The following is a 52,018-nucleotide window of genomic DNA, read 5'->3' on the forward strand; positions in this document are numbered from 1 at the left end:
TGAAACAGGCAAGGTAAACAGAAACTCTCCGGAGTGTTTATCCTCTTCCTTGGATATAATATCAGCCGCCAGGATTGCGGAAAACATGCCACTTCCAAGCCCATGTACAGTGCCAACCTCTGTGGCAAAGTAGCCTGAAAGAGTTGCGATGCTGAGAGTGCTCATTCCAAAGGCATCTGAGAAGGCACCCATATTGGAAAACATGTCTGCCATGTCTTTCATGTCGCCTTCCATGCTCTGATAGAGGAGGATGCATATAAGGCCTATGGCTCCGACAGATAATGACCATATCAGGAATGTTTTTAGATTAAGCTTTAGTTCTCTATATAATATATGTTTCATGTTCTTATTCCTCCACTCCATCTTCATAGAATTTCAGGAAGGTTTCATCATCTATATCAACGGAATCCAGCATGGTGAGCCTTCCTTCTCTCATTATGGCTGCGTGTCTGCAGTATTTATTTACCTCTGTCAGAACATGAGTAGATAAAAGGCAGGTAGCGCCGTTATCCACGTATTCATTTACAAGGTCAAAAAAGGTCTTCTGCATAAGAGGATCAAGGCCGCCTGTAGGTTCATCAAAGATAAAGAGTTTTGGCCTGTGCTGCATTGCGCACACGATACTGACCTTTTTCCTATTGCCATAGGATAACTGCTTTATTTTTTTGTTCTTGTCTACTTTTAGCCTTTCGCAGAGCTTTTCGGCTTCTAGGGAGCAGTCGATACCTCTTACATCTGCGGCGTATTTTATTACATCTTTGACCTTCATAGAATCGTAGAACCAGGCTTCTGATGGCATGTAGCCTACATTTTTAAGGATTTCTTCGTGATCCTTTACGCTATCAAGGCCTAATATCTTTATACTTCCGCTATTTATCTTTAGTAGTCCCAGCATTGATCTGATAGTAGTAGATTTTCCAGCTCCGTTAGGTCCTAGAAATCCGAAAATATCACCTTCTTTAATTTCCAGAGAAACGTCTATTACGCCACGGTTCTTGCCGTAACTCTTTGTGAGATTTCCAATCTCGACTATATTTGTCATATAATTGTCTCCTTTATTTCGTTTGCCTATATCTTACATTTAGCACAAATAAAAAGCGGGAACAATAGATGTTCCCGCAAGATGCACATATTAACTGGTAAGATTCACTTTTTGTGTTCAGATTGAAAGATTCTGAGGTCTTCGTTTAATCTTTTGTCATCGATTTGTCTTTTGGACTTATAGATCAGAAAAACGCAGATATAAACAATCAGAATGTAAGCCGCAAAGAGGATAGTGGCAAGGAGGTTTCTATCAAACCATTTAAAGAGATAAGAAACGCCGCAGTATAGGGCAGTGCACAGGATAATGGCACCCCACTCTTTTTTGCCAAGGCGCTCTGCTTCGTCAAAGTTCCACAGGACGTATACCTGGAGATAGCCTATAAAATAACAGGTAAATATCAGCTCTGTCATATGCAGGATATCTGCTACGAAGACTCCGCCAATCATCCTAAAAACACAGTAGTAGAACAGGAATGCAAAAAAGTAAAGGCAGGCCTTGAACTCGATGCCAATTTCTTTTGTAAGGTAGAGTTCCCACAATGTTACGCGGGATCCGTTTTTTCTTTTACCATCCTTCATGTTATCGATCTCCTTTCAGTAGTCTTCTGAAATCCACAGCGTATCGCCGGGAGATCATGATATGTTCGCCGCCTTGCATAGTTGCGTCAATCCTATTAGAGGACAGGCTCTTTAGCGCCACGACTTTTCCGATATTGATGATCATTGACTTGCTGCACCTAAAAAAGCTTTCGTCGTCAATTTCATTCATAAATGAATAAAGGGATCCGTCGATGCGGACAACTTTTTTGGCAGTGTAGGCAAAAAGTTTATCATCAACAGATTCAAGATAGAGCACGTCTTCAAGGTTAATGCAGACGCTTTCTGAATCTACTTTGCCCCAGAGTTTGCCAGATCCGCCTTCAAGAATGCCGATTATTTTATTTATGGTGGGATTTGGCTCTTTATATCTGATTGTTATGCTCTCATCCCCGTCAGTTATCTTTTGAATGTCAATATTCATGGCATTTTTCCTTCCATACTACTAACATACCATATTCCAGGCACAAATGCTCAGTCTACAGGTGTAATTATTTTGTTGCACAAAGAAAAACATTGACACAGAAAATTTCAGAAGAAATAATATAGATAACTTTATCACTTTAACGTAAAGGAGATATTTATGTTTGATATAACGTTTGTTGATACCTACTGGTCATTGCTTCCTGCGCTGATAGCTATTGCGCTGGCACTGATAACCAAGGAGGTGTATTCCTCACTGTTTATCGGTATCCTGGTCGGTGGTATGCTTTATTCTAACTTCAGTTTTACAGGGACTATTGAGCATGTATTTACAGATGGCATGATTGCTCAGCTTTCAGATTCATGGAACGTTGGAATACTGATATTTCTGGTAGTTTTGGGAACCATGGTAATGCTCATGAACAGAGCTGGCGGATCTGCAGCCTTTGGAAAATGGGCGGTGGCCCATGTTAAGACCAAGGCTGGGGCTCAGGTTTCCACTATAATTCTTGGAATGCTTATCTTCATCGATGACTATTTTAACTGTCTTACAGTAGGCTCAGTAATGAGGCCTGTTACTGATAAACATAAGATTTCCAGAGAAAAGCTGGCGTATCTTATCGATGCAACAGCAGCTCCTATCTGTATAATTGCTCCAATTTCATCCTGGGCAGCAGCTGTTACAGGATTTGTGGATGGAGCTAATGGACTGACTCTTTTTGTAAGGGCGATTCCTTATAACTTCTACGCTTTACTAACTATAGTAATGATGTTTGGCCTTACTTTCATGAATTTTGATTATGGTGCTATGAAAAAGGCAGAAGAACATTCTCAGGTAAAAGACTTTAAGAATGCTCTTGGCGAAGGCGAAGGCCTTTTGGGAGCTGTGGATCAGCCACATCCACCAACATCTGTAAAGGGAAGAGTAATCCACCTTATTTTCCCTATTGCGTCACTTATCGTATGCTGCGTTATTGGAATGATCTATACTGGCGGATTCTTTTCAGGAGAAAGCTTTGTTGATGCCTTTTCAGGATCAGATGCATCTGTTGGACTAGTATATGGCTCAGTTGCAGCACTTATACTGACAGTTATATTCTTTATGGCAACAAGAGTTCTTGGATTTATCGAGTGCATGAATTCAATTCCAGAAGGCTTTAAGAGTATGGTTCCAGCTATTTTGGTACTGACTCTGGCTTGGACTCTTAAGTCAATGACAGATTCTCTTGGAGCAGCTAACTATGTTGCTGGGATTTTTGAAAACTTTGCAGATGGCAGCGCAGTAATGAGCTTTATCCCTGCTGTAGTATTCGTAATCGGAGCTTTCCTTGCCTTTGCAACAGGAACTTCCTGGGGAACCTTCGGAATACTGATTCCAATTGTTGTAAACGTATTTGGTTCAAATATGGGGAACGAATTGATGATCATTTCTATTTCAGCATGCATGGCTGGTGCTGTATGTGGCGATCACTGTTCACCTATATCAGATACAACTATCATGGCCAGTGCTGGAGCTCAGTGTGACCACATCAAGCACGTATCTACGCAGCTTCCATATGCGATGACCGCAGCCGCAGTATCTTTTGTAGCATATATCATATCCGGATTTATCAGAAACTGGCTGATCTGCCTGCCACTTGGCATAGTGATCATGCTGGGAACACTGTTTGTGATCAAACAAAAAGCAAAGTGATACTAGGTATGGACCTGGGAGACCACTCCCGGGTTTCTACGTAGCAAAAAAGGACATCCAATCGGATGTCCTTTTTTAGAGCGATAGACGGGGCTCGAACCCGCGGTCTCCACCTTGGCAAGGTGGCGCTTTACCAACTAAGCTACTATCGCGTTTCGTATGCTGTTGTCTGCGCGACAACAAAGTAATTATTACACTAGACCATGGGGTTTGTCAACGGTTTTTTATTGAATCTTTTAAATCTATGTTTTACCACTGACCAGCCCAAACCTTGTTGCACAGATTAGTGCAGTATTCCAGGGAAAAGCTAGGATCCTGGGATAGAATCTGATTCTTAAGAGCCATATCAGAAGTGTACTTGCTAAGAGGGTAAACATGAATTCCCTGATATCCTTTCTGAAGATGGCATACAAGAGGAGTTATGCCATGGCTTTTAACCACAATCTCACCAGAAGAGTTCCTGCCAATAGTTATCTGGGCCATTCCACCTACCATGCGGTTTGCTATGCCACTGCCAGAGCTTGAGGTCCAATTTACGAAATTACCAAGAGAGTAGTAAACAAGCATATCACCGCCGCCGTGGTTGTTGGTAATTCCTGAAATGCCATCATCTAAAAACTCAATAGGTTCGATAACATGAGGGTGAGTTCCTATTACAAGGTCAGCGCCATACTGTCTGAATACTTCGGCCCACTTTTTCTGACTTGCATCAATACCCAGATTGTATTCTGTTCCCCAGTGAGGGCAAACGATAGTAAAATCAGCATTTTCTTCTGCGTATTGTAAATCGGCAATAACCTTACTTTTATCCAGCATATCAACTGCATGAGGCATGTCTTTTGGCGGATTTATGCCATTTGTGCCATAGGTGTAGTTGAGGATTGCAATGCGAATTCCTTTTGATTCCACAATATCTACACGTGCATATTCACTTTCATCGCCATTAAGTCCCACAACAGTCATGCCTGGATGATTATTCTTCCAATAAGAGTAACAATTCTGAAGGCCTCTTTTTCCTTTATCCAGTGAGTGATTGGTGGCGTGACATACAACATCAAACCCTGCATTTACAAGAGAATCACCAATTTCATAAGGCGCATTAAAAGAGGGATAACCAGATATTCCAAGCTCTGCTCCACCAATTATAACTTCCTGATTGACGATAGAAATATCTGCGTCACTGATAATATCCTTTGTATCCTGGAAAATAAAGTCAAAATTATAATCGCCATTTTCGCTCACGGAGGCTTCTTCCACAGGTGTGTGCAGCAAAATATCGCCCACCATGAGGATTGAGACATCTTCAGATGGACCTTGCGCAGAAAAATTTGGATTAAAGAATAGCGAAGCGATAAGACCGATAAGAATAAGACTTTTTTCCATAGCTATTTCCTCTTTTACCATTATAATGTTATTATACAATCTTGTGCGAAATGGGCGCACAAAAATGACACAGTAGTTAACGAAATTTAGTTGGAGAAAAAACATGGGAAAAATAAAGACTGCAAACGCAGCAGCGATAATAAGAAAAAGAGAGGGCCGCGAGTTTAAGGCAGGCGGCGCCTGGATCTATGACAATGAAGTGGACAGAGTGGAAGGCAGTTACGAAAACGGCGATATTATTGAGGTCCACGATTTTGATGGATATTTTCTGGGATATGGATTTATCAATGAAAAGTCCAAGATCAGGATCCGTATGATGTCCAGGAAAAAAGAGAACCCAGTGGATGAAGCTCTTTTGGAAAAGAGAATAAAAAGAGCCTGGGAATACAGAAAAGCTGTCATGGCCAGCTATATTGATGAATATCTATTGGATGGAGATAAAGAGGCAGCTAAAGACAAAGAGAAATACGCAAAGGCGCTCAGCAAGCTTTCAACAAGGTTTATCTTTGGCGAAGCAGATTTCATTCCAGGAATAACAATCGACAAGTTTTCTGATGTGCTGGTAATAGAGTCACTGGCTCTTGGCACTGACCGCATGAAGGATATTATTCTCGACATTTGCAAAAAAGTTCTTGCAGAAGATGGCGTAAATATCAGGGGAATCTATGAGAGAAGCGATGCCAAGGTGCGTGAACTTGAAGGACTAGAGCGTACAAAGGGCTTTATCGGGCAGGAGTTTGATACTAAGGTTCTCATAGAAGAAAATGGCGTCAAATACTATGTTGATGTGGAAAATGGCCAGAAGACAGGTTTTTTCCTTGACCAGAAGTTCAACAGACAGTCTATAAGAGGTCTCTGTAAGGGTAAAAAAGTTCTCGACTGCTTTACCCACACTGGCTCTTTTGCCCTTAATGCGGCAGCAGGCGGAGCCGCATCTGTCCTTGGAGTTGATGCATCAGACCTTGGCTGCAAGCAGGCTGAGGAAAATGCAGCACTAAATGGACTTGAAAAAATCGCCTCATTCCAGTGCGCAGATGTTTTCGAACTTCTTCCTGACCTTGAGAAAAAGGGCGAGAAGTTTGATGTGGTAATTCTTGATCCTCCTGCATTTACCAAGTCCAGAGCTTCAATAAAGAAGGCTGCTACAGGCTACAAGGAGATCAACATGCGTGGAATGAAGCTTGTTAAGGACGGTGGATATCTTGCAACCTGCTCATGTTCACACTTTATGGATGAAGAACTTTTCCTCAAGACCATAGCTGATGCAGCAAGAGATGCTCACAAGCGTCTTACACAGGTGGAGTTCAGACAGCAGGCAGCTGATCACCCAATCCTCTGGGGCGGAGCAGCATCTTATTATTTGAAGTTTGTTATCTTTCAGGTAACTGACGAAATATAATAATGTTTTAATTATTATTCCACATTTCTTAATTTGAACATTATTATACCTGGAATTACAATTATGGTATGAAGAACGAGAGCAGACAACCTATTATGCGTGATAGGACATATAAACAGGTTGTTGGTGGCGATTACCTATCTGACAAGCAGTATTTCGTAGTTGCCACTGCTCTTTTAGTTGTGCATTTAATGCTGGAGGCGTTTTACATATGGCTTGGCGCTACTCCCATGGTCATAATTAATATCTTCAGTATTTTGACGTATGTAGTCAGTATTTTTGTGCTCATAAGAAATAAAGTACTGTTATCCATATGGATAATGGTGTTTGAAGTATATCTTCATGCCCTATGCTGCTGCGTCGTTATTGGTATAACGTGCGGATATCAGCTTTGGCTCTTTGGAACCTTGTCTTGTGTATTTCTGCCATTTTTTCTACCTGGTTTAAATGGATTTCAGAAAAAACAAATAGGCATTTTTAGTACTATCATTGTTGCATCTTTCATGATAATTACTGCTCTGGGAAGGAGAGGCCTTTTACCGACCAGGTATAATGCAACCTTTGAAGTAGCCAGTGTTTTGTACTATGCAAATGCATTTCTTAGCTTTAGTGCAATTATGTTTTATGCGGCTGCATATAACATCAGAATGTCAGAAAAGAACATGGAACTTCAGATGGCTGCGGAACATGACTTTTTGACAGGCATTTACAACAGGCAGAGAATGCAGAAAATATTAGATTCAGAGATCTTGCGGGCACAGGTGTTTTCAGATATGCACTTGATGGTTGCTATTGCAGATATAGATTATTTCAAAAAAATAAACGATACTTATGGCCATGTTGCAGGAGATGAAGCCCTAAAAGAACTTACAAACGTTTTTGCAAGGTATTTAGATGCAGGGCTTTTATATGGAAGATGGGGAGGCGAGGAATTCTTGCTGATAGCCCCAGAAGATATGTCATATGATGAGTTTGCCAAGTTGCTTGAGGATATAAGGCAGCAGGTAGAAGATAATGAGCTGTTAATAGAAAATGCTAAGATTAAATTTACAATTTCGATAGGTGCCGCTATTTACGAGAAAGGAGATACCTCCGAACAACTTGTAAATTTAGCTGATGACAGATTGTATAAGGCCAAGGAAACCGGAAGAAACAAAGTAGTTTACTGACAAAAATAGATTGTATACAAGATAAAAGAGTGCTAGAATCGTGGGTATGGAGTCATGGATGACTTCATACCTTTTTTGGTTTTTTATATATAGGAGGAAATAAAAATGCCAGGAATGACAGATTACGATTTACTTACACAGCAGCTGAAGTCACTTTCAGAGGATGAGAACTTTTTTATGCCAGTATTATCCAATGCATCTGCTCTTTTAGCTGAGAACTTAGAAGATATAAACTGGGCAGGTTTTTACCTGATAGATAAGGGATCACTTATGCTCGGACCATTTCAGGGAAAGGTTGCCTGCATCAGAATACCTTTAGGCAAGGGAGTTTGCGGAACTGCAGCCAAGGAGGACAGAACACTTCTTGTTGAGGATGTTCATAAATTTGCTGGACATATCGCATGTGACAGCGCATCCAATTCAGAGATAGTTGTTCCAATTCACTGTAATGGCAAGGTTATTGGTGTTCTTGACATCGATAGCCCTTCTTTTGACAGATTTAAGTTTGAGGATCAGATTGGGCTTGAGAAGTTTGTTAAGGTTCTTGAGGAAAACACAGATTTCTGCAGGTTCAACGGACTTAGAGAGGATCAGTTCAAAGAATAATTAAGGGGAAAGACAAAATGTCAGCTAAGATTTCTTTTTCAAGCGATTATACAAAGGGCGCTCATCCTAGAATCCTTGAGCGCTTAGTTGCAGACAATCTGACTCAGAATCCGGGATACGGTACTGATGATATCTGCAAGGCGGCAGCAGACAAGATAAAAAGAGCCTGCGGATGTCAGGAAGGTGACGTATTCTTCCTTGTTGGAGGCACTCAGACCAATCAGACTATCATAGACATGCTCCTGAAACCCTATGAAGGTGTGATTGCAGCTCAAACAGGCCATATAGCGGCTCACGAAGCTGGCGCTATAGAGTTTTCCGGACACAAGGTCCTGACTATATCAGGCCATATTGAGAGACAGGAAGATTCAGAGTTTGTTCTTCCTGAAAATGCAGGCAAGATTGACGCTGGGGAACTAAAGGCATTCATAGATACTTTCTATGGCGATGATAATCATGAGCACATGGTATTTCCAGGTGCCGTGTATATTTCTCATCCCACAGAATATGGAACGCTGTACACCAAGAAGGAACTTACCGAAATCTCTGCTGTTTGCAAGGAGTACAAGATTCCCTTATTCCTTGATGGAGCAAGGCTTGGCTACGGACTTATGAGCAAAAGAACTGACGTTACCCTTCAGGATATCGCAAGCCTTGTAGATGTGTTCTATATCGGCGGAACCAAGGTGGGGGCACTTTTTGGAGAAGCAGTAGTATTCCCTAAGGGAGTTACAACAGCCCATCCAATCCCGGTTATCAAGCAGCATGGCGCCCTTCTTGCCAAAGGGTGGCTTTTAGGAGTGCAGTTTGACACCTTGTTTACAGATAACCTGTACTTTGAAATCAGCAGAAACGCCATAGAAATGGCAGAGCTGTTAAAAGAAATCCTCAGGGAAAAGAACTACAGATTCTTCCTGGACTCTCCAACAAACCAGCAGTTTGTTATTGTGGATAACGATAAGTTAAAGGAACTAGATGGACAGGTCGGTTATGGCTTCTGGGAGAAGTTTGACGACACCCATACGGTTATAAGATTTGCTACAGACTGGGCAACCACAAAAGAGGACATAGAAGCTCTAAAGAATTTCCTGTAAGAAATGCTTGTGATAATATAGTCTTGTGTGATAAACAAGGACTATGTCCTGTGAAAAAATAATTTGCTACCTGTATATTCACGGGTAGCAAATTATTTTTTTATGCTGCAGAGTCGCTGATATGAATAATTCGATTTGTATTTCAAAGTGATCTAGGAATAAGCTCTACATTCTCAAATCTGATATTTTCGCAGTATTCAAGGCTTATATTATCAGGAGTAAGGTCGGAAACATCGCTGATCACACCATCAAAGGCCTGATTTCTTCCTGCTTTATCTTCCATAACAATATCCTTAAGCTCTATATTTTTTATCTCATAACCTGGAACATCAAAGCCGCACAACAGAACTGATGGGCAGTCGTGCCATTCATTTTTGCCGGCATTATTATCAAGGTATCTTCCAAGAAGATGTATTCTCTCAAATTGGCAATCACCAAGCTGAGGTGGAACCTTAGAGCCTTCGCCGTCGTCATTGTATCCTACAGAGTGCATTTGGATGTGTGAAGCTGTGATATCACGAACAAGGATATTTCGAACATAGCCTCCACGCTTTTTTGTGGCCTTGATTTCTATTCCAGACCAGGTTGGTCCCATCTGGCAATCCCAAAGTCGGACATCCTCAACACCACCTGACATCTCACTTCCAATGCAAAGACCGTGGCCAAAGTGAGTTATGCTGTCAAAAACTCTGATATGCTTGGTTGGTCTGTTTATCACATTGCCTTCAGGGTTCTTGCCGGATTTGATGGCAACGGAGTCATCTTCAGTATAGAAATCACAGGCATAAAGAGTTGAATTTGTGGATGAATCAGGATCCCAGCCATCTCCATTCCATATACCCTCGGATTTTATAGTGCAATGATCTGTAACAATCTGATCTGAGTAGATAAAGTGAATATTCCAGGAAGGAGCATAGCCAAGGGCAAGTCCATGGATCCAGATGTTGCGGCAATTGCTCATGTTGATGAGCCTTCCTCTGAAGCGGCTTGCGATAGTTTCTGGCTTCTCATAATCCTTTATCTTATCCCCAAGAGATGCGATATAGTCCTTGAGTCTTTCGCCTTCTATTCTTGCAATTGCCTTGGCAAGCGCAGCTCCGCCTCCATAGATAGTACCTTTTCCCTTGATAACTACATTTTCACAGGTAAAACCTGCGTTGTGGTCAAGTTCACCAAGATTTAAAAGACTTCTATAACATTCCATTTCATAGCCTTCAAAGCGGCTGTGGATCTTGGGAAGATAGTCAAAGGGCTCGTCTGTTCCCTGCAAAAGAGCTCCCTCATCCAGATAGATTTCTGTATCTGAGTGAACGTTAAGAGCACCTGTAAGGTAAGTTCCAGCGGGAAAGTAAACGTAAGAATCCTTATCACAGGCATCAAGAGCTTCCTGAATGGCATTTGTATTCATATGCTCCCCATCGCCTATGGCATAAAAAGGAGCCTTGGTCACATCTAGCATCTTTTTGACTGAGCCTGTGTGAACGGTAATGATTCCAAGGCTTTTTCCAGAATCTTTTATCCTGATCTCAACAACATAGTCAGTGTCTGGTACCAGATTATCAAAAGAACTATGTGTCTTACTAGTTTCTGAAGTTACAAAACCATCAACTAAAACTTCATAGATGGTATCCAGTGTTGCATCCAGGGGCATATCCCAGAAAACTTCAGCTTCTGTAGCTGTAGCTCTGTAGTCCAGCAGAAAATCAAAATCCTTCATTGTGTGTTCTCCTTCATCCTTTATAAAAGAGATAATAAAAGCATGTATCAAATTATATGATAAACAAATGATACCCTGTGTGCTGCGCCAGTTCTAGTAAATTTTGCTTAGAAATATAGCAATTTTATTCATGATACAAAAGCTTTTTAGAATTGTCGCATAATTATCGAAAAAGAGTAACAATTCTATTGAGAAGTGATTATAATATAGTGTATAAAATATGGGCGGAGGCCTAAATTCTAGGAGGCGTGGTATGAAGAAATATGTAGCAGAATGTATTGGAACAGCAACACTTGTAGTACTGGGCTGCGGAACAGCGATGCTGGTTGGATGTGATGCGGCAAGCGGATCAGGATATCTTTTAACTGCACTTGCATTTGGTCTGACAATCGTAGCTATGGCTTACTCAATCGGAAACATTTCAGGATGCCATATTAACCCTGCGGTTTCTCTTGGAGTTTTACTAAGTGGCGGAATGGAAGTCAGTGAATTTGTTGGCTATGTTGTATCACAGTGTATTGGCGCTTTTGCTGGTGCTGGAATCCTTGCACTTATTTTTGGACTTGGCGGCGTAGAAGACAAGACCGGCGGATTTGGATCAAATGGTCTTGCTGGTGTTAATGGAAATCCTATAGCCGGACTTATTGTTGAGATCGTACTTACATTTATCTTTGTCATTGCTATTTTGGGTGTTACATCCAAGAAGGCTGGACATGGCTCTTTTGGCGGACTTGTAATAGGCCTTACTCTTGTAGTAGTTCATATCCTTGGCATTGGCCTTACAGGAACATCTGTAAACCCGGCAAGAAGCTTTGGACCAGCACTTGTAGCTGCATTTACTGGAAATACAGCTCCAATAGCAGCTCTTTGGGTATTTATCGTAGGACCACTTGTAGGAGCAGCCTGCGCAGCTTGCGTATACAAGGCTCTTGAGAAAAACTGATATTATTAGCTTGCACTTTTTTAATATACGTAGTATGATGTGTGCATTATAGATAAAAAGCTGTGACGAAGACAGTAGATAGCTTGTGAAAGCGTGCAGAGAGCTGGCGGTTGGTGCGAGTCAGTGCGAGTAGGAGCTTTTCGAAAATCACTTCTGAGCTGCAGAATCGAACAGATATTATTCGTAATACAGTAGATTTTTGCCGTATATCCTGGCGTTAACGGGAAGCGTATTCAACCGAAGGTCATCCGACGGCGCGTATGTGTAAACAGGTGGTATAACGAGACTAGATTAATCAGCCCTCGTCCTTTTTACAAAGGATGGGGGCTTTATTATGTGCAGGATTGCATAATGAAATTTGCTGCTTCGCAGCATTCAATCCGCACGGCGATAAAAATGCAAAGCATTTTCATCGATTGTAATCAAGAAAGGAGCTCAAAGATGTACAACAAAGTCGATACCGACATGAACTTTGTCGGCAGAGAAAAGAAGATTGAAGAATTCTGGAAAAATGAGAATATCTTCCAGAAGAGTGTGGACACTCGTAGTAAGGGCGATATGTATATGTTCTACGATGGCCCTCCAACAGCAAACGGTAAGCCTCATATTGGTCACGTTCTTACACGTGCCATCAAGGATATGATTCCTAGATACCGCACAATGAAGGGATATACTGTTCCTCGTAAGGCTGGTTGGGATACTCACGGTCTTCCAGTTGAGCTTGAAGTAGAGAAGATGCTGGGCCTTGATGGTAAGGAACAGATTGAAGAATACGGAATGGAGCCTTTCATCAAGAAGTGTAAGGAATCTGTTTGGAAATATAAGGGAATGTGGGAAGACTTCTCTGGCACAGTTGGTTTCTGGGCTGATATGGAGCACCCATACATCACTTATGATGACAATTTCATCGAGTCAGAGTGGTGGGCTCTTAATGAAATCTGGAAGAAAGGTCTTCTGTACAAGGGCTTTAAGGTAGTTCCTTACTGTCCTCGTTGTGGCACACCTCTTTCATCACACGAGGTTGCTCAGGGATATAAGACATTAAAAGAACGTTCTGCTCTTGTTCGCTTCAAGGTTAAGGGCGAAGATGCATATTTCCTTGCATGGACAACAACACCTTGGACACTTCCTTCAAACATCGGCCTTTGCGTAAATCCAGATGAGAAGTACGTTAAGGTTAAGGCTGCTGATGGAAACGTATACTACCTTGCTGCAGCTCTTGCAGACAACGTACTTGGTTCTCTTGCAAAAGAGGAAGGCCAGAAGGCATACGAGGTTCTTGAAACATACGTTGGTACAGACCTTGAATATAAAGAGTATGAGCCACTTTACCAGTGCGCAGCTGATGAGGCTGAGAAGCAGCACAAGAAGTGCTTCTTTATCTACTGCGATAACTATGTAACTATGACAGATGGTACAGGTATCGTACATATCGCTCCTGCATTCGGTGAAGACGACGCAAGAGTTGGACGTAAATATGACGCTCCACTTGTACAGATGGTAGATTCAGAAGGTAAGCTCAAGGCAGAGACTCCTTTTGCAGGCATGAGATGTAAGCCTACTCAGAAGGAAATGGATGAGGGTGCAATTAGTGCAGATCCAGAGGTATTAAAAGACCTTGATAAGAGAGGACTTCTCTTTGGCGCACCTAAGATGGAACATGATTATCCACACTGCTGGAGATGTGGTACACCACTTATCTACTATGCTCGTTCATCATGGTTCATCAAGGTTACAGAGGTTAAGGAAGACCTTATCCGTAACAACAAAGAGATTAACTGGGTTCCAGAGTCAATCGGTAAGGGACGTTTCGGCGACTGGCTTGAGAACATTCAGGACTGGGGTATTTCCCGTGACAGATATTGGGGAACACCACTTAATATCTGGGAGTGTGACGACTGTGGACATCAGCTTTCTGTAGGTTCCAGAAAAGAGCTTGCTGAGCTTTCAGGAGATCCTAGCGCAGAGACTTGTGAGCTTCACAGACCTTACATCGATAAGTTTGAGATCACATGTCCTAAGTGCGGCAAGAAGATGCACAGAGTAAAAGAGGTTATTGACTGCTGGTTCGATTCAGGCGCAATGCCATTTGCTCAGCTCCACTACCCATTTGAGAATAAGGAACTCTTCGAGAAGCAGTTCCCTGCTGAGTTTATCTCAGAGGCTGTAGACCAGACACGTGGATGGTTTTACTCACTTCACGCAGAGGCAACACTTCTTTTCAATAAGCCTGCATTTAAAAATGTTATAGTACTCGGCCTTGTGCAGGATGAAAATGGACAGAAGATGAGTAAGTCTAAGGGTAACGCTGTTGATCCTTTCGATGCTCTTGAAAAATATGGTGCAGATGCTATCAGATGGTACTTCTACACTAACTCAGCGCCTTGGCTTCCTAGCCGTTTCTCAGGTGATGCAGTTATGGAAGGACAGCGTAAGTTCCTCGGAACACTTTGGAACACTTATGCATTCTTCACACTTTATGCAAATATCGATGGTTTCGATGCTGCAAACTACAAGCTTGAACTTGATAAGCTTACTGTAATGGATAAGTGGCTTCTTTCTAAGCTAAACAGCTGTGTTAAGGCAGTAGATGACAACCTTAATAACTATAGGATTCCTGAGGCTGGTAAGGCACTTGATAACTTTGTTGATGAGATGTCTAACTGGTATGTACGTCGTAGCCGTGAGAGATTCTGGGCTAAGGGAATGGAGCAGGATAAGATTTCTGCTTACATGACTCTTTATACAGCACTTGTTACTGTATGTAAGGCTGCAGCACCTATGGTTCCATTCATGACAGAGGAAATCTATCAGAACCTTGTTCGTAACAGCTTTAAAGATGCTCCAGAGTCAATCCATCTCTGTGACTTCCCTGCTGTTGATGAGTCTCTTATCGACACTAAGCTTGAGAAGGATATGGAAGAAGTTCTTGATATCGTAGTACTCGGCCGTGCTGCAAGAAACGCAGCTAACATCAAGAACCGTCAGCCTATCGGACAGATGTATGTTAAGGCAGAGCAGACTGTAGGCGAGTTCTACACAGAGATCATCAGAGAAGAGCTTAATGTCAAGAATGTAAGCTTTACAGATGATGTTCGTGACTTCACAAGCTACAGCTTTAAGCCACAGCTTAAGACATTAGGACCTAAGTATGGCAAGAACATCGGTGCTATCAAGGCTTATCTTGAAGGCCTCGATGGAAACGCTACTATGGACGAGCTCAACACAAATGGTTCTATCAAGTTCAACGTTAATGATGTTGATGTAGAACTTGTTAAGGAAGACCTCCTTATCGAGATGGCTCAGAAGGAAGGCTTTGTATCTCAGGAGAACTGGGGTATTACAGTTGTTCTTGATACTAACCTTTCAGAGGAACTTATCAATGAAGGTTTTGTTCTGGAGGTTATCAGTAAGATCCAGACAATGCGTAAGGATTCAGGCTTTGAAGTTATGGATCACATCAAGGTTTCTCTTAACGGCAATGACAAGCTTGCTCAGATTGTCAAGGACAACGAGAGCAGCATCTCTACAAAGGTTCTTGCCAACGAAGTTGTTTACGGCTCAGACGTTGCTAATGCCAAGGAATGGGATATCAACGGCGAGAAGGTAACAATCGGAGTTGAGAAGATCTGATCAAAACAGAATAGATGATAAAACGCGAGGGTTCTCCTTAATTGGAGGCCCTCGTTTTTTCTGCAAAAAAGTTGTGTAAAATTATCTTGAAGCATAATATACCGAATAAAATTATCCGATATAAAATAAGACAAAGTAAATAGTATTTGCAAATAGTATTTTGGGGTTAGGAGAAAATATGGGACAGATTGTTAATCTAAAGTGCGAAAGATGTGGTTATGAGGCAAACCTATGGGTTGGGGCGGGGATGACCTTTTTTGACATCGAAAAGACAATAACTCTTTTTAATAAAGATACCCAGCAGAGAATAAGAAACGACCTTGAGAAAAATCCAAAGGGAACCTGGACCATAACAAAGGAAATAGGCGTCTGCGAAAGGTGCCGCAAGATTTCAGCAATACCTGTATTTATCCTCAATAAAGAGGATGGCACCGTTGTGGAATACAGAGGAAAGTGCATCTGCGGCGGAGATGTGGACATTGTAGATACAGAAAAGATATTAAGTGGCGAGATCAAACTTGAGTGCCCGGCTTGTGGAGATCTTCTTGTAGCAAGGAATGAGGGGTATTGGGACTGATAGCGGAGTAGCCAAATGGTAGTACAGCATAATATTTCTGGCATGAATGCCAACAGACAACTGAATATTACAACTGGAATCCAGGCTAAATCCTCAGAAAAGCTCTCCTCTGGCTATAGAATCAACAGAGCAGCTGACGATGCTGCGGGCCTTGCAATTTCAGAGAAGATGAGACGTCAGGTCAGAGGCCTTACTCAGGCATCAAGCAATGCTCAGGATGGAGTTTCCTGGTGTCAGATTGCAGATGGAGCCTTGAATGAAGTAAGTGACATGCTGGTAAGGGCAAGTGACTTGTCTATTAAGGCAGCCAATGACACTCTTCAGGACACAGACAGAGAATATATAAATGCTGAGGTTCAGCGACTTAGCGAAGAAATAGATAGAATCCATGGAGTTACAGAGTTTAATAATATACATATTTTCTCAGATGAAGGCTTTTCTCCAAGTAATGCAATGGTTGCTTCGGGAAAAGAAAACTCTATATCGATGGTCCTTCCCAATGGAACCAATGTAGAAATAACCTGTGAATTTGTAGATAGCGATGGAAATCAGGTTAATACACAAGCTAGCCAGGCTGTTGGACAGGATACAAGCTATGCTGATTCTGATTATGCCAAGTTTGTTCAAAGCGCAGCTGCTGATGCTATAGCAAATCTGTATAATAATTTTCCAACTCTTTTCTCTAATGCTGCATCTAATGACGTTCAGGTTGGACTTAAACTATCTGGCATTGATGGCTCTGGCGGCACACTGGCAAGAGCATCTCTTTCAATGTCTTATACTAGCTCCTACACGGTCATGAGCTATACAATGCAGATTGATACTGCAGATTATCCATTGTCATCATTTGATAGCATGACAGATGCTCAAAAGGCAGATCTTGCTGCAACTATAGGCCACGAGATGACACACCTTGCTATGTATGATACCCTGACAGATGGTATGCTATCTGGTTTTCCACAGTGGTTTGTAGAAGGCGTGGCTCAGACTTCAAGTGGAGATGGTGGGTGGCTGGGAAATAGATTAAACCCTGGATCTAGTGAAGCCAACATGAAATCATACATGTCACAATTGGATTCTATGCCCTATGGAGCTGGATATCTGGCAGCTATGTATCTTGGCTACGCGGTATCAGCTGCAGATGGCAATACCGCTGTGAACTCATCTAATATTGCAAGTGGACTTAATAAGCTGATGGGAGAAATGTCAGGTTCTCCTAAAAAGACGTTAGATCAGGCCATAGCTGATCTAACTGCTAAAGCTGGTCTAACTGGTTATTCTGGCCTTAGCGATTTTGAATCACACTTTAAATCTGCAACAGCCAAATCTGGCGTGGCAGGGCTTGACCCCCTTGCCTTTACAGATGCATTTCTTGATGCAAGAGGCACAAATGGAGCAGGATCTTTATTTGGTAATTTAAGTACTCCTGAAGAGACTCTTTTTGCTCCTGATACGCTCACATCGAGCGGATCAAATTATGCGATAAATACAGGAAACACCCAGTATGCAAATGCTTACGGAACAGGTTATGTCTTCCCTGAGAAACAAAGCGGTATAGCTACAGGAACAGGCACAGATGATGGCCTTGGAAATACACTGTTTTTGCAGGTTGGGTCAGAAACATCCAGCGAAAATGAGATAGCTCTAAAGAGATTTAATGTGACAATGGCAGCTCTTTCTGAGGGTAAGACCTTTAATACTACCACGAGGCAAAAAGCCCTTGAGACCATTGATACTGTTAAAACCGCAGCTCAGAATGTATCAAGAGTTCGAAGCTACTATGGTGCTATGCAGAACCGTCTCGAGCACACTATCAAGAATCTTGATAATGTCGTAGAAAATACTCAGGCGGCTGAGTCCAGAATAAGAGATACTGATATGGCAGCGGAGATGGTTAAATACTCCAACAATAACATCTTAGCTCAGGCAGGCCAGGCGATGCTCGCCCAGGCCAACCAGACTAATCAGGGAGTATTGTCACTCCTTCAGTAATTCACAAGCAGAGATGATAACAAAAATACAGGACGGTACATGAGAAAGGTTCATGTATCGTCCTTTTTATGTTGCTTTTTATTGAAAAGAGAGATCTGTATGCCTAAATGTTACTGTAATAGTGAAAGAACACCCTGGTTGGTCTGATTAGCCTGGGCCAGCATGGATTGTCCTGCCTGAGCCAGAATATTGTTATTGGAATACTTGACCATCTCTGCAGCCATGTCAGTACCGCGGATAAGAGATTCAGCTGACTGAGTGTTTTCTACTACGTTGTCCAGGTTTTTGATAGTGTGCTCAAGGCGATTCTGATAGGCACCCATGCGACTTCGTTCTTCACTTACATACATAAGGCCATCCTTGAAGCTTTCTATTGCCTGCTTGGCCAGCTCGTGGGACATTACGCTGACACCACTGATATGGCAGGAAGATGAAGAAATATATGGGAGTTCAATAACTATCTGGTTCTGGCTATCTGTTTCAGAACCTACCTGAAGGATGATGTCGCCGCCTTTGGCTTTTTCTTCAGCAGCTGATACGGCATAGCCCTTACCGAAGAGACCTACACTGGTGCTTGCCTGGGCGTGGCTTGGGTTTTTCCAAAGATCAACATGCACCGTGCCGTCAAAAGAGTCATACTCTATAAATTGCATTTTTGCAATATCATTACCATCAAGATCTGAAGCTCGGATATCCGCAATACGCTGCTTAACATCATCCATAGAATCCATGGATCTGTCATCATACATGATGAGTTGATTTCCACTTCCTGTGAACATAGTATAGTGGTTTTGAGGATTTTTGCCTGTTGCTGAAAGAATAGCTTGTACAACATCAGCACCTGTGGAAGCATTACTTATATCTACGTTGTAAATATAATGGTTTCCACTATTTGTTACACCAGTTTCTCCGTCGGTAAACTTTATGCTGTAGTGGTTGCTGCAGGTACAGCATGTTACGTAAAATCCATTTCCAACAAGTTCTTCCTTCTGTGCATCTGTCAAAGTTGAAGGGAATGTGAGATTTGTGGAAGAGTGATTTATATAAACAGAACCGCCAAGATAGTAATTATCAGGGTCAGCTGTTGAACTAACGCGGTAATAGGCTCTGGTGGTATATGTACTCGCCATATATCCAGCGCCATCTGATGCCGAATCTACAGTTACAAAGCTAGGAAGGCCACCCTTAATGGATACACTGTTATCCGTCATATCCACACCTTTTCCCCTGAGTATATACTTTTCATTAAAGGTAGTCTTACCATTTATGGCGTCTATTTCTTCTTTTATCTTGTCTATCTCAGCCTGAATATAACCTCTGTCAGTTTCTGTAAGGGTGTCATTTGCAGCCTGCACAGCAAGTTCATTGCCTCTTTGAAGCATCTCATGAACTTCAGCCATGGCACCATCTGCAATCTGCACCAAAGAAATACCGTCCTGAGCATTTTCTGAGGCTTGAGTAAGACCTCTGACCTGACGGCGCATTTTTTCACTAATAGCAAGGCCTGCAGCGTCATCAGCTGCTCTGTTTATCTTGTAACCAGAGGAGAGTTTTTCTGACGACTTGGCCTGAAGATTAGTGGTTATATTCAGTTGTCTGTTGGCATTCATACCAGCTATATTGTGTTGTATTACCATGTTCAGACATCCTTGTGCAGATATTTTCAATATATATATCGGTAAGATAAATGTGAATATTAGTTTCAAATTAGATTGCCAAAAAGAAATTTTGAATCACCGGTTTTGTGTTTAGGGATATTTAATAAAAAGATAAATGAAATTGCGGTAAAATATATACGTATAGTTTTGTCCATATGGCAAAAGCCCACACGGGCACAGAAATGTTTGCTATAATGTAAATAATATCTTGCATTTGAGGAGGCTTTATGAAGAAAAAACAGTTATCTTTTGATAAGGATTTGTTTAAACGTAGTGTCCTGTACAATGTAAAGACCCTGTACAGAAAAACAATGGAAGAGGCTACACCTCAGGAAATCTACCAGGCAGCAGCTTATGCTATAAAGGATGCCATTGTTGATCATTGGATGTCTACTCAGAGAGCAGTAGCTGAGCAGGATCCCAAGATTGTTTACTATATGTCCATGGAATTTCTCATGGGAAGAGCATTTGGTAACAATCTGATCAATCTTCAGGCTTATAAGCCGGTAAAAGAGGCACTTGATGAACTGGGAATCGATGTTAACCTTGTGGAAGATCAGGAACCGGATCCAGCCCTTGGAAATGGTGGTCTTGGACGACTTGCAGCATGTTTCCTTGATTCTCTGTCTACACTTGGATATGTAGCTTATGGCTGCGGTATCCGTTACAAATATGGTATGTTCCGCCAGAAAATCCAGGATGGTTATCAGGTAGAAGTTCCTGATACCTGGCTCGAAAACGGAAATCCATTCGAACTTAGAAGAAACGAGCTTGCCAAAGAGGTTAAATTTGGCGGCTATGTAAATATGTATACTGACGATTATGGCAGGACCATCTTCAAACAGGAAGGCTACCAGGTAGTTAGGGCCGTTCCATACGATCTGCCAGTTCTGGGCTATGGAAACGGCGTGGTTAATACTCTTAGAATCTGGGATGCTGAGCCAATACAGTGTTTCCAGCTTGACTCTTTTGACAAGGGCGATTATCAGAAGGCTGTAGAGCAGGAGAACCTTGCAAGCCAGCTCTGTGAAGTCCTTTATCCAAATGACAATCACATTGCAGGTAAAGAGCTGCGTCTCAAGCAGCAATATTTCTTTATCTCAGCTTCTGTGCAGACAGCAGTTCAGAGATATCTGCGTAATCACGATGATATCAGGCACTTCTATGAGAAGGCTGTATTCCAGCTTAATGATACGCATCCAACAGTTGCAGTTGCAGAACTTATGCGTATCCTGATGGATGAGTATTATCTTTCATGGGATGAGGCATGGGAAGTAACAACTAAGACCTGCTGTTACACAAACCACACTATCATGTCAGAAGCTCTTGAGAAGTGGCCTGTAGATCTTTTCCAGAGGCTTCTTCCTAGAATTTATCAGATAGTAGATGAGATAAACAGAAGATTTGTTGACCAGATCATGAGAACCTACACAGGTTCTGCAGGTATCGACGTTCAGGCCAAGATACGCAGCATGGCTATCCTCTATGACAATCAGGTCAAGATGGCTCACCTTGCTATCGTCGGCGGACATTCTGTAAACGGCGTTGCCAAGCTTCACACAGAAATCCTTAAAAAGCGTGAGCTTAAGGACTTCTATGAGATGATGCCCGAGAAATTCAATAACAAGACCAACGGTATCACCCAGAGAAGATTCCTGATGCATGCAAATCCTCTTCTTGCAGACTGGGTTACAGAAAAGATTGGAGATGGATGGATAACAGATCTATCTCAGATGGATAAGTTAAAAGACTTTGTGGATGACAAGAAGGCTCAGGCCGAGTTCATGGATATCAAGTACAAGAACAAACAAAGACTTGCTGCTTATATCTTAGAGCACAACGGTGTTAAGGTTGATCCCAAGTCCATCTTTGATGTTCAGGTTAAGAGACTTCATGAGTACAAGCGTCAGCTCCTTAACATACTGACTGTAATGTACAAGTATCATGATATAAAGACACATCCTAGTAAAGACTTCTATCCAAAGACCTATATCTTTGGAGCCAAGGCAGCAGCTGGATATCTGACAGCCAAGCTTACGATCAAGCTTATAAATGCAGTTGCGGACGTTATCAACAACGATCCGGATATCAAGGGCAAGATCAAGGTGGTATTTATAGAAGACTACAGGGTTTCAAACGCTGAGCTTATCTTTGCAGCAGCAGACGTATCAGAGCAGATATCTACAGCAAGTAAGGAAGCATCTGGTACTGGTAATATGAAGATGATGCTAAATGGTGCGGTCACAATTGGTACAATGGATGGTGCTAACGTTGAGATTGTCAATGAAGTTGGTGAAGAAAATGCCTTTATTTTCGGACTATCCTCTCAGGAAGTCATGGAATATGAGAAAAATGGCAATTACAATCCAATGGATATCTACAATTCAGATCCTAACGTCAAGACAGTCCTTGATATGCTGGTAGATGGAACCTTCTCCAAGGATAGAGAACTCTTTAGACCTCTGTATAACTGCCTCCTTAATACAGTTAATTCCAACAAGGCAGACCAGTACTTTATACTTAAGGATTTTGAATCCTACATGGAAGCACAGAAAAAGATTTCAGATGCTTACACTGACAAGAAGCGCTGGGCTAGAATGGCTCTTATGAATACAGCTTGCTGTGGCAAGTTCTCATCAGACAGAACTATTCAGGAATACGTAGATGAAGTATGGCACTTGGATAAGATAAACGTAGAAGCTAAATAATTTGATGCAAAAATGCCGCTTGGTCATAAAGACCAGGCGGCATATCTTTGTACATTGAATTTACTAGTTTGGATCAGTCGATTCCAGATGTTTTTCCTCTATCAATTGTTCTACCTGTTGAAGATGCTCTTTACCTGCTGCATTGTCGCTCTTTGGAAGGGACTTGCGGTAGGTAGAGGGTGAAATGCCTTTTTCCTGCTTGAAGGCTTTTGAAAATACAAGTGGGTCTGAGTATCCGCAGGATATAGCAACTGATTCAATGGGAAGGCTTGTGAGCTGCAGAAGTTCAACGGCCTTGGCAATACGATATCTGGCCAGATATTGCTGCGGCGAAATACCTAGTGCATTCTGGAAAAGAGTATACAAATAGCTTCTGTTGATACATACGTAGTCGGCGATATCTGTGACTTTGATCGGGTTACAGTAATTACTGCGGACATAGGCCTGGGCTCTGTTTACGTAATCATTGGCACTTCCGGAATCACTCTTTGGTGTGACGCTAAGGCCAGAGGCAATAACCGACAGAAACATTGATAAGAGCCCGTTTCTTCTAAGATCATCTTCAACACTAAAGGTGTTATGATCCATCATATCTTTTACTATGTCGTATATATCTTTTGATTTCTCGCTTTTAAACACAGGCTGCTGAAGGGATAAACCAAGCTGAGATACTATTTCCTCGGCTCTTCGTCCGCCAAAGCCTATCCAAACGTAGGTCCAGGGATCCTTTTCATCAGCTACGTAGTAGGCAAGCTCATCTGGAACTATGAGGAAACCATATTTCTCGGTAAGTGGATATCTTTTCCCTCCAATAGAAAAAGAGCCCTTGCCACTTAGCACGTAGTGGATCATAAAGTGGGGCTTTAGGGCTGGACCGAAGCTGTGACCAGGCTCTGTCTGGGACAAGCCGCAGCAATATACGTACAGGTCGTCAGATTCTTCTGTATTAAAAAGTAGTTTATATGCTTTCTCCATGTCTTTTCCTCAAAAAACTATCTATAAACCAATCTTATCAATTATGGATAGTTTAAATCAAGTTATGCGGATTAAAACAAGTTAAAAATGAAACAAATAGGCTCAACAAATTGTATTTTGGGTAGAGTTACTGTAAAATGGACTTGCATCGTGTGTTAAATTTTTGGCTTTATTAAAGATATACGTGGAGGCAGGTTGTGGAGAAGAATACGCAGGATTTATTGGATGCGGGAAGTGATATATTAAAGAGTGTGACCAAGGCTATAGACACCAATGACTACAGCAAATTGGCTTCAGAGATAGCAAGTACCGTGAAATCAGTCAGCATTGAACGAAGAACTACTTACGCAAGCGGAAGGGTACCAGAGCAGGATCTTAGAGTTGTGCACAGGGTATCTGCTCCAAGAGCAAGGAAATATCCTTTTTTGGCCAAGGGAGTCAGCAAATATAATGGAATATTAGAGGGAATACTTGGTAGTTCCCTGGGATTTTGCTTTTTCTGGGCATTTTTTGGATGTCTGTTTACTCATATCCCAGCACTTATAATTACCTGGCTTGCTTTAACGATTGGCTCAGGTCTTATAGGATTTAGAGGCTTTAAAAAGCTCAAGCTTTCCAAGGAATACCACAAATATGGCAATATTTTAAAGGATGCCGAGTTCTTTAATGTAAGCGATCTTGCCCAGGCAGCTCTTGAGACTGATGAGGATGTCCGCAAGAACTTAAAGGGAATGATGGATCTTGGCTACCTTCCAAGAGGAAGATTTGATTCTACTCAGAGCACATTTATGATTACAGATGCGGCATATCAGCTGTATCTTGGCGCTGAACAGGACAGACTTGCAAGAGAACAGGTAAATGTTGAACAGAAGGCCAAAGATACCAAGAAGAGAGCTGCTGAAAACGGCCTTGATCCCAAGGTTCAGAGCATTCTGGATGAGGGAAGCGAGTATATAGCATTTGTAAGACATATCAATGATATTGTCCCTGACAGTGAAGAGATGTCTAACAAGCTCTATAAGCTTGAGAGCATCATGAATAAGATTTTTGAACAGGTTAAAAAAGAGCCTGAGACAGCAGATGATCTTCATAAGCTTATGAATTATTATCTGCCAACAACTAAAAAGCTCCTTACAGCCTATGTTGATCTTGACAGGCAGCAGGCAGGAAACGGTGAAAACGTCAAGCAGACTAAGCGAGAGATAGAAACTGTTATGGATACTATCAACGAGGCATTTGCTAATCTTCTTGATAGTCTATTCCAAGATCTGGCCTGGGATATTTCATCTGATATATCAGTTATGAAGACTATGATGGCTCAGGACGGACTTACAGAAGATGCCCTTATGTCTGGGGTATCAGGTGTGGCTACAGCTCAGGCGGCTCAGACAGCCGGAGGAGCTATGGCACAGGCACAACAAGGGGTAATGCTGGAATTTGACCAGAAATAATAAAGAGAAAAAGTATTTAGGAGGATTTTTATAATGGGTGACGAACTTAATTTTGATGCAGCACCAGCTGCACCTACACTTTCTTTTGGGGCTGAGGCAGCAGCAGAAGCACCAGCGCCTGCAGTAGAACCTGAAAAGGTCAAGGATAAGGGCAACGTTGCTATGGAGGCGCAGCTTTCAGCAGAAGAACTCAAGCAGGTTGAGGACTTTAGTAAGCAGATTGATATCAGCAACACAACAGGTATCATGAACTATGGTGTTGGAACACAGAAGAAGCTTGCAGACTTCTCTGAGAAGGCAATCGACAATGTCCGCACCAAGGATATGGGCCAGGTTGGTGATATGATCACAGACCTTGTTACTCAGCTCAAGAACTTTGAAGTTGCTGAGGATGAGAAGGGACTTAAGGCTCTTTTCAAAAAGAGTGCCAATAGAATAGAAGGAATGAAGGCTAAGTACAGCAAGGTTGAGACAAACGTTGAGACTATTGCTAATGAGCTTGAGAGACACCAGGTTACACTTATGAAGGACGTTGAGCTCCTTGATAGAATGTATGACCTTAACCTCAACTACTACAAGGAGCTTACAATGTACATCCTTGCTGGTAAGAAGAGACTTGAAGAGGAGAGAAATACAACTCTTGTAGAACTCCAGAAAAAGGCTGAGGCATCAGGGCTTCCTGAGGATGCTGAGAAGGCCAAGGACTTTGCTAATAAGTGCGACAGATTTGAGAAAAAGATCTATGACCTTGAGCTTACAAGAACAATAGCTATGCAGACTGGCCCTCAGATCCGTATGGTACAGAGCTCAGACACAGTAATGGCTGAGAAGATCCAGTCAACCATTGTTAACACAATTCCACTTTGGAAGAACCAGATGGTTATTGCTATTGGTATCGAGCATTCAACACAGGCTGCTCAGGCAGAGCGTGAGGTTAATGACATGACCAATAAGCTTCTTAAGGCTAATGCTGATGCCCTCAAGGTTGCTACAATCGAGAGCGCTAAAGAGGCTGAGAGAGGAATCGTTGATATCGAGACTCTTAAGCACACTAATGAATCTCTTATCACAACTCTTGATGAGGTTCTTAAGATCCAGACAGAAGGTAAGAGCAAGCGCCGTGAGGCAGAGGCTGAACTTGCTCAGATCGAATCTCAGCTCAAGGATAAGCTCCTTCAGGCTGCCAAGCAGTAATTACGCTGTTTGTACAGATGTATAATTTAAAATGAATAATATGACCCGGGTATATGGCTTATGTATACCCGGGTTTTTTCAAAAATTTTTTATATGGTCATAGTCAACAGTTAACATTTTGACAGGTAATATGAACAAAGAGGTATTTAATTATTTGCAGCATAAATATATAGTATAAGCAGAATAACTGCTCTTTATGAGCAAGTAAGCGGTCAAAAGTTTTAATAGAAATATACATAAAGTTAAAATTCAGGAGGGTTTTATGATCGATCAGAACATGAAGCAGTCAGTTCTTGAGAACTTCGAGAAGGTTTTTGGAAAAAGAGAAGACATCAAGACATACTTCGCACCAGGAAGAGTTAATCTTATTGGCGAGCATACAGACTACAATGGAGGCCATGTGTTCCCATGCGCTCTTACAATTGGTACTTACGCAGCTGTAGCAAAAAGAGATGATCGCATGGTTCAGTTCTATTCTGTAAATCAGGACAGATTTGGCGTATATGGAGTAAATCTTGATGACATAGACACTATAAGTGATCAGGCTGGCTGGACAAACTACCCAATCGGCGTTATCTGGGCCTTTGCAAAGCGTGGAATGAAGCTTGATAAGGGCTTTGACATGGTTATCAACGGTAATATTCCTAATGGATCAGGCCTTTCATCATCAGCTTCTCTTGAGGTTCTTACAGGATTTATCTTAAGAGATCTATACAAATTTGATGTTACTAACCAGGATATAGCTCTTATTGGCCAGTATTCAGAGAATAACTACAACGGTTGTAACTGCGGAATCATGGATCAGTTTGCTTCTGCAATGGGTAAGGAGAACAACGCAATCTTCCTTGATACTGCAGATCTTTCTTTTGAATATGCTCCAATCAAGCTTGACGGCGCCAAGATTGTTATTGCTAATACCAACAAGAAGCACAAGCTTACAGATTCTCAGTACAATGCAAGACGCAGCATGTGCGAGGAAGCACTTTCAATCCTTCAGAAGACTGTAGATATCAAGGGACTCGGTGATCTTTCTATAGAAGAGTTCGAGGCTCACAAGGATGTCCTTACAGATCCTGATATGCAGAGAAAGGCCAAGCACGCTGTATATGAGAACCAGCGTACAATCGAGGCTGTTAAGGCACTTAAGGCTGGCGATATCAATCATTTCGGCGAACTTATGAGACAGTCCCACGAGTCACTTCGCGATGACTATGATGTAACAGGCATTGAGCTTGATACACTTGCAGAAGAAGCATGGAAGATCCCTGGAGTTATCGGTTCTCGAATGACAGGCGGCGGATTCGGCGGCTGCACAGTATCAATCGTCAAGGACGAGGCTGTGGAAAACTTCAAGAAGACAGTTGGAGAAAACTACCGCAAGAAGATTGGCTATGATGCAACCTTCTACACAGTAGAAATTGGCGGTGGCCCACAGGAAGTTTGATCTTAGGTTTATAGAATGAGGGAATGAAGATGATTCAGAATGCAGTAAACAAATTGGTAGCGTATGCTATTTCAACAGGACTTATTGAAAAAGAGGACATCATATACACTGTGAATTCTCTTTTGATCGAGCTCTCACTTGATAGCGCGGATTATGAGATAGCTGATATTGAGAAAATGGCAAAAGAGGTACCTTCAGAAGAAGCAGCTCTTTCTCAGTACCTTGAGGATACTCTTAAGGAAATAGATGACTACGCAGCGGCAAATGGACTTATTGAAAATGACAGCGTAGTATACAGAGACCTTTTTGATACAAAGCTGATGGGACTTATGGTGGAAAGACCAAGTGCCATCATCAAAAAGTTCAATGAGAAATACGAAAAGAGCCCTCAGGAGGCCACAGATTACTACTATAATCTGTCCAAGAATAGCGATTATATCCGCAGATATCGTATTGCCAAGGATATGAAGTGGATAGCGCCTACTGAATATGGAGATCTTGATATTACTATCAACCTTTCCAAGCCTGAAAAAGATCCAAAGGCAATTGCAGCGGCTAGAAATGCTAAACAGAGTGGATATCCAAAGTGCCAGCTCTGCTGGGAAAACGAGGGCTATTCAGGAAGAGTGGATCACCCTGCAAGAGAGAATCATAGGATCATTCCGGTTACAATACAGAATTCCAAGTGGGGATTCCAGTATTCACCATATGTTTACTACAATGAGCACTGTATTGTGTTTAACTCACAGCACATTCCTATGAAGATAGAACACAATACTTTCTGCAAATTGTTTGACTTTGTTAAGACTTTTCCACATTACTTTGTAGGATCCAATGCAGATCTTCCGATAGTAGGAGGATCTATCCTTAGCCACGACCACTTCCAGGGCGGACACTACACCTTTGCAATGGCCAAGGCACCTGTAGAGAGGACATTTACAGTTAAGGGCTTTGAGGATGTAAATAGTGGAATTGTTAAGTGGCCTATGTCAGTAATAAGACTTTCTGGCCCTGATACTGACAGGATCATTGAATTGGCAGATGTGATCCTTAATAAGTGGAGAGGCTATACTGATGAGGAGGCTTTCATATTTGCTGAGACAGACGGAACACCTCATAACACAATAACACCAATAGCCAGAAAGCGCGGAGACAACTACGAGCTTGATCTTGTTCTTAGAAACAATATCACAACAGATGAGCATCCACTTGGTGTATATCATCCACATGCTGAGCTTCATCATATCAAAAAAGAGAACATCGGCCTCATAGAAGTTATGGGACTTGCTGTTCTTCCTGCAAGACTTAAGTCAGAGATGGCACAGCTAAAAGATGCTATTTTAAGCGGCGCTGACCTTAGGAAAGATGAAGTACTTGAGAAGCACGCTGACTGGGTAGATGCCTTTAGCAAAAAATATGACGCTATTACAGAAGATAATATTGATGATATTATTCAGAAAGAAATCGGCGAAGTATTCATGCATGTTTTAGAGGACGCTGGTGTTTACAAGAGAACACCTGAGGGACAGGCTGCTTTCGACAGATTTGTGGCAACTTTGTGATAAATAATAAGACATAAAATAAAAAGGTTTGCACCAAATAAATAATGGTGCAAACCTTTTTCTATAAAGCCATATTTTTATCAAACATGATCATGCGGATGTTTCCTGAGGAAGAGCTTCTTCAATCATTTTTACTATTTGATTTCTGCTAAGTGAATTAAGCTCATTAGCAATTGGAAGAAGTGCCTCAAGCTTGTGAGTTATTTCAGAACTTGTCATTTCAAGCTTGGTCTTGTACATGTCAACAAGAAGCCTGTAGGTTGAGGAAATATCTGTTCTTGTCTTTACTGCAAATTCTAAAACATCGGCCGCATCCTCATATCGGCACTGGTTGTATAATTCCTGTCCCCATTTCTGAAGGGATACTACGAGGGAAGTATAGTTCATATCATATTGAGTAAGAGCTGTGATGTTAGCTGTTCCATATTCTAGCTTAAGATCTGTATTGGATATTCCGGTAAAGTTTACAATTTTTTCATCTTTTAGTGCCAAAACTTCTTCTTCAGCACCTTTTAGTACAGTATTGTCGCCGTAGGTATCAAAGGGAAGAAGGTCAACGGGAATGTGTATATAATCTAGGTTTTCAAGACTCTTTTTACGGACGCTGTTGGATCTTCGCTCGCGATCCCAGAAGTTTTCTTCCTTTTCATCGAACTTTTTCTTGACCCTGCCAGCGCGCCAGTTGAAGAATATACAGAATAGTATGAAACTTGCTAAAAAGGGGAATTTCATCTATAATATCCTTTCAGTTAATAAGAGCAAAATAAACGAACTATAGTCTACAATTATAATAGCACAATAGCTCAGAGGGAGCATTATGAAAAAATTCGTCGGAGGAGTGATCCTCGCTTTATCTGTGCTGTTACTTCTGCCTGGTATTCCGACAAAAGCAGCAGATGGAAGAACAATTGCAAAGGGAATATACATTGGTGACATCGATGTGTCTAATATGACAGTATCAGATGCAGGCAATGCCCTTCATGCATATTTTGACAAGATGGCAGGTGCTGAGATTACCCTGTCTGCCGGAGAGGGCAAGAGTCTTACAATAACAGGCGATGAGCTTGGTATTTCATGGAAGAATCCACAAATTATCGAAGAGGCATATGACCTGGGACATACAGGTAATATCATCAAAAGATACAAGGCACTCAAGGATCTTGAGAAAAATGGCCATAGATTTGAAATAGAATTTGGCTTTAACGATGAGCAGCTTCAGGATATAGTTGAGAACAGATGCAAATCTTTTAATCAGGAAAAGATCAATTATGGACTTACCAAGACTGCTGATGGCTTTTCTGTAAGTCAGGGTCAGGTAGGATACCTTGTAGATGTTAATGAATCTATTTCCGCAATTAAGAGCTTTGTTTCAGGAGGCTGGGATGGCGAGAATGCCACAGTTTCTCTTTCAGTAAAAGAGGATAAGCCTTTAGGAAGTGAAGAAGAATTATCCAAGGTAAGAGATGTACTTGGAACCTATACAACAAGCTATAAGACTTCAGGATCTTCTAGAAGTGCCAATGTGGCTAATGGCTGCTCACTTATAAACGGGACAACAGTTTATCCGGGTGAGGAGTTTTCAGTTCTTGATACTATAACACCATTTACAGAGGCAAATGGTTATTATCCTGCTGGTTCATATCTGAACGGAATTGTTGTAGAGAGTATAGGAGGCGGAATCTGCCAGGTTTCAACTACACTTTACAATGCAGTTCTTTTGGCAGAGCTTGAAGTTACAGAGAGACATAATCATTCTATGATCGTTTCATATGTTTCTCCATCAGCTGATGCTGCTATTGCAGAATCAGGCGGCAAGAACTTTAAATTTGTAAATAATACAGAGTACCCTATTTATATTGAGGGATATACATCTTCTGACAAGCATATTACCTTTACAATTTACGGAGTAGAGACCAGGGATGCCAGCAGACAGGTTAGCTTTAAGAGTGAAGTTCTAGAGACTACACCAGCTTCTGCTGATCAGTATGTAACAGATCCATCACAGGCACTTGGCTATGTGGGCACTCAGTCAGCACACATAGGCTATAAGGCTCAGCTTCGCAAGATTGTTACAGAACATGGCCAGGAGATCAGCAATGAAGTGATCAATAGCAGTAACTATAAGATGGTTCCCAAGATCATCACTGTTGGTACTGCAGGAGCTGATGAAACAGCAGTAGCACAGCTTCAGACTGCCATTGCTACAGGCGATGTAGGAACAGTCAAGGCAGTAGCAGGAGCTTTGGCAGCAGCCAGAAATGCCGCAGGAACAGAGAATGCTGAGGCAGCAGCTCAGGCTGCAGCAGAGGCTGTTAATGCAGCTAATGCCCAGATCCAGCAGCAGGCACAGGCCGAGGACATGGAGTCTGTTTCAACAAGTGGTTGATAAAATGGAGAATTGATGAGATTAGGCAAGATTACAGAAAATGCTTTAAAGAGATCCGTTTTAAAGCAGCTTAGAACAGAATTTAAAAAAGAGACAAGCGCAGCTGTAGGGACAGACTGCGCTTTTTCTACTAAAAGTGAGAATGTGTTTTCCACAATCGTACCAGTAACTGTAAATATTAAGGATGCTGGCTATTATGGTGTTGTGAAGGCGGTTAATGGTCTTGTGTCACAGGGGATAACCCCGGATCATGTAGCGGTGTCAGTGCTGCTTCCTGCAGATGCCCAGGAACCAACCCTAAAAAGAATCGTGGCGGATGCCATAAGCGGGGCAAAGGCATGCGGAGTTGTATATGCTGGCGGGCATAGTGAGGTAACAAGTGCAGTAAACAGGCCACTTGTTACAGTATCTGCTGTGGGACATGTGGATAACTCTGGTACTCTAAAGGAATTAAAACTGTTTAGAGGAAAAGGAGTTCCCGGGCAGGCACTTGTAATAACCAAGAGGGTAGCTTTGGAAGGCACAGCCATGCTTGCTTCCGAGAAATACGAGGAGCTTACGTCCAGATATCCAGCACCTTTTATAGATGATGCCAAAGGTTTTAAGGATTTTCTTTTTACAGGAGAAGAAATGGCTATCGCCCTTAAGTCAGGAATTAGCTCCTGCCATGATCTGTCAAGTGGCGGAGTCTTTGCAGGTCTCTGGGATCTGGCTGCTCGAGCGGGATGTGGTTTTAAGGTGGATCTAAAGGCAATTCCTCTTAGACAGGAAACTGTGGAAATCTGTGAGTTTTTTACCCTTAATCCATATGAACTTATGTCTGGCGGAGCGCTACTTATGACGACAGATACGCCGGAGAGACTTGTAGCGGACCTGGAAGAAAAGGGAATTCCCGCAGCTATTGTTGGAGAGCTTGTGGAAGGGAACGATAAGATAATCATAAACGGGGACGAAAGTAGATTCCTTGAGTCTCCACAGGCAGATCAGATACTAAATGTTTTGTCATAAGTTATTGCTTTGTTCGTATATACAGGCAGTTTGTGTCTAGGAGAGATAATTGCAATGTGGATAAATTTGCAAGGTTTACAAGGGCGCAAATGTAGGGCACAATATTTGTATCTTGTAAAATGCGTACAGATTATAAGACGTATATAAAAAATGAGGAGAATGAGATGGGAACCAGGGAAGAAATATTAAATATAATCGAAAAGAATAGCAGAATAGATGTCCATGAACTCAGCGTTTTACTGGGGGCAGATGAGCTTCTTGTTGCCAATGAACTGAAGGCACTTGAGGAAGAGGGCGTTATCTGCGGTTATCATACAATGGTTGACTGGTCCAAGACCAGCCTTGAAAAGGTTAATGCACTTATCGAAGTTAAGGTTACTCCTACAAGAGGCCAGGGCTTTGATAACATCGCAGAGAGAATCTACAAGTATCCTGAGGTAACAAGTGTTTATCTTATGAGCGGCGGCTTTGATCTTATGGTAATTCTCGAGGGCAAGTCACTGCAGGAGGTTGCAGGTTTTGTTAACAACAAGCTGGCTACTCTTGATACTGTTCTTAGCACAGCAACTCATTTTATCCTTAAAAAATATAAAGATCACGGAACAATCCTTACAAAGAAATATGAAGATACAAGGGAGATCATTACACCATGAGAAATCCATTAGGAAGCAAAGTGGTTGATATCAAACCCTCAGGTATCAGGAAATTCTTTGATATTGTACAGGAGACAGAAGGCGCTATTTCACTTGGCGTTGGTGAGCCTGATTTTGATACACCATGGCACATAAGAGATGAGGGTATCTATTCCCTTGAAAAGGGCAGAACCTTTTATACTTCTAACTCTGGATTAAAAGAGCTCAGAGTTGAAATTTCAAATTACATTAAGAGAACACAGGGCGTAGAGTACGACCCAATCAAGGAAGTATTCGTAACTGTAGGTGGATCTGAGGCTATCGACCTAGCATTCAGGGCAATGATAGATGCGGGTGATGAGGTTCTTATTCCACAGCCAAGTTATGTTTCCTACGAGCCTTGCGCAATCCTTGCAGATGCCAAGCCTGTTATCATTGAACTTAAAGAGGAAAATGATTTCAGACTAACAGCCCAGGAAGTAATAGAAAAAATAACAGATAAGACCAAGATCCTTGTTCTTCCATTCCCTAATAACCCTACAGGTGCTGTTATGGAAAAAGAGGACCTGGAGGCTATCGCCAAGGTTGTTATAGAAAATGATCTCTATGTTATTTCAGATGAGATTTATAGCGAACTTACTTATAAGGGCGAGCATGTATCTATCGTTTCACTTCCAGGAATGAAAGAGAGAACAATCCTTATTAATGGCTTCTCCAAGGCCTATGCCATGACAGGATGGCGTCTTGGCTATGCCTGCGGACCAGAAGTTATCATGAAGCAGATGGTCAAGATACATCAGTTTGCTATCATGTGCGCCCCAACAACCAGCCAGTATGCGGCTGTAGAGGCCCTCAGAAATGGTGACGAAGATGTTAAGCGTATGAGAGAGGAATACAATCACAGGAGAAGATATCTGCTTAATGAGTTTAAAAAGCTTGATATACCTTGCTTTGAACCCTATGGAGCCTTCTATGTGTTCCCAAATATCAAGAAATTTGGCATGACAAGTGATGAGTTCTGCACAAGACTCTTAACAGAAGAAAAGCTTGCTGTCGTTCCAGGAACAGCTTTTGGAGATTGCGGAGAAGGCTTTATCAGAATATCTTACGCATACTCCCTCGACAACCTCAAAGCCGCTATGGAACGCTTCGAACGCTTCATCAGCAAATTAGCATGACGTTATGTAATTATTTCCTGTCACATAAAACAAATTACAAGATTTCCACTTAAACCTGCTGAGAATCTATGTTTCGAGATCAAATGTTGATTTATACAGACAGCTCAGGTGTAGTACTGTATATTTTCCTGCTTCAGATTGAGGGCAAAAATGCGCAGTTCTCGGACGAGCAGGACGATTTATAAAATGAAAAAAAGAAGAAAAGTCGACTTTTATGAACAAAGTGAAAGGAGACTTTTCTTCTTTTTTGAATTTAAATAAATCGCCGCGCAGACGAAAACAAGTATTTTTGTCCTCAACTGAAGCGGGTAATATATATAGAGTGGCTGTATCAATCAACCCTTGTCTCGAATACATTTGATTCGAAGAACTTGTTATAGCCCTGCCAGCCAGGTGTTGTAACGTTAGCTAAAAGTTCAGTAAAGGTTTCCATCTTGGCATCAGTGTTATCTGCAAGATTCAAGGCAACAGCCTCCATAATAGCAGGCTTTTTAGGAGAGCCATACTCAAATTCGCCGTGGTGAGCGAGAATACAGTGCTGAAGCTCCTGCTTGAGAAGCTCAGGGAATCCCGGAATATTTCTGGCCTTATCGCTGACCATTTCACATCCCATTACGATGTGACCTAAAAACTGTCCTTCATCAGTGTAGTCATTTATTGGGAAAAGACTAAGCTCTCTGGTCTTTCCTATGTCGTGGCACATAGCTGCCGTAAGGAGAAGATCTCTGTTAAGTCTTGGATAAGTCTTGCTGAAGTAGTCACAGAGCTTGGTAACGCTTAATGTGTGCTCAAGAAGTCCTCCGATAAAGCCATGGTGTACTGTCTTGGCTGCACTGGATTTGCGGAAAAGCTCAATAAACTTTTCATCCTGGACAAAGAATTCTTCCAGAAGCTTTTTAAGGTAAGGATTCTGGATGCTTCCAATTATTCCAAGAAGCTCTTTATACATTTCATCGATATTCTTGGAGGATACAGGAAGGTAAAGAGCAGGGTCATATTCACCCTCGTGGCATTTTCTGGCTCTTTTGATGTTAACCTGGAGAGCTCCGTTAAAGCTTGTTACCTCTCCAAATACATCGATGCAATCAGTATCATCGAATTCATCAATTCCATCGCTATATGGTTCCCAAACCTTGGCATCTACAGTGCCAGTCTTGTCCTGGAGAGTAACTGAATAGTACTCCTTGCCGTTCTTGGTAGTGGCACTTAATTTGTGCTTGCACATGTAGATGTCGGCAACTCTGTCTCCGGGTTTTAAGTCCTTGATAAATTTCATTAAAAAATCCTCATTTCTAATCTAAACTAGCTTCAGTTATGGGTGGCTTCTGATAAAGTTGCATCCATAACTATTTCAATATAATCGGTAGGCGCCTGGCGCATTACCGTAATTGATATTACATCATCGGGGCTTAGCTGAGCAAGTTTATTTATAAGCTGTTCGTAGCTTGTGATCTCCGTGTCACCAATTGCAGTTATGATATCACCGCTCTGGATTCCAGCTCTCATGGCAGGAGAACTTAGTTCTGTCATTGTGATGTAGGCTCCTGCAGGAACATTCTGGAAAGCCTGGAATTCCTGCGGAACAGTGACTCCGTGGACTCCGAGATAAGCTCTTTTCTTGGTGTTAGAAAGATCCTCCATAAGAGCCTTAAGCTCAGTGATTCCTATGGCGCAGATGTTATTTGAAAGATCGCTTGGCTCCTGTTTCATATCGATAATGCCAAGAACCTGTCCACTTAAATTAATTAGAACACCGCTTCCCTGCTTGCTACCGTAGATATCTGTAGTAAGCAGCTTATAGGAGCTGTCGGGAAGATCGATTGATGTCTTTTCACTGGTTACTATGCCGTAAGCAATTGATCCCTGAACTCCTACAGGGCTTCCTATTGCTATAACAGGGAGCCCGGCAATACTGTTTGAGTTGGAACTTCCAAGGGAAGCCACACGAATCTTTTCTCTGGTGTCACTTGAGAGAGCTGACTTCTTTATAGTCAAAACGCAGAGACCGGTGATCTTATCCACAAGATTTATAGAAGCTTCTGCCATGGCATTGTCGCAAAATGTAATGCCTATGGTCTCAGCATCTGCAAGGTTATCATAAAAGGCAAGGACAAGGATATTACTGCCAGTATCAGCAATAATAAGCCCGGAAGCTACGCCGCTGCTTTCAAAAGATGAACTGAACCAGTTGTTGTCGTTGGAAATAGCAGTGACCTTAACTATGCTCCTGCTGGCTTCTGATGCTACTCCCTTGAGAGAAGATATCATTTTTTCATAATCAGAAGACCCAAAGGTGTAGGAGGCAAGAGCCTGATCGATCTGATCTTTCTGAGTAGCTTCAAGACTCATAGCTTCGCTAGCAGCTATCTCTTTTTCCACAGCATACATTTCTTCAGGAGTCAGCTCATCACTAGCTGATTCGGCCGGAAAAGAAACAACTTCAGGCTCCTTTTCAGGATATAGAGTATCAGTGAAAATAGGCTGAAGTAAAAGGAAGGTAAAACAGGCAACTCCGCCAAAAACAACAGCAAGAGAAATGGTTATCACCGTTCTTCTAAGGAGCTTTTTCCTGTTTATGGGGCGCTGCTTTATCTTCTCACTGATAAAGGCAGTGTTGGCCAGATTGTCCTTTTTGTTTTCATCCTGATTAAGCGCCATACAGATTCCCCCAAATATTAGTTGTGTTCAATATCTTTATAATTATAGCCGCTTTCTTATGAGATTTCAAAATAATAGTCCCTAGCCATGCAAAGATATAGATGTTAAACTGTACTTTGGGAAGTTATATGAAAAAGAGGATATAAAGTAATGAATTCGAAAGCTTTACACGTACTAGAGTACGATAAGATAATTGACAAGCTCACAGCTCATGCTACATCAGACCCTGGTAGAAAACTCTGCATGGAGCTTAAACCTTCATCAGATCTTAAGGAAATTCGCAAGAATCAGGAAAAGACAGCTGATGCTATTGCCAGGATTTTCAAGAAAGGTTCTATTTCTTTTGGCGACAACAGGGATTTCACAGGATCTTTAAAGGCACTTAAGATTGGAAGTGCTCTGGATATGCCTGGATTATTAAGGCTTGCAGCATTTCTTGAGAATGTAGCAAGGGTAAAGAACTACGGCAGAACTCAGAGAGACGACGAAGCACCAGATTCTCTCACAGAGTCTTTTAGCATGCTAGAGCCACTTACACCTATATCTACAGAGATCAGAAGGTGTATTGTCTCTGAGGAGGAGATGAGTTCAGATGCTAGTCCTGCTCTAAGGCACATCAGACGTGGAATTGGTCTTACTAACGACAGAATCCATGAGCAGTTGAATAAACTTATAAATGGTTCCATGAGAACCTATCTACAGGACGCGGTGGTTACAATGCGTGATGACAGATACTGCGTGCCTGTCAGAAGTGAGTATAAGTCACAGATAAATGGTATTGTTCACGACCAGTCATCTTCTGGATCAACTCTCTTTATTGAGCCAGCTGCGGTAGTAGAACTAAATAACAAGATAAAAGAGCTGATCCTCCAGGAAAATGCTGAGATTGAGAAGATTCTTTTAGAACTGAGCCTTCAGGTTGGCGAATATGTAGAGGCCATTAAATACAACTCAGATATCATGACGGATCTTGACTTTGTGTTTGCCAAGGCCTCCTATGCTCTTGAGATCAATGCCATAACACCTGTATTTAATGACAACCACTCTTTTGACATCAAGAAGGGAAGACATCCTCTTATTGCAAAAGATAAGGTGGTTCCGATAGATGTCTACGCAGGCCGAGATTTCGACATGCTGATAATCACAGGACCTAACACAGGTGGTAAGACAGTAACGCTCAAGACAGTAGGTCTTTTAACGCTTATGGGACAGGCTGGCCTTGCAATTCCTGCAGGCGACAGGTCTGAACTGTCAGTATTTAATGAGGTTTATGCGGATATTGGAGATGAGCAGAGTATTGAGCAATCTCTTTCAACCTTCTCATCACATATGACTAACACAGTTTCTATTCTCGAAAATGCAGATGAGAACTCACTTTGCCTTTTTGATGAATTGGGAGCTGGGACAGATCCTACAGAGGGAGCTGCACTTGCCATATCAATTCTGAATAACCTCCATGACAGAGGCGTAAGAACCCTGGCAACAACCCACTATAGCGAGCTTAAGGTGTACGCTCTTAATACTCCGGGTATTCAGAATGCCAGCTGCGAATTTGACGTGGAGTCCCTGCGCCCAACTTACAGACTTCTTATTGGAATTCCAGGTAAGAGTAATGCCTTTGCAATTTCTAAAAAGCTGGGTCTTTCTGATGAGATCATAGAGGCTGCCAAGGAACAGATTGGCACAGAGGACAAGAAGTTTGAAGATCTTTTGGCAGATCTTGAGAAGAGCCGCAAGACAATAGAGGCTGAGAGAGATGAAATAGCGCAGTACAAGAAAGAGGTAGAGGAACTTAAGGCTAAACTTGAGGACAAGACTGATAAGCTAGACAGGCAAAAGGAAGATATCTTAAGACAGGCCAATGAAGAAGCTAGAAATATTCTTCAGGAAGCCAAGGATCTTGCGGATGAGACCATCAGGACCTTTAGAAAGGCTGGTCCTAATGCAACTATCCAGGATCTTGAGAGAGCAAGGACCAATGTTGGGCAGAAGATTTCTGCCAAGAATAAGGCAATCAGCACCAAGAAAGAAACTGCTAATCCGACTCATCCTATTTTGAAGGAATCCCAGCTTAAGCTTGGAGAGTCAGTCAAGATTGTATCTATGGGACTTAAGGGAACAATTTCTTCCAAGCCAGACAAGGACGGAAATCTCTACGTTCAGTGCGGAATCATGAGAACTAAGGCTAATATAAGAGACCTTGTTCTTGTTCAGGATGAGGATGGCAAGGCAGCCATGAAGAAGTTCTATGGAAGAAATACAAGCTCTTCTTCAGGCAAGATGGATCTTTCACGTGCTGCAAGTATCAGAACAGAGATTAATCTCATTGGTAAAAATAGTGACGATGCTATTTCTGCACTTGATAAGTATCTGGATGATGCGTATATGTCTCACCTTAATAATGTGAGAGTCGTACACGGCAAAGGCGCTGGAATCCTGAGACAGGCTGTGCATAACTATTTAAAAGGCGTGCCTTATGTAAAATCATTTAAGCTTGGTGAGTTCGGTGAGGGAGATGCCGGAGTTACTATAGTTACATTTATAAAATAAGTTAAAGTGAGGGGATAATGGTTACTAAACAGAAAATTTTAATTGTGGATGATGACAACAACATTGCGGAGCTGATTTCTCTTTATCTGATAAAAGAGTGCTTTGAGACCAAGATATGTAACGACGGAGAATCAGCAATCAATACCTTTGATACCTTTGAGCCGAATCTGGTTCTGCTGGATCTGATGCTTCCGGGAATTGATGGCTACCAGGTCTGTAGAGAGATAAGAACTAAATCACAGGTTCCAATCATCATGCTCTCTGCCAAGGGAGAAGTTTTTGACAAGGTTCTGGGCCTTGAAATGGGCGCAGATGACTACATGGAAAAGCCCTTTGATTCAAAAGAGTTAGTGGCAAGGGTTAAGGCAGTATTAAGACGCTATAAACCTCAAACTCAGGAAGCAGCACCTTCTGACGATAAGGTTGTAAGATATCCTGACCTTGAGATCAATATGACAAATTATTCAGTTACTTATATGGGAGAGCGTGTGGATATGCCCCCAAAGGAACTGGAGCTTTTGTATTTCCTTGCAGCTTCTCCAAATCATGTTTTCACAAGAGAACAGCTTCTTGATCAGATTTGGGGATATGAATACATTGGAGATACCAGAACGGTAGATGTACATATCAAGAGACTTCGTGAGAAGCTAAGTGACCATGACAGCTGGCGTCTTGCCACAATTTGGGGAATTGGATACAAGTTTGAGGTACTACAGTAAATGAAGAGAACTCTTTATTTAAAATTTTTGTTGGCCTACCTTTTGTTTGGTATCTTTGGATTTGTTGTTGTTGCAACCTTTGTTTATACAATGACCTATGAGAGATTCCGTCGGGATAAGGCAGAAACACTCTATCAGGTTGCAACTCAGATTGCCAATACCTACGCCGCAGATCTTTATAACAGTGAGACTTCGCTAGAGGCCGTTCACTCGCAGGTTGTAGCTCTGTCCAAATATATGGACGGAGCATCTGTGTGGATTGTAAACCCTTCAGGACGTCTGGTTCTTGATTCATCAAGATATATTGAACCAGGTGAAGAAATAATGATCCAGGGCTTTGATCCAACAGTAACTGGAAGCACCTACTACACCACGGGAAGCTTCTGGGGGTGGTTTAAGTGGGATATGTTAAGCGTATTTGCGCCAATCACAGCGAACTTTAAGGTTCAGGCCTACGTTATAATTCATTATCCTATAGCTGATATTCAGAATACAGCCAATGAATTTTTGAATATTTCCTACCTGATGCTGATAGTTCTTTTCCTGCTATCCCTTATTATTCTGATCTTCTTTACTGAGCTTGTGTATGTACCGCTTAGGAAGATCACAACAGCAACTGAGCAGTATGCGGCAGGAAATATGGGGTATGAGTTTTCTGTTGAGTCAGAGGATGAAATGGGCTATCTTGCAGCATCCTTGTCCTATATGGCAGGTGAGATTGCAAGGCAGGAAGATGATCAGAAGAAATTTATTGCTAACGTTTCCCACGACTTCAGATCACCACTTACCTCTATAAGAGGTTATCTTGTGGCTATGCAGGATGGCACCATCCCTGAAGAGATGCATGGCAAGTACCTTGGAATTGTTATCAACGAAACTGACAGGCTCACTAAGCTCACCAATGAGCTTTTGACACTTAACAACCTTAATACCAGAGGAATGCTCCTTGACAGGACTGACTTTGACATCAATCAGGTTATCAGGAACGTGGCAGAATCCTTTGGCGGAACCTGCCTGGACAAGAATATCGGTATAGAGCTAGTGCTTACAGATGAGAAGATGCTGGTAAACGCCGACATCAGCAAGATACAGCAGGTTTTATACAACCTTGTGGATAACGCTATAAAATTCAGCCACAAGGGAGGCAGCGTCAAGATCGAGACTACGGAGAAACACAGTAAAGTCTTCGTCTCTGTAAAGGATACCGGAATCGGAATTCCTAAGGAGGACCAGAAGCTTATCTTTGACAGGTTCTATAAATCCGACCTGTCACGAGGCAAGGACAAGAAAGGCACCGGACTTGGCCTTGCTATAGTAAAAGAAATAGTGAAAGCCCACGAAGAAAATATCAACGTTATCAGTACGGAAGGCGTTGGTACAGAGTTTATTTTCTCACTTGCCAAGGCAAAAGCCATGGATGAAGTGGATGAGTGAAATGATTTATTGCTGGCTATAGGACGGCAAATTCCAGCATGAATGTACATCTTCAGTCGGTAGTTCTGGACAATCCGACAAGCCAATTCAAGGGAATTGTCTTGTCTCCATAGAACTAAACTCCTTCAGATATATATTCATGCTGGGATTTGCCTGTGTACGAAATGCTTGTAGATATAAATCACATTGCTAAAATGAGTAGAAAAAAAGGATAGAGAGAACTAATTATGCATATAGTGTTGCATCAACCAGAAATACCGCAGAACACAGGAAATATTGGAAGAACCTGCGTCGCAACAAATACGAGCCTGCATCTTATCGAGCCCTTGGGCTTCAGGCTTGGAGAAAAAGAGCTAAAGAGAGCTGGAATGGACTATTGGGATAAGCTCGATGTCACAAGATATATCGACTACCAGGATTTTAAGGCTCAGCACCCGGATGCTAAGATCTGGATGGCTACTACTAAGGCAAAGCGCAGCTATACCGATGTCTCTTTTGGCATGGATGATTTCATTATGTTCGGCAAAGAGAGTGCTGGAATTCCAGAAGAGATACTTGTGGATAACGAGGAAAACTGCATCAGAATTCCCATGGGAGAAGACATTAGATCCTTGAATTTATCTAATTCTGTTGCAATAGTGTTGTACGAAGCTCTTAGGCAGAACAACTTTGAAGGGCTTGAGCGCAAGGGAGAACTTCACAGGCTTCACTGGAAGGATGAGAAGTAAATTTGTAGCATTAGTTATTTAGTAGGATTATCAGATGAGTAAAAAAATAGAAGAATCAAAATATGAAAAGGGCGATCTCCTTACAGTGGAGATCACAGATATTGGCAACGATGGAGAGGGCATAGGCAAGGTAGACGGCTATACCCTCTTTATTAAGGATGCGGTAATTGGTGACAAGGTCAGCTGCAAGATAATGAAGGCTAAAAAGAATTATGCCTATGCACATCTTGAAAAAGTAATAGAGCCATCAAGTGACCGAGTAGAGGCGCGTTGCCCAGTTGCTAGGCAGTGCGGAGGCTGCCAGACTCAGAATATGTCTTACGAGAGGGAGCTTGCATTCAAGCAGAACAAGGTAAGAAATAACATCGTAAGACTTGGCGGTTTTGATGAGTCTTTTGTGGATAGCATCATGGAGCCAATTATTGGCATGGAGGAGCCTTGGAGATATAGGAACAAGGCCCAGTTCCCAATTGGAAAAGATAAAAATGGCAGTATTATAGCTGGATTTTATGCAGGCAGGACACATAGCATTATTCCTGTCACAGATTGCCTTATCGGTACTGCAGAAAATAAAGACATTCTGGATGTCATCATCCGCCACATGGAGAAGAATAAGATTGAGCCTTATGATGAGGCTTCTGGCAAAGGCCTTGTGAGGCATGTTCTTATCAGAAAGGGCTTTACTTCAGGCCAGATCATGGTTTGTCTTGTCCTTAATTACAAAGGGCGTGGTAATAAGAAAATTGCAGGTGGAGAATACACTTCTTTAGAATATATATTAGGCCAGAAAGAGCTTGTTACAAGGCTCTCACAGATAAAAGGCATGACAAGCATATCCGTCAGCATCAATACTGATAAGACCAATGTCATCATGGGCACAGAAATACACACAATATGGGGAAAAGACACTATTTCTGACACCCTTTGTGGCCTTGAATTTGAGATTTCACCACTCTCTTTTTATCAGGTTAATCCAGTTCAGTGCGAAAAGCTCTACGGACAGGCTATTAAATATGCCGCTCTTACAGGAAATGAGACGGTTTGGGACTTGTATTGCGGCATTGGAACTATAACCCTTTCTATGGCCAAGACTGCAGGACATGTCTACGGAGTTGAGATAATTCCTGATGCCATCGAGGATGCCAAGAAGAACGCCGCTAGAAACGGTCTTTCAAATGCAGACTTTTACTGTGGAAAAGCTGAGGAAGTACTTCCTGATTTCTATGCTAATGGACGGTTGGAAGAGAAAGATAAGAATGTATTACATTCTGAATACAATATTTCTGAGTCAGCGCTTCACCCTGATGTGATCGTAGTAGATCCTCCACGTAAGGGCTGCGATCAGGCCTGCCTTGATACAATGCTCAAGATGGCCCCTGACCGCATCGTCTACGTCAGCTGCGACAGCGCAACCCTGGCAAGAGACTTGCGTATACTTGTGGATGGCGGCTACGAACTAAAGGCCGTACGTCCCTGCGATATGTTTAGTCACACCGTGCATGTGGAGACTGTAGTGTTGCTCACAAGAGTGAACTAATAGAAATCCTTGAATTTACGCACTTTTTCGAGCATTTCACGTTTGATAAGACTGATTATTCTGAGCGTGGAAAGCACATGAAAAAGTATATTCGGGTAGTTGTAGCTGTCGAACTCGTGACAGTAGGTGCAAAAATAGAGCCTACGTCGTGACAGTAGTGCACTACTTGAATATGTCTGATATAAACAAAATTCTTACATAAGGTCAGGAAGGCTCGTTAAAACCACTTGACTACGCGAAATATCTGATGTTACACTCCGGATATAAGAACATTTGACGAGCAGGAAAGGCACCCTGCGCTCCCTAAGTGGAATCTGATATGATGGATACGCCGCCCATCCAAATGTTTTTATGTTTTCAAAGCGGATGATGTCAAGATCCTGATTGATACTGCTGCATAAGAAAGAATTCTTTGGGAACGGGTTTTTTACCGCGGATCATGTTACAGTGTGCGGGTTGCTCGTTCCTTTTCTTTGTTACTTTGGTTTGTACATTAGAAAACATGTCGAGACTGTGGTTCTTCTTTCCCAACTCCTTTAGAACGCCAAAAGATGATTTGTGAGGTGAAGGGAATATGAAACATGAATGCAAAATAACCGTATTGGATACGAAGTGTTTTGAAGATTATAAGGAAGAATACCTGGCTAAGTTATATTTTTAATATAATAAAAAGTAGGTCAAAAGAGACGTAAGTTTTGAGGATTAGTTGAGTGAAGAAAACTGCCACAAAAGGAATTGATGATTTAGAAACTACATATCCTGAGCTTGCCCAAGAATGGCATCCAACGCTAAATGCAGGCTTGCTTCCATGCGATGTTTTGCCTGGAAGTGGTAAAAGAGTTTACTGGCAGTGTCCGAAATGCAATTATGTATGGGATTCTACGATCAGCAACAGAACTGTTTTAGGGAGAGGTTGTCCTTGCTGTGCCAATAAAGTCGTAGTTAAAGGAGTAAATGATCTCGCTACTACACATCCGGAGATAGCTAAAGAGTGGTACCAGCCGCTAAACGGAGATGTTACTCCGCAGGATGTTACGCATGGATGCGGAAAGAAGTTTAGCTGGATTTGCCCTAGAGGGCATGTATACTCGGCAACAGTTTTACATAGAACAAACGGAGCTGGAACAAAATGCCCTGTCTGCAATTCCGGTCGTCAAACTTCTTTTGCGGAGCAGGCTTTATATTATTATGTTAAAAAAGTGTATCCTACAGCTATAAGCGGATACAAAGAACTATTCACTAGGAGCATGGAATTGGATGTTTATATTCCGAATCTGAAGATAGGAATAGAATATGATGGCGTATATTGGCATCACAAGAAAGCGGCTACATATGAAAGAGAACAGCGAAAGTATGATATTTGCAAAAAAAATGGAATAGCACTGATACGAGTCAGAGAAAAGAGAAAGTATGTGGATGAAGTTCCAGCCGCAGATTGGTGTGTGTTTTCACCTGAGACTGAGACAGATGAAGTCGCATTAAGTATTAGTATAAAAAATGTTATTACCTGGATACTAGATCAAACAAAAAATGGTTCAATACCTTCGGTACCTGATATTGACGTATCTAGGGATCGCTTTGAGATATTGTCATATTTGAAAGGACCAGTAAAAAACTCTGTTCAGGAAATTGCTCCGGAATTAGCTGAAGAGTGGGATTATGAGAGAAATGGTGAATTGAAGCCGGACATGATTTCTGCAGGTTCTTCACAGTATGTAAACTGGAGCTGCTCTACTTGTGGATATCGATGGGAAGCGGAAGTTTATCATCGTGCCAAGAATCATACAGGATGTCCCAAATGTGCAGGCTTTATTTTTGAAAAGGGGTTTAATGATTTAGAAACAAAAATGCCGGAGCTTCTTGTTGATTGGGATTATGAAGAGAATGCAAGACATGACGTTTATCCGAGCGAGATAATGTTCAATAGTGGCAAGAAGGTTCATTGGAAATGCCATATATGTGGACACAGATGGACAGTTTCATTGAATAAACGAACTGTTCAAGGTAACGGGTGTATAAAATGTGGTTATAAAGCAGGCAAAGAATTAAAGCATAAGAACTTATTAGAAACACAGGGCTGCATAACGAATCAGCTTCTTTTGAAAGAATGGGATTATGACAGAAATAGAGCGATTGGTCTTTTTCCAGAAGATTTGACACCTGGTAGTACCAGATCGGCTTATTGGATTTGCTCTATATGCGGATATAAGTGGAAAGCGCCAATAGCTCGAAGGAATAATGGTGCTGGTTGCAGAAAATGTGCGGATAAAGCCAACCCAGATTTAAAAAGAAAGAGGTTGATTACTAAAGGAAAAGCCATAACCGATGAAAAGCTAATAAATGAGTGGGATTATCAAAAAAATGACAGGACTCCGCAAGAATACACTACTGGTAGTAAAGAAAAAGTATTCTGGAAGTGCTCAAAATGCGGATATTCATGGAGCGCTGCTATTCGTACGAGATCTAAAGGCGCTGGTTGTCCGGCTTGTGCAGGGAACGTAGTCGTAGCAGGAAAGAATGATCTTGCAACTATTAAACCGGAGTTGGCAAACGAATGGGATTACCAAAAGAATGAAGAGATTACGCCTAGCCAGGTGTCTTATTCTTCAGGACGTAAGTTTTGGTGGATGTGCCCTAAAGGTCATGATAGTTACTTGGCTACGCCTTCTCATAGAGTAAATGGCACCGGATGCCCAATATGCGGAAAAATTAGAATTGCTGAGAAATCGTGTAGACCGGTAGATCAATTATCTTTGGACGGTACTTTTATTAAAACCTTCAAGAGTGCTAAGGAAGCCTCTGAAGAGTTGGACCTTTCTCGAGGCGCAATAGCCAATGCAATAAGGAAAGGTGCAACTTCAGGTGGATATAGATGGAGACATCACATTGAGTAAGGCTTTATGAAATGAGTAAACAGCTACTGTGGGACTAATTCATGGTGGCTGTTTTCTTTATTTTGAGCTATCCAGATTAGTGTTGTAGATATTAGAGTTTACATACTTGCAGTGCTCGGAGATAGGCTATAAAATTACTTATGTAACTACATATCGGGGCGTGATGCTTTTTAAATTCTGAGTTCTATTTATTTGGATTTATTACTGCATATGCAAGTGTGCTTTTCACTGTATGTTAAGGCTGTACGTTATGAAGGAGGGACAGCTTTGAGATATTCTGAATTTTTTACTATGCTTCAGAATGAACTAAGTAAAGAATATAAGAAACAGTATGATTGAAAATCGTGTTGATTAATAATTTCCTTATAGCTCTCGAAGAGAGCGTAGTCAGATTTTTGATCTGATACCAGGGGATTGGGGATGTGCCCCAACAAGTGAGTTTTCGGGAAAGTATATACCGAAACTCCACTTGCCACTTTACATTTTTGCTTTTGAGAGTGAACATGATGTGGCGCAGGTGATTTTTTTAATAACAATAAAATAGTTTTGCAGTTCATATCCGGGCATAGATGCTTTGGAATTGAACTGCTTTTTTATTTTTGAATTTTTCAAATTGGACTTTGCGATGGCTTCGAGATTAAAAATATCTGGAAACGATGAAATCAATTTAACAGATTGTGAATGAACTTTACAAATTTTATAAGGACTTCTGTTCTTGAAATGATTGATAGATTCAGATGCAACTACTTCTTGGTGAATGAGACCATTGCAAGTCTAATTGAAGTGACTCCGCGACCTGATGTCAAAAAATAATGAAGGCATCTGCAAAATATATAAAGCGCCTGTATGACAGTGATAGACAAGTTGATCAGCGTCATGATAAAGTTGCCTGAGTGACAAAATAAAATTGACACTATTGCATGGCGATAATATAATTGTGCCATGAGAAAATTGGCACAGGAGGGAATGAGCTATGATAACTACATTTGAAGATGCTTTAAAAAGAATCGCTGAGCTTGAAGAAGAGAATGCCAAGCTCAGAGAAGAACTTGAGTATTATAAGAGCAAAAAGTTTGCCGGCAGACAGAAGCATGATGAGCATTGGATGAAATCATATAACGACTTTGTGACTCAATATGAAGGTGGAATGACAATCATGGAGATTGTTGCCAAGGGTGCAATCAGCCGCCGAACTGCTTACAGATACAAGGCGTACTATGAAGAACTGAAGAAGATGAAGGAAAAGACTGGGGAAAGTGAATCGCAAACTTGAGGTCAAAATATTTGATCTCAAGTTTTGCGGTACAATTTTTGCACCGCAAAAATAGAAGAAGGGAGTATAAAAATCCTAATGGCAAATAAAAAGGCAGAAACTAAAAAAGCAGAAATAGATATTATAGAAGTTACGGAAGAATATCTAAGAGATAGGCTTTATGAGATCAGAGGAAGAAGGGTAATGCTAGACGCTGATCTTGCAGCTATCTATGGATATGAAACGAAAGGCCTTAATCGACAGGTGAAGAATAATATCGAAAAATTTGATGATGATTTTATGTTTGAATTATCGGATGAGGAAGTGGAATATTTGCGGTGCAATTTTTGCACCGCAAATATAGACAGCAAAAGTAGATATAATCCGCATGCATTTACGGAACAAGGATTATATATGCTAATGACTGTATTGAAGGGCGAGTTGGCAACACGACAGAGCAAAGCTTTAGTTCGTACATTTAAAAAGATGAAGGATTACATCATTAGCAATCAGAATCTTGTAGGACAGCGAGAAATGATGCAGTTATGTATGCAGAGTGCTGAAAACAAAATCGAAATCAGTAAACTTCGCATGGATCTCGGTTCTGTGGAGAAGCAGATGTCTGATGTTATGGATCAGCTTAGTGATGTTGTTACCAAATCCGATCTGGCAGATATGATGAACAGCTTTGTCAATGATGAAGACAACGGTTGGCTTATGTATAACACCAAGTATTGCAGCGCTGATGTAGCTTACTCTTCTATATACAGTCAGGCCAAGAAGTCTGTCTATCTGGTTGATAATTATATAGGACTCAGGACCTTGGTAATGTTAAAGAATGCTCCGGTTGGTGTGGATATAAAAGTGTTTAGCGATAACGTTGGTAATGCAAAGCTTCATAATGTGGAGTTTAAGGATTTTTGTAAAGAATATCCTGGGATAAATATCACGATGCTGCGCACTGGTGGAGTATTCCATGACAGATTTATAGTGCTGGATTATGGAACAAGGGATGAAAGGATTTTCCTTTGTGGAGCTTCTTCTAAGGATGCGGGTGCAAGGATAACAAGTATTGTAGAGGACTACGGCATACAAAAGTATGATCCGATCATAAAGAATCTTCTTAAGAATGCAGCGCTTGTCCTTCCATGAATAAAGGCTATAGAAACAAAAAAAGAAACAAGTAACCTTTTCCGGCCAGATGGCTTTACTCAGTAAAAAACTCGTTTCTTGACTATTATCCTAAAGGGGTATCAGGATACTGTCAACTAAAATTTGGAGGATTCTTATCTTATGACAAAGAAGAAAGTGAAATGTTACAGCTACACCCGCGTATCAACGGCCATGCAGGTAGATGGATACAGTCTTGATGCCCAGAAAGAAAAACTCAAGAGATATGCTGCCTACGAGGAAATGGAGACTGTCGGCGAATACTCCGATGAAGGACATTCCGGTAAAAATATTAAAGGTACTCATCCAGCTTGATAAGCTTTACGGATATTGAGAAAAAAGAGGTTCATGCAGTCATTTGTAGAGAATGTGCAGATATATGAACAGCCAAAAGAAAACGGAAGATTTCTAAAGAGCATATCCTTTGCCATACCTGTGTACTATAATGATAAGGAGTTCACGACAATAGCCTTTGTCGAGGATGCAATTATGGATGCGTTGAAAGTTTTTCAGATGATATAGTAGCTAATTAATCTTTCAGTTTATCTGTCTAAAAGGAGAAGATGGATATGAAAAAAATTCACTTTAAATATCATCCCAATATTTATGAGGATGACATTCTTGTTCATAAGAGTGGTATATGTCAGTGTTGTGGCAAACAAATAAATGAGTATATAGAACATGTTTATTCAGCGGAGGATGTAGATTGCATCTGCTTACAATGTGTAAGTGATGGGACTGCAGCCCAAAAGTTTGATGCTGTATTTGTTTCTTGGGCAGAGGCTATTAGTGATCCTGAAAAACGAGATGAACTATTTCATAGAACGCCGGGATATCTTGGGTGGCAAGATGAAAATTGGCTCGCATGTTGTGATGACTATTGTCAGTATCTTGGGAGAGTCGGAATTGATGAATTAAATGATCTTGGGATAAAAGACGAACTTCTACAAGAGTATGCTATGCGTGAAGATGCATACTCACTTGAAGATGTTGAGGAATGTTTGTATAAGGATGGGGATATGTCGGGATATCTGTTTAAATGCATTCATTGCAATAAATATCATCTTTGGGTGGATGCAAATTAATTAGAACAATAACTGTAATATATTTTTCAGAAAATAAATGATAAAGAGGTTAGCAGGTGGCATCAAGTAAAGACTATTTGGAATTCATATTAGAGCAGCTGTCAGGGCTTGATGATATAACGCATCGTTCCATGATGGGAGAATATATCTTGTATTATAGAGGCAAGGTGTTTGGCGGTATCTATGATGACCGCTTTCTGGTGAAGCCTACAAAGTCCGCCAAAGCTATGATGCCTGATGCGGATATGGAACTTCCGTATGAAGGAGCAAAAGAGATGATCCTTGTTGATGGTGTTGACAACAGAGAGTTTCTGAGAGAACTCGTAGAGGCGATGTATGAGGACTTGCCGACGACAAAGAAGAAATAATTTCAGTAAAACGTGCTAAGAAAGTAGGAAAAATGGGAACAATTAGGGACTATAGAAACATGGTGGAACAACCCTGGGGAAAGATGTTCTACGAATTGATTTATGAACAACTGAATATTTCAGAAGAAAAAAGAGTAAGAATCCTGGATTTTGGAGCTGGATTTTGTATAACAGCAAATTATTATGCAAAGAATCACGAAGTTGTTGCTGTTGAGCCGAATGAGGAAATGTACAATCTGCGAGCGGAAGATAATGAGTATACTCTGATTACTCAAGGGGTGGATTATCTTAAGGCCGTTCCTGATAATTATTTCGATGTTGTTCTTTGTCATAATGTTTTGGAATACGTAGAAAACAGAGAAGCAGTTTTAGATCAATTGGGGAGAGTAGTAAAGCCGGAAGGAATTCTTTCTATAGTCAAACATAATCTTCTTGGTAGAGTTATGGGAAGTGCTGTGCTTGCTGATGATCCCAACGTAGCATTGGAACTGCTGAACAATATTTCCGAGGATAGCATGTTTGGAAATAGAAGTGTTTATAGTAACGAGCTACTTATTGAAACACTGTCTCATGATATGAAACTTTCCGATAGCTATGGAATAAGGACATTCTTCGGACTGTCTTCGAATAATGAGATCAAGCATACAAATGAATGGTATCAATCAATGCTTGCATTGGAAATCAAAACAAGTACTATGGAAGAATTTAAAAAGATTGCTTTTTTTATCATTTGATATTTAAGAAGGAAACGAATAAACAATAACTCGGAATATATTTCAGGATAATAGACTAAGACAAATCGAGATTTGAAGAGGTGAAGCCATGGCATGGAAATGTCCGAAATGCGGCAGAAAGTTCAGCAGACAAAACCAGGACCATTACTGTGTGAAACCGCAGAATATTGATGAATACATTGCTGCTCAGGATGAGAAATATAAGCCCAGATTAATGGAGATCCGGGAGATCCTTCGTGATGCACTGCCGGACGCGGAGGAACGGATCTCCTGGTCGATGCCCACTTATTGGAAAGGTCGTAATATCATTCATTTCGCAGCATCAAAGAAACATCTGGGCATTTATCCTGGTGATGAGGCTACAGCTGTATTTACGGAGGAACTCTCCGATTATGACGTAAGCAAGGGCACGATACGGATCCC

42 protein-coding genes, 1 tRNA gene and 1 pseudogene (1 of these 44 running past the window's edge) are annotated in these 52,018 nt (G+C 41.5%); 32 read left to right on the forward strand and 12 right to left on the reverse strand.

Going from position 1 to position 52,018, the window contains the following annotated elements:
* From G631_RS0111205 to G631_RS0111220, 4 genes are all read right to left on the reverse strand, one after another.
* Window positions 1-342, reverse strand: partial view of an ABC transporter permease subunit gene (locus G631_RS0111205; protein WP_026489526.1) — the 5' end (the start) only. 450 nt of this gene lie to the left of the window's left edge; the window shows 342 of its 792 coding nt (coding positions 1-342); it begins with the start codon at window positions 340-342; its stop codon lies beyond the left edge, outside the window.
* 4 nt (window positions 343-346) lie between these two features.
* Window positions 347-1,042, reverse strand: coding sequence for an ABC transporter ATP-binding protein (locus G631_RS0111210; RefSeq protein ID WP_026489527.1), 696 nt, complete (start codon window positions 1,040-1,042; stop codon window positions 347-349).
* Between the two features lie 104 nt (window positions 1,043-1,146).
* Window positions 1,147-1,623, reverse strand: a complete 477-nt coding sequence (locus tag G631_RS0111215) for a DUF3021 family protein (protein ID WP_026489528.1) — start codon at window positions 1,621-1,623, stop codon at window positions 1,147-1,149.
* A 1-nt stretch (window position 1,624) separates the two neighbouring features.
* Entirely contained in the window at window positions 1,625-2,065 is a 441-nt protein-coding gene (locus tag G631_RS0111220) for a LytTR family DNA-binding domain-containing protein (RefSeq protein WP_026489529.1), read from the reverse strand.
* 159 nt (window positions 2,066-2,224) lie between these two features.
* On the opposite strand from G631_RS0111220, the gene G631_RS0111225 reads away from it, so the two are divergent.
* On the forward strand, window positions 2,225-3,757 hold the full coding sequence (locus G631_RS0111225; RefSeq protein ID WP_035789737.1) for a Na+/H+ antiporter NhaC family protein: 1,533 nt from the start codon (window positions 2,225-2,227) through the stop codon (window positions 3,755-3,757).
* A 79-nt stretch (window positions 3,758-3,836) separates the two neighbouring features.
* On the opposite strand, the gene G631_RS0111230 is transcribed toward G631_RS0111225, so the two are convergent.
* Both G631_RS0111230 and G631_RS18940 read right to left on the reverse strand, forming a co-directional pair.
* Window positions 3,837-3,909 (reverse strand) — tRNA-Gly (locus G631_RS0111230).
* Between the two features lie 97 nt (window positions 3,910-4,006).
* Window positions 4,007-5,140, reverse strand: a complete 1,134-nt coding sequence (locus G631_RS18940) for a CapA family protein (RefSeq protein WP_051197161.1) — start codon at window positions 5,138-5,140, stop codon at window positions 4,007-4,009.
* Window positions 5,141-5,243: 103 nt separating this feature from the next.
* On the opposite strand from G631_RS18940, the gene G631_RS0111240 reads away from it, so the two are divergent.
* The 4 genes from G631_RS0111240 to G631_RS0111255 all read left to right on the forward strand — a co-directional run bounded on the left by G631_RS0111240 (window position 5,244) and on the right by G631_RS0111255 (window position 9,408).
* Window positions 5,244-6,539 carry a class I SAM-dependent rRNA methyltransferase gene (locus G631_RS0111240; protein ID WP_051197163.1) on the forward strand — a complete coding sequence of 432 codons (1,296 nt, stop codon included), beginning with the start codon at window positions 5,244-5,246 and terminating at the stop codon, window positions 6,537-6,539.
* 95 nt (window positions 6,540-6,634) lie between these two features.
* Window positions 6,635-7,708, forward strand: coding sequence for a GGDEF domain-containing protein (locus G631_RS20275; protein ID WP_051197165.1), 1,074 nt, complete (start codon window positions 6,635-6,637; stop codon window positions 7,706-7,708).
* Window positions 7,709-7,813: 105 nt separating this feature from the next.
* Window positions 7,814-8,314 carry a GAF domain-containing protein gene (locus G631_RS18950; RefSeq protein WP_035789738.1) on the forward strand — a complete coding sequence of 167 codons (501 nt, stop codon included), beginning with the start codon at window positions 7,814-7,816 and terminating at the stop codon, window positions 8,312-8,314.
* A 17-nt stretch (window positions 8,315-8,331) separates the two neighbouring features.
* Window positions 8,332-9,408, forward strand: coding sequence for a threonine aldolase family protein (locus G631_RS0111255; protein WP_026489532.1), 1,077 nt, complete (start codon window positions 8,332-8,334; stop codon window positions 9,406-9,408).
* A gap of 142 nt (window positions 9,409-9,550) precedes the next feature.
* On the opposite strand, the gene G631_RS0111260 is transcribed toward G631_RS0111255, so the two are convergent.
* Complete coding sequence (locus tag G631_RS0111260; RefSeq protein ID WP_026489533.1) at window positions 9,551-11,125, reverse strand: glycoside hydrolase family 28 protein; 1,575 nt, start codon at window positions 11,123-11,125, stop codon at window positions 9,551-9,553.
* Window positions 11,126-11,378: 253 nt separating this feature from the next.
* Here G631_RS0111260 and G631_RS0111265 point away from each other — a divergent pair, with 253 nt between their 5' ends.
* From G631_RS0111265 to G631_RS21645, 4 genes are all read left to right on the forward strand, one after another.
* The gene (locus G631_RS0111265; RefSeq protein WP_026489534.1) at window positions 11,379-12,068 is read left to right on the forward strand and encodes an MIP/aquaporin family protein; all 690 of its coding nucleotides are present in this window, start codon (window positions 11,379-11,381) and stop codon (window positions 12,066-12,068) included.
* A 441-nt stretch (window positions 12,069-12,509) separates the two neighbouring features.
* Window positions 12,510-15,701 (forward strand): isoleucine--tRNA ligase, encoded by a 3,192-nt coding sequence (ileS, locus tag G631_RS0111270; RefSeq protein WP_026489535.1) that lies wholly within the window; start codon window positions 12,510-12,512, stop codon window positions 15,699-15,701.
* Between the two features lie 178 nt (window positions 15,702-15,879).
* Window positions 15,880-16,278 carry a hypothetical protein gene (locus G631_RS0111275; RefSeq protein WP_026489536.1) on the forward strand — a complete coding sequence of 133 codons (399 nt, stop codon included), beginning with the start codon at window positions 15,880-15,882 and terminating at the stop codon, window positions 16,276-16,278.
* Window positions 16,279-16,293: 15 nt separating this feature from the next.
* Window positions 16,294-18,270, forward strand: coding sequence for a flagellin N-terminal helical domain-containing protein (locus tag G631_RS21645; RefSeq protein WP_051197167.1), 1,977 nt, complete (start codon window positions 16,294-16,296; stop codon window positions 18,268-18,270).
* A 110-nt stretch (window positions 18,271-18,380) separates the two neighbouring features.
* Here G631_RS21645 and G631_RS0111290 read toward each other — a convergent pair whose 3' ends face one another.
* Window positions 18,381-19,907 carry a flagellin N-terminal helical domain-containing protein gene (locus G631_RS0111290; protein ID WP_026489537.1) on the reverse strand — a complete coding sequence of 509 codons (1,527 nt, stop codon included), beginning with the start codon at window positions 19,905-19,907 and terminating at the stop codon, window positions 18,381-18,383.
* Between the two features lie 248 nt (window positions 19,908-20,155).
* Between G631_RS0111290 and G631_RS0111295 the strand changes: the two genes are divergently transcribed.
* On the forward strand, window positions 20,156-22,636 hold the full coding sequence (locus G631_RS0111295; RefSeq protein WP_026489538.1) for a glycogen/starch/alpha-glucan phosphorylase: 2,481 nt from the start codon (window positions 20,156-20,158) through the stop codon (window positions 22,634-22,636).
* Between the two features lie 63 nt (window positions 22,637-22,699).
* Here the strand turns inward: G631_RS0111295 and G631_RS0111300 are convergent, their stop codons facing one another.
* Entirely contained in the window at window positions 22,700-23,611 is a 912-nt protein-coding gene (locus G631_RS0111300) for an AraC family transcriptional regulator (protein WP_026489539.1), read from the reverse strand.
* A 197-nt stretch (window positions 23,612-23,808) separates the two neighbouring features.
* On the opposite strand from G631_RS0111300, the gene G631_RS20285 reads away from it, so the two are divergent.
* From G631_RS20285 to galT, 4 genes are all read left to right on the forward strand, one after another.
* Window positions 23,809-25,062 carry a 5-bromo-4-chloroindolyl phosphate hydrolysis family protein gene (locus G631_RS20285; protein WP_051197171.1) on the forward strand — a complete coding sequence of 418 codons (1,254 nt, stop codon included), beginning with the start codon at window positions 23,809-23,811 and terminating at the stop codon, window positions 25,060-25,062.
* A gap of 33 nt (window positions 25,063-25,095) precedes the next feature.
* The gene (locus G631_RS0111310; protein ID WP_026489540.1) at window positions 25,096-26,256 is read left to right on the forward strand and encodes a toxic anion resistance protein; all 1,161 of its coding nucleotides are present in this window, start codon (window positions 25,096-25,098) and stop codon (window positions 26,254-26,256) included.
* A 262-nt stretch (window positions 26,257-26,518) separates the two neighbouring features.
* Entirely contained in the window at window positions 26,519-27,700 is a 1,182-nt protein-coding gene (locus tag G631_RS0111315) for a galactokinase (RefSeq protein ID WP_026489541.1), read from the forward strand.
* A gap of 29 nt (window positions 27,701-27,729) precedes the next feature.
* Window positions 27,730-29,262, forward strand: a complete 1,533-nt coding sequence (gene galT, locus G631_RS0111320; protein ID WP_026489542.1) for a UDP-glucose--hexose-1-phosphate uridylyltransferase — start codon at window positions 27,730-27,732, stop codon at window positions 29,260-29,262.
* 90 nt (window positions 29,263-29,352) lie between these two features.
* Here galT and G631_RS0111325 read toward each other — a convergent pair whose 3' ends face one another.
* Window positions 29,353-29,994, reverse strand: a complete 642-nt coding sequence (locus tag G631_RS0111325; protein WP_026489543.1) for a hypothetical protein — start codon at window positions 29,992-29,994, stop codon at window positions 29,353-29,355.
* Between the two features lie 85 nt (window positions 29,995-30,079).
* Here G631_RS0111325 and G631_RS0111330 point away from each other — a divergent pair, with 85 nt between their 5' ends.
* From G631_RS0111330 to G631_RS0111345, 4 genes are all read left to right on the forward strand, one after another.
* Window positions 30,080-31,648 (forward strand): VanW family protein, encoded by a 1,569-nt coding sequence (locus G631_RS0111330; protein WP_026489544.1) that lies wholly within the window; start codon window positions 30,080-30,082, stop codon window positions 31,646-31,648.
* 15 nt (window positions 31,649-31,663) lie between these two features.
* Window positions 31,664-32,656: an AIR synthase-related protein gene (locus G631_RS0111335; protein WP_026489545.1), complete on the forward strand. Its 993-nt coding sequence runs from the start codon at window positions 31,664-31,666 to the stop codon at window positions 32,654-32,656.
* Between the two features lie 164 nt (window positions 32,657-32,820).
* Window positions 32,821-33,309: an Lrp/AsnC family transcriptional regulator gene (locus G631_RS0111340; RefSeq protein ID WP_026489546.1), complete on the forward strand. Its 489-nt coding sequence runs from the start codon at window positions 32,821-32,823 to the stop codon at window positions 33,307-33,309.
* Window positions 33,306-34,466 (forward strand): pyridoxal phosphate-dependent aminotransferase, encoded by a 1,161-nt coding sequence (locus G631_RS0111345; protein WP_026489547.1) that lies wholly within the window; start codon window positions 33,306-33,308, stop codon window positions 34,464-34,466. Before G631_RS0111340 ends, G631_RS0111345 begins: the two co-directional genes overlap by 4 nt.
* Window positions 34,467-34,797: 331 nt before the next feature.
* On the opposite strand, the gene G631_RS0111350 is transcribed toward G631_RS0111345, so the two are convergent.
* Window positions 34,798-35,742: a 3'-5' exoribonuclease YhaM family protein gene (locus G631_RS0111350; protein ID WP_026489548.1), complete on the reverse strand. Its 945-nt coding sequence runs from the start codon at window positions 35,740-35,742 to the stop codon at window positions 34,798-34,800.
* Between the two features lie 32 nt (window positions 35,743-35,774).
* Window positions 35,775-37,124, reverse strand: coding sequence for a S1C family serine protease (locus tag G631_RS18970; RefSeq protein WP_051197173.1), 1,350 nt, complete (start codon window positions 37,122-37,124; stop codon window positions 35,775-35,777).
* 150 nt (window positions 37,125-37,274) lie between these two features.
* Here G631_RS18970 and G631_RS0111360 point away from each other — a divergent pair, with 150 nt between their 5' ends.
* The 14 genes and pseudogenes from G631_RS0111360 to G631_RS0111425 form a co-directional block, all read left to right on the forward strand.
* Window positions 37,275-39,674 carry an endonuclease MutS2 gene (locus tag G631_RS0111360; RefSeq protein WP_026489549.1) on the forward strand — a complete coding sequence of 800 codons (2,400 nt, stop codon included), beginning with the start codon at window positions 37,275-37,277 and terminating at the stop codon, window positions 39,672-39,674.
* Window positions 39,675-39,691: 17 nt separating this feature from the next.
* On the forward strand, window positions 39,692-40,393 hold the full coding sequence (locus G631_RS0111365; RefSeq protein ID WP_026489550.1) for a response regulator transcription factor: 702 nt from the start codon (window positions 39,692-39,694) through the stop codon (window positions 40,391-40,393).
* Window positions 40,394-41,827 carry a HAMP domain-containing sensor histidine kinase gene (locus G631_RS0111370; RefSeq protein WP_026489551.1) on the forward strand — a complete coding sequence of 478 codons (1,434 nt, stop codon included), beginning with the start codon at window positions 40,394-40,396 and terminating at the stop codon, window positions 41,825-41,827.
* Window positions 41,828-42,051: 224 nt separating this feature from the next.
* Window positions 42,052-42,555: a tRNA (uridine(34)/cytosine(34)/5-carboxymethylaminomethyluridine(34)-2'-O)-methyltransferase TrmL gene (trmL, locus tag G631_RS0111375; protein ID WP_026489552.1), complete on the forward strand. Its 504-nt coding sequence runs from the start codon at window positions 42,052-42,054 to the stop codon at window positions 42,553-42,555.
* 34 nt (window positions 42,556-42,589) lie between these two features.
* Window positions 42,590-44,092, forward strand: a complete 1,503-nt coding sequence (rlmD, locus tag G631_RS0111380; protein WP_026489553.1) for a 23S rRNA (uracil(1939)-C(5))-methyltransferase RlmD — start codon at window positions 42,590-42,592, stop codon at window positions 44,090-44,092.
* A 710-nt stretch (window positions 44,093-44,802) separates the two neighbouring features.
* Window positions 44,803-46,986 carry a zinc-ribbon domain-containing protein gene (locus tag G631_RS0111385; RefSeq protein ID WP_026489554.1) on the forward strand — a complete coding sequence of 728 codons (2,184 nt, stop codon included), beginning with the start codon at window positions 44,803-44,805 and terminating at the stop codon, window positions 46,984-46,986.
* Window positions 46,987-47,959: 973 nt separating this feature from the next.
* Window positions 47,960-48,259 carry a hypothetical protein gene (locus tag G631_RS0111390; protein WP_026489555.1) on the forward strand — a complete coding sequence of 100 codons (300 nt, stop codon included), beginning with the start codon at window positions 47,960-47,962 and terminating at the stop codon, window positions 48,257-48,259.
* A gap of 78 nt (window positions 48,260-48,337) precedes the next feature.
* Complete coding sequence (locus tag G631_RS0111395; protein ID WP_026489556.1) at window positions 48,338-49,390, forward strand: ORF6N domain-containing protein; 1,053 nt, start codon at window positions 48,338-48,340, stop codon at window positions 49,388-49,390.
* A 141-nt stretch (window positions 49,391-49,531) separates the two neighbouring features.
* A pseudogene (locus tag G631_RS0111400) lies at window positions 49,532-49,708 on the forward strand (recombinase family protein); the annotation flags it as partial.
* A gap of 48 nt (window positions 49,709-49,756) precedes the next feature.
* Window positions 49,757-49,930 carry a hypothetical protein gene (locus G631_RS20960; RefSeq protein WP_155833921.1) on the forward strand — a complete coding sequence of 58 codons (174 nt, stop codon included), beginning with the start codon at window positions 49,757-49,759 and terminating at the stop codon, window positions 49,928-49,930.
* Window positions 49,931-49,977: 47 nt separating this feature from the next.
* Window positions 49,978-50,493 carry a CbrC family protein gene (locus G631_RS0111410; protein ID WP_035789739.1) on the forward strand — a complete coding sequence of 172 codons (516 nt, stop codon included), beginning with the start codon at window positions 49,978-49,980 and terminating at the stop codon, window positions 50,491-50,493.
* Window positions 50,494-50,549: 56 nt separating this feature from the next.
* A complete protein-coding gene (locus G631_RS0111415) occupies window positions 50,550-50,861 on the forward strand; it encodes a TfoX/Sxy family protein (RefSeq protein WP_026489559.1) in 312 nt (103 codons plus the stop codon).
* Between the two features lie 32 nt (window positions 50,862-50,893).
* Window positions 50,894-51,595, forward strand: a complete 702-nt coding sequence (locus G631_RS0111420; protein WP_026489560.1) for a class I SAM-dependent methyltransferase — start codon at window positions 50,894-50,896, stop codon at window positions 51,593-51,595.
* A gap of 88 nt (window positions 51,596-51,683) precedes the next feature.
* Window positions 51,684-52,018 (forward strand): iron chaperone (locus G631_RS0111425; RefSeq protein WP_026489561.1); only part of this gene is annotated, 335 nt, incomplete at its 3' end.

The organism is Butyrivibrio sp. XBB1001 (assembly GCF_000424505.1).
Classification (GTDB): Bacteria; Bacillota; Clostridia; order Lachnospirales; family Lachnospiraceae; genus Butyrivibrio.

Bases quoted from the DNA above. Each gene is read 5' to 3' on its own strand.
- G631_RS0111260 (WP_026489533.1), bottom strand. From the start codon at position 11,125: ATGAAGGATTTTGATTTTCTGCTGGACTACAGAGCTACAGCTACAGAA.
- ileS (WP_026489535.1), top strand. From the start codon at position 12,510: ATGTACAACAAAGTCGATACCGACATGAACTTTGTCGGCAGAGAAAAG.
- G631_RS0111395 (WP_026489556.1), top strand. From the start codon at position 48,338: ATGGCAAATAAAAAGGCAGAAACTAAAAAAGCAGAAATAGATATTATA.
- rlmD (WP_026489553.1), top strand. From the start codon at position 42,590: ATGAGTAAAAAAATAGAAGAATCAAAATATGAAAAGGGCGATCTCCTT.
- G631_RS0111240 (WP_051197163.1), top strand. From the start codon at position 5,244: ATGGGAAAAATAAAGACTGCAAACGCAGCAGCGATAATAAGAAAAAGA.
- G631_RS0111210 (WP_026489527.1), bottom strand. From the start codon at position 1,042: ATGACAAATATAGTCGAGATTGGAAATCTCACAAAGAGTTACGGCAAG.
- G631_RS0111215 (WP_026489528.1), bottom strand. From the start codon at position 1,623: ATGAAGGATGGTAAAAGAAAAAACGGATCCCGCGTAACATTGTGGGAA.
- G631_RS0111300 (WP_026489539.1), bottom strand. From the start codon at position 23,611: ATGGAGAAAGCATATAAACTACTTTTTAATACAGAAGAATCTGACGAC.
- G631_RS0111255 (WP_026489532.1), top strand. From the start codon at position 8,332: ATGTCAGCTAAGATTTCTTTTTCAAGCGATTATACAAAGGGCGCTCAT.
- G631_RS18940 (WP_051197161.1), bottom strand. From the start codon at position 5,140: ATGGAAAAAAGTCTTATTCTTATCGGTCTTATCGCTTCGCTATTCTTT.
- G631_RS21645 (WP_051197167.1), top strand. From the start codon at position 16,294: ATGGTAGTACAGCATAATATTTCTGGCATGAATGCCAACAGACAACTG.
- G631_RS0111365 (WP_026489550.1), top strand. From the start codon at position 39,692: ATGGTTACTAAACAGAAAATTTTAATTGTGGATGATGACAACAACATT.
- G631_RS0111370 (WP_026489551.1), top strand. From the start codon at position 40,394: ATGAAGAGAACTCTTTATTTAAAATTTTTGTTGGCCTACCTTTTGTTT.
- G631_RS20960 (WP_155833921.1), top strand. From the start codon at position 49,757: ATGCAGTCATTTGTAGAGAATGTGCAGATATATGAACAGCCAAAAGAA.
- G631_RS0111335 (WP_026489545.1), top strand. From the start codon at position 31,664: ATGAGATTAGGCAAGATTACAGAAAATGCTTTAAAGAGATCCGTTTTA.
- G631_RS0111220 (WP_026489529.1), bottom strand. From the start codon at position 2,065: ATGAATATTGACATTCAAAAGATAACTGACGGGGATGAGAGCATAACA.
- G631_RS0111390 (WP_026489555.1), top strand. From the start codon at position 47,960: ATGATAACTACATTTGAAGATGCTTTAAAAAGAATCGCTGAGCTTGAA.
- G631_RS0111290 (WP_026489537.1), bottom strand. From the start codon at position 19,907: ATGGTAATACAACACAATATAGCTGGTATGAATGCCAACAGACAACTG.
- G631_RS18950 (WP_035789738.1), top strand. From the start codon at position 7,814: ATGCCAGGAATGACAGATTACGATTTACTTACACAGCAGCTGAAGTCA.
- G631_RS0111310 (WP_026489540.1), top strand. From the start codon at position 25,096: ATGGGTGACGAACTTAATTTTGATGCAGCACCAGCTGCACCTACACTT.
- G631_RS0111325 (WP_026489543.1), bottom strand. From the start codon at position 29,994: ATGAAATTCCCCTTTTTAGCAAGTTTCATACTATTCTGTATATTCTTC.
- G631_RS0111315 (WP_026489541.1), top strand. From the start codon at position 26,519: ATGATCGATCAGAACATGAAGCAGTCAGTTCTTGAGAACTTCGAGAAG.
- G631_RS0111360 (WP_026489549.1), top strand. From the start codon at position 37,275: ATGAATTCGAAAGCTTTACACGTACTAGAGTACGATAAGATAATTGAC.
- G631_RS0111340 (WP_026489546.1), top strand. From the start codon at position 32,821: ATGGGAACCAGGGAAGAAATATTAAATATAATCGAAAAGAATAGCAGA.
- G631_RS0111410 (WP_035789739.1), top strand. From the start codon at position 49,978: ATGAAAAAAATTCACTTTAAATATCATCCCAATATTTATGAGGATGAC.
- G631_RS0111420 (WP_026489560.1), top strand. From the start codon at position 50,894: ATGGGAACAATTAGGGACTATAGAAACATGGTGGAACAACCCTGGGGA.
- G631_RS0111225 (WP_035789737.1), top strand. From the start codon at position 2,225: ATGTTTGATATAACGTTTGTTGATACCTACTGGTCATTGCTTCCTGCG.
- G631_RS0111350 (WP_026489548.1), bottom strand. From the start codon at position 35,742: ATGAAATTTATCAAGGACTTAAAACCCGGAGACAGAGTTGCCGACATC.
- galT (WP_026489542.1), top strand. From the start codon at position 27,730: ATGATTCAGAATGCAGTAAACAAATTGGTAGCGTATGCTATTTCAACA.
- G631_RS0111265 (WP_026489534.1), top strand. From the start codon at position 11,379: ATGAAGAAATATGTAGCAGAATGTATTGGAACAGCAACACTTGTAGTA.
- G631_RS0111275 (WP_026489536.1), top strand. From the start codon at position 15,880: ATGGGACAGATTGTTAATCTAAAGTGCGAAAGATGTGGTTATGAGGCA.
- G631_RS20275 (WP_051197165.1), top strand. From the start codon at position 6,635: ATGCGTGATAGGACATATAAACAGGTTGTTGGTGGCGATTACCTATCT.
- G631_RS0111345 (WP_026489547.1), top strand. From the start codon at position 33,306: ATGAGAAATCCATTAGGAAGCAAAGTGGTTGATATCAAACCCTCAGGT.
- G631_RS0111295 (WP_026489538.1), top strand. From the start codon at position 20,156: ATGAAGAAAAAACAGTTATCTTTTGATAAGGATTTGTTTAAACGTAGT.
- G631_RS18970 (WP_051197173.1), bottom strand. From the start codon at position 37,124: ATGGCGCTTAATCAGGATGAAAACAAAAAGGACAATCTGGCCAACACT.
- G631_RS0111330 (WP_026489544.1), top strand. From the start codon at position 30,080: ATGAAAAAATTCGTCGGAGGAGTGATCCTCGCTTTATCTGTGCTGTTA.